At 53.3% G+C, this 57,671-nt stretch carries 44 protein-coding genes and 2 pseudogenes (2 of these 46 cut by a window edge); 27 read left to right on the top strand and 19 right to left on the bottom strand.

Annotated elements, in window-relative coordinates; genetic code table 11:
• The 4 genes in view from CK911_RS08270 to CK911_RS08255 are tightly spaced (at most 15 nt apart) and all read left to right on the top strand, a layout consistent with a single transcriptional unit that may run on beyond the window.
• Positions 1–721 carry the 3' portion of an integrase gene (locus CK911_RS08270; RefSeq protein ID WP_098969606.1) on the top strand. 707 nt of this gene lie to the left of the window's left edge, so the window shows 721 of its 1,428 coding nt (coding positions 708–1,428); its start codon lies off the left edge, out of view; its stop codon occupies positions 719–721.
• 15 nt (positions 722–736) lie between these two features.
• On the top strand, positions 737–2,512 hold the full coding sequence (locus tag CK911_RS21170) for a hypothetical protein (RefSeq protein ID WP_157774545.1): 1,776 nt from the start codon (positions 737–739) through the stop codon (positions 2,510–2,512).
• A gap of 9 nt (positions 2,513–2,521) precedes the next feature.
• A complete protein-coding gene (locus tag CK911_RS21165) occupies positions 2,522–4,546 on the top strand; it encodes a hypothetical protein (RefSeq protein ID WP_157774544.1) in 2,025 nt (674 codons plus the stop codon).
• Positions 4,543–5,070 carry a hypothetical protein gene (locus CK911_RS08255; protein WP_098969603.1) on the top strand — a complete coding sequence of 176 codons (528 nt, stop codon included), beginning with the start codon at positions 4,543–4,545 and terminating at the stop codon, positions 5,068–5,070. Before CK911_RS21165 ends, CK911_RS08255 begins: the two co-directional genes overlap by 4 nt.
• A gap of 140 nt (positions 5,071–5,210) precedes the next feature.
• Here the strand turns inward: CK911_RS08255 and CK911_RS08250 are convergent, their stop codons facing one another.
• The 3 genes from CK911_RS08250 to CK911_RS08240 form a co-directional block, all read right to left on the bottom strand.
• Positions 5,211–7,388, bottom strand: coding sequence for an AAA family ATPase (locus tag CK911_RS08250; protein WP_098969602.1), 2,178 nt, complete (start codon positions 7,386–7,388; stop codon positions 5,211–5,213).
• A gap of 133 nt (positions 7,389–7,521) precedes the next feature.
• Entirely contained in the window at positions 7,522–8,541 is a 1,020-nt protein-coding gene (locus tag CK911_RS08245) for a hypothetical protein (protein WP_098969601.1), read from the bottom strand.
• On the bottom strand, positions 8,538–9,791 hold the full coding sequence (locus CK911_RS08240; protein ID WP_098969600.1) for a hypothetical protein: 1,254 nt from the start codon (positions 9,789–9,791) through the stop codon (positions 8,538–8,540). Before CK911_RS08240 ends, CK911_RS08245 begins: the two co-directional genes overlap by 4 nt.
• A gap of 428 nt (positions 9,792–10,219) precedes the next feature.
• On the opposite strand from CK911_RS08240, the gene CK911_RS08235 reads away from it, so the two are divergent.
• The 5 genes and pseudogenes from CK911_RS08235 (at position 10,220) to CK911_RS08215 (ending at position 14,019) form a co-directional block, all read left to right on the top strand.
• Positions 10,220–10,828: a 2OG-Fe(II) oxygenase gene (locus tag CK911_RS08235; RefSeq protein WP_042019241.1), complete on the top strand. Its 609-nt coding sequence runs from the start codon at positions 10,220–10,222 to the stop codon at positions 10,826–10,828.
• Positions 10,829–11,031: 203 nt separating this feature from the next.
• A complete protein-coding gene (locus tag CK911_RS08230; RefSeq protein ID WP_068977882.1) occupies positions 11,032–12,021 on the top strand; it encodes a D-alanine--D-alanine ligase in 990 nt (329 codons plus the stop codon).
• A 123-nt stretch (positions 12,022–12,144) separates the two neighbouring features.
• Positions 12,145–12,476 (top strand): annotated as a pseudogene (locus CK911_RS08225) (GMP synthase (glutamine-hydrolyzing)); the annotation flags it as partial.
• 301 nt (positions 12,477–12,777) lie between these two features.
• Positions 12,778–13,050 (top strand): hypothetical protein, encoded by a 273-nt coding sequence (locus tag CK911_RS08220; protein WP_005337011.1) that lies wholly within the window; start codon positions 12,778–12,780, stop codon positions 13,048–13,050.
• 243 nt (positions 13,051–13,293) lie between these two features.
• Entirely contained in the window at positions 13,294–14,019 is a 726-nt protein-coding gene (locus CK911_RS08215) for a sulfite exporter TauE/SafE family protein (protein ID WP_098969599.1), read from the top strand.
• A gap of 10 nt (positions 14,020–14,029) precedes the next feature.
• On the opposite strand, the gene CK911_RS08210 is transcribed toward CK911_RS08215, so the two are convergent.
• Positions 14,030–14,917: a LysR family transcriptional regulator gene (locus CK911_RS08210; RefSeq protein ID WP_098969598.1), complete on the bottom strand. Its 888-nt coding sequence runs from the start codon at positions 14,915–14,917 to the stop codon at positions 14,030–14,032.
• Between the two features lie 584 nt (positions 14,918–15,501).
• Here CK911_RS08210 and CK911_RS08205 point away from each other — a divergent pair.
• The gene (locus CK911_RS08205) at positions 15,502–16,917 is read left to right on the top strand and encodes a leucine-rich repeat-containing protein kinase family protein (RefSeq protein ID WP_098969597.1); all 1,416 of its coding nucleotides are present in this window, start codon (positions 15,502–15,504) and stop codon (positions 16,915–16,917) included.
• 283 nt (positions 16,918–17,200) lie between these two features.
• On the top strand, positions 17,201–17,848 hold the full coding sequence (locus CK911_RS08200; protein WP_068977877.1) for a thiopurine S-methyltransferase: 648 nt from the start codon (positions 17,201–17,203) through the stop codon (positions 17,846–17,848).
• Between the two features lie 328 nt (positions 17,849–18,176).
• Here the strand turns inward: CK911_RS08200 and CK911_RS08195 are convergent, their stop codons facing one another.
• The gene (locus CK911_RS08195) at positions 18,177–20,963 is read right to left on the bottom strand and encodes an insulinase family protein (protein WP_098969596.1); all 2,787 of its coding nucleotides are present in this window, start codon (positions 20,961–20,963) and stop codon (positions 18,177–18,179) included.
• 162 nt (positions 20,964–21,125) lie between these two features.
• Here CK911_RS08195 and sixA point away from each other — a divergent pair, with 162 nt between their 5' ends.
• The 3 genes from sixA to CK911_RS08180 all read left to right on the top strand — a co-directional run bounded on the left by sixA (position 21,126) and on the right by CK911_RS08180 (position 22,998).
• Positions 21,126–21,593 (top strand): phosphohistidine phosphatase SixA, encoded by a 468-nt coding sequence (gene sixA / locus CK911_RS08190; RefSeq protein ID WP_098969595.1) that lies wholly within the window; start codon positions 21,126–21,128, stop codon positions 21,591–21,593.
• Positions 21,594–21,726: 133 nt separating this feature from the next.
• A complete protein-coding gene (locus CK911_RS08185) occupies positions 21,727–21,933 on the top strand; it encodes a DUF1107 domain-containing protein (RefSeq protein WP_042019251.1) in 207 nt (68 codons plus the stop codon).
• A 147-nt stretch (positions 21,934–22,080) separates the two neighbouring features.
• Positions 22,081–22,998, top strand: coding sequence for a DMT family transporter (locus CK911_RS08180; RefSeq protein WP_098969593.1), 918 nt, complete (start codon positions 22,081–22,083; stop codon positions 22,996–22,998).
• Between the two features lie 104 nt (positions 22,999–23,102).
• Here CK911_RS08180 and CK911_RS08175 read toward each other — a convergent pair whose 3' ends face one another.
• Positions 23,103–24,719 carry a peptide ABC transporter substrate-binding protein gene (locus CK911_RS08175; protein WP_098969592.1) on the bottom strand — a complete coding sequence of 539 codons (1,617 nt, stop codon included), beginning with the start codon at positions 24,717–24,719 and terminating at the stop codon, positions 23,103–23,105.
• Positions 24,720–25,098: 379 nt separating this feature from the next.
• Here CK911_RS08175 and fbp point away from each other — a divergent pair, with 379 nt between their 5' ends.
• Positions 25,099–26,133: a class 1 fructose-bisphosphatase gene (gene fbp, locus CK911_RS08170; RefSeq protein ID WP_042020895.1), complete on the top strand. Its 1,035-nt coding sequence runs from the start codon at positions 25,099–25,101 to the stop codon at positions 26,131–26,133.
• A 175-nt stretch (positions 26,134–26,308) separates the two neighbouring features.
• Here the strand turns inward: fbp and mfd are convergent, their stop codons facing one another.
• Complete coding sequence (gene mfd / locus CK911_RS08165) at positions 26,309–29,767, bottom strand: transcription-repair coupling factor (protein ID WP_098969591.1); 3,459 nt, start codon at positions 29,765–29,767, stop codon at positions 26,309–26,311.
• 50 nt (positions 29,768–29,817) lie between these two features.
• Positions 29,818–30,393, bottom strand: a complete 576-nt coding sequence (locus CK911_RS08160) for a hypothetical protein (protein ID WP_042020891.1) — start codon at positions 30,391–30,393, stop codon at positions 29,818–29,820.
• Positions 30,394–30,469: 76 nt separating this feature from the next.
• Here CK911_RS08160 and CK911_RS08155 point away from each other — a divergent pair, with 76 nt between their 5' ends.
• The 3 genes from CK911_RS08155 to lolE all read left to right on the top strand — a co-directional run bounded on the left by CK911_RS08155 (position 30,470) and on the right by lolE (position 33,754).
• On the top strand, positions 30,470–31,705 hold the full coding sequence (locus tag CK911_RS08155; RefSeq protein ID WP_098969590.1) for a lipoprotein-releasing ABC transporter permease subunit: 1,236 nt from the start codon (positions 30,470–30,472) through the stop codon (positions 31,703–31,705).
• Between the two features lie 109 nt (positions 31,706–31,814).
• Positions 31,815–32,513, top strand: coding sequence for a lipoprotein-releasing ABC transporter ATP-binding protein LolD (lolD, locus tag CK911_RS08150; RefSeq protein ID WP_042020888.1), 699 nt, complete (start codon positions 31,815–31,817; stop codon positions 32,511–32,513).
• Positions 32,513–33,754 (top strand): lipoprotein-releasing ABC transporter permease subunit LolE, encoded by a 1,242-nt coding sequence (gene lolE / locus CK911_RS08145; RefSeq protein ID WP_098969589.1) that lies wholly within the window; start codon positions 32,513–32,515, stop codon positions 33,752–33,754. The genes lolD and lolE overlap by 1 nt, the downstream gene beginning before the upstream one ends.
• A gap of 86 nt (positions 33,755–33,840) precedes the next feature.
• Here lolE and yfbR read toward each other — a convergent pair whose 3' ends face one another.
• Positions 33,841–34,443, bottom strand: coding sequence for a 5'-deoxynucleotidase (yfbR, locus tag CK911_RS08140; RefSeq protein WP_042020886.1), 603 nt, complete (start codon positions 34,441–34,443; stop codon positions 33,841–33,843).
• Between the two features lie 93 nt (positions 34,444–34,536).
• Positions 34,537–34,971, bottom strand: coding sequence for a YccF domain-containing protein (locus CK911_RS08135; RefSeq protein ID WP_068977869.1), 435 nt, complete (start codon positions 34,969–34,971; stop codon positions 34,537–34,539).
• A 453-nt stretch (positions 34,972–35,424) separates the two neighbouring features.
• Between CK911_RS08135 and tig the strand changes: the two genes are divergently transcribed.
• From tig to ppiD, 6 genes are all read left to right on the top strand, one after another.
• The gene (gene tig / locus CK911_RS08125; RefSeq protein WP_042020883.1) at positions 35,425–36,735 is read left to right on the top strand and encodes a trigger factor; all 1,311 of its coding nucleotides are present in this window, start codon (positions 35,425–35,427) and stop codon (positions 36,733–36,735) included.
• A gap of 86 nt (positions 36,736–36,821) precedes the next feature.
• Positions 36,822–37,445 carry an ATP-dependent Clp endopeptidase proteolytic subunit ClpP gene (gene clpP, locus CK911_RS08120; protein WP_042020882.1) on the top strand — a complete coding sequence of 208 codons (624 nt, stop codon included), beginning with the start codon at positions 36,822–36,824 and terminating at the stop codon, positions 37,443–37,445.
• 70 nt (positions 37,446–37,515) lie between these two features.
• Positions 37,516–38,790, top strand: coding sequence for an ATP-dependent protease ATP-binding subunit ClpX (gene clpX, locus CK911_RS08115; RefSeq protein WP_042020881.1), 1,275 nt, complete (start codon positions 37,516–37,518; stop codon positions 38,788–38,790).
• Between the two features lie 141 nt (positions 38,791–38,931).
• Positions 38,932–41,286 (top strand): endopeptidase La, encoded by a 2,355-nt coding sequence (lon, locus tag CK911_RS08110; protein WP_042020879.1) that lies wholly within the window; start codon positions 38,932–38,934, stop codon positions 41,284–41,286.
• Between the two features lie 240 nt (positions 41,287–41,526).
• A complete protein-coding gene (gene hupB, locus CK911_RS08105) occupies positions 41,527–41,799 on the top strand; it encodes a nucleoid-associated protein HU-beta (protein WP_042020877.1) in 273 nt (90 codons plus the stop codon).
• Between the two features lie 149 nt (positions 41,800–41,948).
• On the top strand, positions 41,949–43,862 hold the full coding sequence (ppiD, locus tag CK911_RS08100) for a peptidylprolyl isomerase (protein ID WP_172953984.1): 1,914 nt from the start codon (positions 41,949–41,951) through the stop codon (positions 43,860–43,862).
• Between the two features lie 239 nt (positions 43,863–44,101).
• Here the strand turns inward: ppiD and CK911_RS08095 are convergent, their stop codons facing one another.
• The 5 genes and pseudogenes from CK911_RS08095 to CK911_RS08075 all read right to left on the bottom strand — a co-directional run bounded on the left by CK911_RS08095 (position 44,102) and on the right by CK911_RS08075 (position 50,375).
• Positions 44,102–45,694 carry an ABC-F family ATPase gene (locus CK911_RS08095; RefSeq protein ID WP_098969588.1) on the bottom strand — a complete coding sequence of 531 codons (1,593 nt, stop codon included), beginning with the start codon at positions 45,692–45,694 and terminating at the stop codon, positions 44,102–44,104.
• Between the two features lie 166 nt (positions 45,695–45,860).
• Positions 45,861–47,513, bottom strand: coding sequence for a cation acetate symporter (locus tag CK911_RS08090; RefSeq protein WP_098969587.1), 1,653 nt, complete (start codon positions 47,511–47,513; stop codon positions 45,861–45,863).
• Positions 47,514–47,524: 11 nt separating this feature from the next.
• Positions 47,525–47,836: a DUF485 domain-containing protein gene (locus CK911_RS08085; protein ID WP_098969586.1), complete on the bottom strand. Its 312-nt coding sequence runs from the start codon at positions 47,834–47,836 to the stop codon at positions 47,525–47,527.
• Positions 47,837–47,941: 105 nt separating this feature from the next.
• A complete protein-coding gene (locus CK911_RS08080; RefSeq protein ID WP_098969585.1) occupies positions 47,942–48,568 on the bottom strand; it encodes a 3'-5' exonuclease in 627 nt (208 codons plus the stop codon).
• Positions 48,569–48,570: 2 nt separating this feature from the next.
• Positions 48,571–50,375, bottom strand: a pseudogene (locus tag CK911_RS08075) (putative nucleotidyltransferase substrate binding domain-containing protein).
• A gap of 167 nt (positions 50,376–50,542) precedes the next feature.
• On the opposite strand from CK911_RS08075, the gene CK911_RS08070 reads away from it, so the two are divergent.
• The gene (locus CK911_RS08070; RefSeq protein WP_098969584.1) at positions 50,543–51,349 is read left to right on the top strand and encodes a crotonase/enoyl-CoA hydratase family protein; all 807 of its coding nucleotides are present in this window, start codon (positions 50,543–50,545) and stop codon (positions 51,347–51,349) included.
• 101 nt (positions 51,350–51,450) lie between these two features.
• Here the strand turns inward: CK911_RS08070 and CK911_RS08065 are convergent, their stop codons facing one another.
• Positions 51,451–52,950, bottom strand: coding sequence for a sodium:alanine symporter family protein (locus CK911_RS08065; RefSeq protein ID WP_098969583.1), 1,500 nt, complete (start codon positions 52,948–52,950; stop codon positions 51,451–51,453).
• Between the two features lie 348 nt (positions 52,951–53,298).
• On the opposite strand from CK911_RS08065, the gene CK911_RS08060 reads away from it, so the two are divergent.
• Positions 53,299–53,736 (top strand): GNAT family N-acetyltransferase, encoded by a 438-nt coding sequence (locus CK911_RS08060; RefSeq protein WP_098969582.1) that lies wholly within the window; start codon positions 53,299–53,301, stop codon positions 53,734–53,736.
• A gap of 76 nt (positions 53,737–53,812) precedes the next feature.
• Positions 53,813–54,577: a zinc-dependent peptidase gene (locus CK911_RS08055; protein ID WP_253860417.1), complete on the top strand. Its 765-nt coding sequence runs from the start codon at positions 53,813–53,815 to the stop codon at positions 54,575–54,577.
• A 752-nt stretch (positions 54,578–55,329) separates the two neighbouring features.
• Here CK911_RS08055 and CK911_RS21160 read toward each other — a convergent pair.
• The 3 genes from CK911_RS21160 to CK911_RS21420 all read right to left on the bottom strand — a co-directional run.
• Positions 55,330–56,169 carry an HNH endonuclease gene (locus CK911_RS21160; RefSeq protein ID WP_157774543.1) on the bottom strand — a complete coding sequence of 280 codons (840 nt, stop codon included), beginning with the start codon at positions 56,167–56,169 and terminating at the stop codon, positions 55,330–55,332.
• A gap of 1 nt (position 56,170) precedes the next feature.
• The gene (locus CK911_RS08040) at positions 56,171–57,430 is read right to left on the bottom strand and encodes an AAA family ATPase (RefSeq protein WP_098969578.1); all 1,260 of its coding nucleotides are present in this window, start codon (positions 57,428–57,430) and stop codon (positions 56,171–56,173) included.
• Positions 57,431–57,507: 77 nt separating this feature from the next.
• Positions 57,508–57,671, bottom strand: partial view of a hypothetical protein gene (locus CK911_RS21420; protein ID WP_216640702.1) — the 3' portion only. Its footprint extends 163 nt past the window's final position; 164 of the gene's 327 nt are visible here — the last part of the coding sequence; the start codon falls outside the window, past its right edge; it ends in the stop codon at positions 57,508–57,510.

The following is a 57,671-nucleotide window of genomic DNA, read 5'->3' as shown; positions in this document are numbered from 1 at the left end:
GACAATTTCCATTGAAACGAGAATTGCTGTGCTGCTGGCTCTGTACACCGGTATGCGTCGTTTAGAAGTGTTGACATTTAGTAGTGAAAGAGTAAGGAAACCACATCAGGGGGAAACGTCGATAGTTGTTATGATTGGCCCAAGTAATTGTTGCAAAACAAAGGGAGGGGAGTCTGGCGAAATAAAAATTCCTGCATGGCTTATGGAACAACTCACGATTTATAAGCAAAGTAAGCGCTATCAACAGCGCTTAGCAAGGTTCATAGCACAAACACACGATCCATTTCTCTGCCGCTACCCTCCATTGTTACTTAATAATCAAGGTAATCCTTATAACGAAAACTCACTTAATGCACGTTGGGGGGAAATTCGTAATGCGATACATATCGATCATGGTATATCTGATTTTTCCCATAAGTTTCATAATTTACGCTCAACCTATGCAACTTATCTGACAATAGCTCTACTACAACTTACTTATTCCAGTAATCATGCAGAACGTCCTAATGAACCTGTATTAACCAGAGACCAAGTCGAGGCGGAAGTGCAAGCTAGGCTACGTCATTCATCGCCCCAAACGACAGCATTATATGTGAAATTCTGGGAGGACCATGTGTTGGGGCGGCAATCAGATCGAGTGTACCAAGAGGGATTAGACAAGATTTATGGGGACGACTTTTCGATTGGTGTATGGGGTGATTTGCTCTTGAATAAAATTTAACTAGGAAAGCGCCAGATGGAAAAAATAAAACGAGCAACGTTGAGTCAACCAATACCTCATCCTACTGGGCCATCAGATAATATAGTCCAATTAGAGCCAGAGCATCTGGTGTTACGTGTTAAGCATACCAATAAAAGAGAGGGCGAGCTGAAGCCAATTTATGTTTACCGTGCACTATATCACGGGGTGCCGTTTATCGGAAACATAGAAGATAAAACCATTGTTTATATGGACCGTCTACCATTACTACGAAATATATATGAATGGTTAGTGGAGGTGAATCATCGTAATGGAAGTACTGCGTATGCTTATTTCAACTCTCTCGTTCTTTTCTTCCGCTATTGTGATACTAAATTGTATAAGGCTGAGCTATTAGAGTCTAGCATCACTGCTTATGCTCAGTATATTAGAGATATGGTGTGTACAAAGCCAAGGTCAATCAGCGTATACCGGAATGCTGCTACAGTATTTTCTGCCTTTCTGACATGGGCCGGGCATGATAATCTCGCTGCGTTGCTGCCACAAGTAACACGGAATAATGGGTACGGAAGCAGGACCATGGCCTATTCCGATATAGAACAGATTGGAGTGTCTCGTGATTTATTTCGGGTATTCAATGTTCTTGCTAGTCGGTTGAAAACGGGGGAGCCTATAACGTGTCCATTTGAAAAATCAGTTGCACGTTGGGATGTTACACCTTCTAATCGCACTGCTTGGTACAACAAGCTAACCATAACAGCTTTATTTTTAACTGCAAATTTTGTTGGTGATAATAGGACACCACTACGCCAATTACGGCGTAGTGACGTTGTAGGACGGCCTCTTCATTTTGATAAGACGATAAATCTTTATCGATTGGTCACAGCAAAAGGTCGACAGGGAAATCAAAAAAATTCGTGGGATCTAGGTTTCACTTTACGAGGTCGGGAGTTTTTTTATGCTTACTTGAGTTGTCTGGAATTACTGAATTTACCGGAAGATGCATATTTATTTCCTCATCTCATAGATGGAAAGTATACCGGTGCTTTATGCGATTTTGATATACAAGGATATACTGAGTGGTTTGTTGAAGTCTGTCCACATGGGATTCGGCCTTTAATTGGGCGTTTTCGTCAAAGTAAGAGTGATGGATTGATAGCTGATACTAATTCAATTTCTATTGTTGCAGAGGGGTTAAACAACCTTCCAATGACAGTGGCAAGGCACTATATGAATGGCAATCCTCACAATAATAGAAATCGTATTGGGTCGGCGGCCGAAGCGCTAGAGCTGACCGCGAGGGGAGCCTCCATTGAAGAGGCAAGAAATACAGTTGAAATAAAATATGGTAAGCCACTTCGCGTGATGGATCTTATAAAAAAAGGGGAGCCGGAACCAGTGAAAACTGATTTAGGAACTCGTTGTCAAAAACCTTTTTCAGATAAAGCCCTGAGACTTAAACGTGAGCTAGTGAAAGGGGCTTTACTAGCAGAAGAAGAGTCTATTACGTGCTTCAAATTTCTGGACTGTTTCGAATGTGAATATAGAGCACTAGTTGCTGAGGTGGATGATATTTGGTGTATGCTCAGTTTCCATGAAAGTTTATTGGAGGCTCTCCAGCACCCAACAATTAACCATAATTTACCTGTGGCTAAAATTCGAGATGTCATAAATAAAATTCAAGTTATGTTGGCTGGCGTTGAACGCGACTATCTCGATGTGTACACAGGAGCAGTAAATAAACTCCATGAGCAAGCTCACCCTCTCTGGGATGATGAAGACTCTATAGCCGATTTTTACAGTATTTGGTGAGGGGTTGGAATGGAACCAAAATTTAAAGTAAGCAATGGGACCATGGATGTTATCGCACCACAATATATTAAGTTGGTTGTTGATAACAAAGATGAGATGCAACTATCTAAAGTCGTAGTTAGTTATGATATTGAAGGGCTGCCGTTAAGTTATTTGACTGACGATGAATGGGATTTTAGTGCATATATAAGGACAAAGTCCAATGCAAGTCAGAAAAGAGCAATATGGCGTTGGAGTTCTTTTCCTGATGCTTTTAGACTACCAGTGCAACGTTTGATGTATATTCATCTTTTTGAATTTCGTCGCACATCAAGTACAGGTTTGAGTGGGCTTTCATGTATATTTCGGTCTTGGTCTGTTCTTGTTCAACTTTGTCAGAAGTATGGGATTCCTAACTTATCCGCATTAGACCAGCTAGGAATGCAACGTAAGTTATTAACTGCGTTGTCAGAAAGAAAAGCTGCTTTTGGAACGGTTAAAATATATCTTTTTTCCCTTGGTCTAGCACACCGTTATGGGTTTACCAGCTTTTACATTGCAAACTATAGTCAACTTGCGAAAAAACTTTCTAACTTAGCCAAAGGGGATATGCAAACGTTGGTGATCCCGCAACCTATTGCAGTTAAAATATACTCTTATGCTATTAGTCGACTTGAACAATGGCATGAGCAACGCAATATGCTTGCGAGTTTTTTCAGAGAATATCTTGACATGATAGAGAGAAAGGCTTTACCAAATGAGTTTACTACATTTTTCTCTCGTACAGGTTTTATCAATCCAGTAATAGCATCCAATAACAAAGCGCCTGGTTTGCGATCAATCTCGACGCTATATAATGACATTCTTGCCTGTTGTGGTGCTGTCATTGGTGCGGTCAGTGGTATGCGAAACGGTGAATGGTACGAGTTGGATGCTGGTTCATATCAGGAGGAAACGTTCAAAGGGATTACCCATAGTCTGTTGGTTGGTAAGACTAGTAAACTTAATAATGGTATCCCATTACGCCATGCTTGGGTCACAGCGCCAGTGGCAAGGCTCTCAATAGAAGTACTTGCAGCGGTGTCGGCTCCAAGACGTGCACGATTGTTGGTTCAAGCTAATGCTTTAAGGCTGTCTGGGCAATTAGCTGCTGCTACATATTTGACACAGCAGGCCACTTCTCTATTTCTCGCTCTTGGCACAGAAGGTAAAAGTACAATGGTGTCTGGTGTAAGCCTTAATCGTGGATTACAGCGTTTAGTCGCCAGTGTGCCTAACAAGGATGGAACACAAGGAGCATTTCTGCGAAAAGAGCATCTGGACGAATTTAGGTTATTGAACCGTCAGTGGAGTGGACCGCTGCCTTTAGATCAGCTGTGGCCTCTTACTACCCACCAGTTCCGTCGTACATTCGCAGTTTTCCTACTACGTAATGGGTTTGGTTCTTTCCTACAAGTGAAGCAACAGTTTGCTCATCTAAATCTTAGCATGTCTATGTGGTATGGACGCAACGCGGAGATAGCTACGACATTTGATATGGAACAAGATGTGGACATCCAAGTTGAATTGTCAGAAATGAATGCACTCTTGATGATAGATATTGCAGAGAAAATTTATCTATCTGATGAGCCTATTTCTGGCCGTGCGGGACTTAATATAAGAGAGCAGATTTCTCTTGGTAATAGATTATTCGATAGCCGAGATGAAATTGAGGCGGCCGTGAGAAGTGGAGACTTAACTATAATTGATAATGGACATAGTTTATGTCTAAATCCAAGTTGTGAGATCCTCTCATGTGTCATTGATCCTGTAATAAATTCGGTTCTTTGCAGCCATAATGTGATCATGGAAAAACACGCAAAACAGCGTGTGGCTTTGCGTGAGCGCCTAATTAAACGCCACAAAAATGCTGTTGAGATGAATATAAACCAACCTAATTTAATGGCTAAAACTTTAGTGGGTATTCGTGCCTGTGAAAAGGTTATGGCTGATCATGGCATTGATTATGAACCTTATGGCGCTTTAATCAACATTACAATCCAGGGGGGAGTATGAAGACTAAGATTGGTAAGACGGAGATCCAACTAGCAATATTTGCAGAGGCTCTTGAACGTTTGATTAAAGGCGAGGGAAAACATGTCGTGACGGGTACAAAGCTGTCTATGGCTCAACTAGCAAAGGAGTCAGGAGTTGGGAGTGGAACAATTTACTACAAGCCATATTATGAATTTCGTGTTAGAGCTATAGAGCTGATGGCAGAGTACAACTCTGGACTTAATGTAAAGCATGGTGGTGTGGTTTCTAATAAAGTAGAGCTACAGACCTTGCGTGACGACCGTGACAAGGAAAAGAGGCTTAAAGAGGAATATAGAGATACTTGCGGTGAGCTTAGAACTCAAGTCAAGCGTCTCTGTGCTGAGCGTGGTGCCGTTGAGCACGCGCTGTATGAAGCAACTATACGTATAGCAGAGCTAGAGCAGAGTTTCGAGAAAATAACTGGTAAGCATCTAGATGAATATTTTTCAGGAAATAATGAGCAGGTTGTTTTACTACCAAGAAATCTTCAATTAATAAAGTGATGTAGAAGTTTTTGACTGTGATTCCATGCAAAAAGATAAGAATGGAATCAATATTGATTCCATTCTTTTGGGTAATGCTCCCATATACCATAAATATGGTGTGCATCTCTTTGTAATTATTATCAGTTAGTGTGGTGACATTATCGTAATTGGCAAACAGAGTGATATAAATTGACTAAGTGGTGAACGGAAAGATCCATTAGCGGCTCATACATAAATGAGTTAATATGGATGTTTTCAGGCGTCATCAGTATGACCTGACCTAAAGTGTTTTTGATTTCTCGTATTATAGGTGAGGGCGAAGCACAAAACTCTGAGACATAGCGATCATAAAGTTTACCGGTTTGAACCCCACGAATAGGTGATTTATCAGATATCTTAGACCATATGAATGCCTCAGCTTTCAGCCGAATAGCAATTGATAATGTAACCTTATTCTCTAGCCTTATTTCATCAATAACAGGATCTGCACACAGAGTGTCGGCTGTTTCATAAATGAAATCAATTACAAGTTGTTGTTTATTAATTGCAGCGTTGAATGCAGTATTGTTAATTGATGATGAAATTATATTTTCTAAGTCTGATAGATGTAAGGTCTCTGTGTTTTCTTTTATATGTAAAAGTGATGTGAGTAACATGTAGCCATCAGAAGTTGTACCCTCCTTATATTCAATCAAGTTTCTAACAAATGGAATCATAGCGACAATCATTGCAGGGTTATTCGAAAACTTAGTTCTCCACACATCAAAAGGACTAGATACATAGTTGTCTCCACCGTTTAATAATGATATAGACCGATCTTGTTCTTTCTGGGCAATATAAGAAGTGGATCTTTTTGAACGTTCAGTTAAAACTCTACTTTGAAATGTTCGATAGAAGTCAAAGTTATGTGTTAGTACTAACATCCGGAACAAGTCTTCTTCTGCTATTTCTTTAAGGTATTCAATAATTGCATATTTATTCTTGTAATCAAAGGAATCTGCTATGTCGTCAACAATAATGACAGTTCTCTGGCCACTTGCTTGTCTAGCTTTAAATTCAAAAATTACATAAAGCAGGTACATAGCTCTGCGTTCACCAATAGAAAGAACATCCAGTGATGTTAGTTGTCCTCGATCAAATTGTACTATATCCCCAGCATCATTAGTAAACTTAAATACAATGTTTGGTGCTGTTGTCCCCAATATTGTATTGCGATGATCTTCAATATCTAATGAAAATGGGACATGGAATCTTTCTTTAAATGTTTCGACAGCTTCATACCATAGAGTCTCTTCTAGTTTAGCTTCGTTCTCTATGCTTTCGAGCTCTTTCTTATTGGCATCAAATAGTGATAGTAAATTATCAAATTGTTCCTTTTTTTCATTATAATAAGTACACCAGATTACTTTTTTTAAATTATCAATATCTGATAACTCAACGGCTAACTCTGGATGCTGTTCAAGAATCGATTGAAATGTTTTTACAGAAGCTACACCAGTTAATAATTTCTGGTTTATTTTTTTCAGCCTGGCATCTGCAAGTAGTTCTCTTTCTTCACTTGCGAATATTTCATTGAATACATCATAGCTATCAACTATGCCATCTCGTCCATTCAAAATAACCTTGTGGTCTGCTTCAAAGAAGCTTTCTTTTTTTAGTGACGATGAAATTGTGGCCGCTTTAGATGGAGTAAATACTCCTGTCTTAAATAGGCTAGAGCTTGAAACCAACTCATTATATCGATTTATATATTCTTCGACACACTCAATGATATCCTTATCTTTGAGTAAGGTTATTACTTTATCATCAAAAATTTGTTGATATTGCAAGTCTTTATAATTGTCATTAGCTAGCTCATTAGATTGCAGCCATCTTACAGCTTCAAAAATATCATTGCATCCGATATCCGAGCAAAGAATTGAGTCAATGTCATCCTTCTTAACCTTTGAAATCTTATTGAGCTCAATAATTAATGATTTTTTTGCTTCGAAGATGGACTTATACAATAAGTCGTAACGTGTTTTCTTTTCCGTATTGACTAGCAACGTAGATAAATTTTTGGCATCAAAAGATGGATTGAATGGTTCGATTACTAGGATTTCATCACTTTTAATAGCGTCACCATCAATCATTACCGTATAACTAGGTTCTAAATTGTATAGTTTTTCTTGTGGTTCCTTTCCAATAGATAACTGGAAAAAAGTATTTGACAATGAGGTTTTCATTATACCATTTGGTGCATAAATTAGATTCGCTCTAGCTTGAGTAAAATCAAATTCGTGAGACAAACTACTAATGCCATAGCAATTGGTTAATGCAACCGTTAATATGTTCAATTACATCTCCTTTAATTTATTTGAAATTTAATGTGCAGTTATTCCCGTCTTATTGGTCTGACATGCTGTTTTTAATATATTAAAGATAAAAAGGGGAAGCTATAGTTAATAGCCTCCCATTATATTGGACGTCTTAAATGAGAACATTTTTCCGGTCAATATCACAAAAATCAGCAAGAACTCCAATTATTGACTGACAGGTGATCGGCAATTGAGAAGGCGCGGTTATATTAGTTGAAAATGCAGCTGTTTCAAAAGCCAATGCAAGTTCGAATAAACCAGAGCTAGCAGAATTTTTAGAAAAATATTCAGCTAAAAGATCGGCCTTTACATTTGCAGCTTGTGCTTGCAGCTCATGCTGTAGCATTTGTGACAAACCAGGTTGAGCTGCAACACTTTCGACCAAGGCTGCGGCCATACGACCAACATTCTCCGTAAATGCTTGGCCTGACACCCCATATCTGATACCGCGTTCTATAATTTGGCGCCTTTGTTCTTGAGCTGTGGTTAAAAGCTCTCTCAAGATAAAGTCGATTGCTATCAGGAGGTGTGAACAAGACGCATAAAGTAGTCGCCATGTTTCAATTCCTGATACCGTTTGGGATAAAAGGTAATTGATATCTTCAAGCCAAGCATTACAACCATCGAAGTTGAGAGAATGAAGTAAGCGAGATTTGCTCATTTCATAGCGACCTCGCCAGTCTCCACCTAGGCGTCCCAATGAACCAGCATCCATTTCAGCAAGGAACTCCTCCTCACTGATGCGACTCATATGGCTTCTTGGGCTTTTTGTTAAACGAGATAAGAACTTCCCATCCAATACTTTGACATTATGTTTTAATCCAAACTCACTTACATCTGGTCTAGTGTCAGTAGTGGCAACAATACAGGAATCTAATTCTAAAACTGTTTGTAACCCCTTCGCCCAGAAAATGCGTTCAAGAGCCTGTGGTGTTCTTTTATTTTTTATATCGACGCAAACACGTTCTCTACTTAGTGGAGAGTTACGTGCATAAAGCCAAAGATCCACGTCAGTCACATCAAATCGGTTGTAGGTAAACTTTGCTCCACGCACTACGTAATAACCAATGCTGAGAAAGTAATTGCGAAGAGCCTCCTCGGCCGCTGCGCCTTTAAGTGGTTGCTCCGTCATATTTTCAACCCACCAGTTCTAATCTCTTGTAATAGGTTTCGGGTGTTCAGTTTAACCGCTTCTGAAGCATTTTTTCTTTGAATCTCTCGATTTGCTTCTGGTGCAACGTACTCTGTGACTCTAGCTCCTGGAAGATGGGTGACACTTTCCGTAGTGATGTCACCTTCTTGAATGACTGTCAACGCAAGACGACCTACTTCAGGCTTGAGGAGCTTCATGGTGAACATACCATTTTTATCTGGTGACACGGCTACTACGCCTTTGAGTTCAAGAGCTTGGTAATCGTTGCCAATAGCCGTAGCTGGCCCAACACTATGTCCATTTATTAGCTTTTCCATCAGTCTGGAAATCATCTGAATTCGCCCACGATAGTAACTACTGATGGTCATGCCATATGTTAGTGATGCGACCAAGGCCTTCGCCAAATCTAGTGCGTCGTCAGCAATTGAACCGCTAAATTTTGAGAATGCAGCTGGCCGTGTTACGAAATGATTTTTTCCCTGATCGTTGCCAACGACACTAACATCAAAAAGGCCAATTGAGTGCAGTCTGGCAAAGAGTTCTTGACCAAGCATTTTTACCACTGTTGGTAACGGCAAGCAGCCAGTTGATTGCAACCTGTCATTCACTTCTTGAAGCAAAGTAGCTTCGGCTGGTTTGATGGATGAAATAACCCCATTTACCTTGCGAGCTTCATCTCGTCGGAATAAATTGCCATTAAACAGTAGTTTTTCATCACTTGAGATAGGTTCAGAATCAAAAAAACCAATTGTTCCAGCAAGACTCAATGCTGCCTTGGTGTCTTTCGTTGAAAGTTTAAACTGATCTGAAAGCAACTCTATAGCTACTTTATCTGTAGTTGGATTCTCCGAGGCTATCTCGGAAATATGAATAACCGCATCTTCATGAGCTTCGTGTTGGCATTCATCAAAGATTCGAGCGGTGTGTTCGAGGACACCATACCCTGTTAATCCTAGAACCTCGATCCCCCCTTTACCTGGCATTACTAGACGTTGGCGAGTGAGCTCCTCAATAATGGCGGGCATCTCTGTTTTAGGGCTAATATTGTTGGCTCGAGCAAGGGCGTCTAGCCGCTTTTGGATGACAATGCCCTGTTGCTCTGCCGAAATCGCTGATAGTAGTGTGCCTGTTTTCCCTGCGAACGCGATTGCATCGAAATCTTGGCTGGTTGTTACCTGTAGTTTACGGCAGTGGTGTAACAGCCATGCACCTTGTGTTTTCTTGTCCATATGAATCCTTTTTTTGGTGGGGCCATGACCGCTCGGCTAAACACAAGAAAAGTTCTTAAACCGAAAGTGTTTAGCTTGGAAGAAGATCAAGAAATCCGAGCAGTGGTAATCAAGTGAAACCGGTGGTCATGTTATGGGAACGAACATTCCTAAATCAACATGTTCGCTAAGGATTTTCTAAACATGTCGTTGCTGCTCACATTCATGTATAGAGGGATTAGAAAGTATTTTGGGTGTTTGAGTTTTTGTGCGTAAGAACTCGTTATCCAACCTCTCGAATTCTGACTTGCACAGTAGATTTATCTTGTACACTCTCAACCAATTTCGAGAGAGTACAGAAAAACCTGCACGTATGCGCCATCGTGGTCGTAGCCCACTGTTATCAAGGATTTGAGGATTTCGAGATGCATTTCGAGAGCATGGGTGTAATGGACTATCAAGCTGTCATGGATGCCATTTACACCCGGGGATGGGTGATTGTGGATGATTTTTTAACCGCCACCGAAGTGGATGCCCTCAAAGCGTGTCTACCCACAGAGTGGCAACCCGCCGGCATTGGCCGTGAGACGCTGCATCAAGGCAATGCCGATATTCGTCGTGACCAGATCCACTGGCTGGAGCCGGAACTCGGCGCCCCAGTGGTCGATTACCTCGCGCGAATGGAGTCCCTGCGGCTCGCCGCCAACCGGATGCTGATGCTGGGGCTGTTTGACTACGAGGCTCACTTTGCGCGCTATCGCAGCGGGGATTTTTACGCCACCCATCGCGATGCCTTTGCCGGTCGATCCAACCGTCGCTTCACCTCGGTGTTCTACCTCAACAACGACTGGCAGCCCGAGGCCGGTGGCGTGCTCAGGGTGTATGACAACGACGAGCAGTTTCTGATGGATGTCAGCCCCAAAGGGGGGCGGCTGGTGCTGTTCCTCTCCGAGGAGTTTCCCCACGAAGTGCTGCCCGCCAATCAACAACGTTACAGCATTGCTGGCTGGTTTCGGGTCAATGGCAATGGTGTGGGGCGGGTAGATCCGCCCCGCTGAGGCGCGGTTTTACCGGTTTTTGACACCACGGGCGCTTTTCACCGCAAGAAGTAGGGTGATGGGGCTCCCATCAGCTGACAAGGGTTGATCTCCCTTGCTACACTGGCGCGCACTTATGTTCGTATCTGGCTTCGTCCGGTTTTTATGGTGATTGGCTTATCAAATGGTCATGACGAGGCCGCTTTCCCAAGGGATCACATCTAATGAAGAACATGCATGTCTTGCTGCTGTGCGGCGGCGGTGGCTCCGAGCACGAAGTCTCTCTGCGTAGCGCCAATTTCCTCGAGCAACAACTCGCTCTCCTGCCCGGCATCGAAGTGACCCGTGTCGAGATGTTCGCCGACCGCTGGCTCAGTGCCGATGGCCGCGAGTGCAAGCTGGGGCTCGACAAGCTGCTTTCGTTTGACAGCGTGGCCCGTCCGGTGGATTACGTGGTGCCCTGCATTCACGGCTATCCGGGTGAGACCGGCGATCTGCAATCCTTCCTCGAACTGGCCGGATTGCCTTATCTCGGTTGCGATGCCGAGGCGAGCAAGATCTGCTTCAACAAGATCAGCACCAAACTGTGGCTCACCGCCATCGGCATTCCCAACACCCCTTACCTGTTCCTGACCGAGCAGAGCGACGCGGCCCTTGCTGATGCCAAAGCCGCGCTGGCCAAGTGGGGCAAGGTCTTTATCAAGGCCGCCTCTCAGGGTTCTTCCGTTGGCTGCTACTCCGCCAGCAACGAAGCCGACCTGGTGAAGGGCATTGCCGATGCCTTCGGTTACTCCGAACAGGTGTTGATCGAAAAAGCGGTCAAGCCGCGCGAGCTCGAAGTGGCGGCCTATCAGTACGGTGACGAGCTGATCGCCACCTATCCGGGTGAGATCTGTGTCCCGCAGGACAAGTTCTACAGCTATGAAGAGAAGTACAGCAGCGCCAGCCACACCGAAACCAGCCTCACGGCACAAGGGCTGACCCAGGCGCAGGCCGATGCGATCCACGAGTATGCCCTCAAGGCATTCCGTCAGCTGAAACTGACCCACCTCTCGCGCATCGACTTCTTCCTGACCGACGAGGGCGAGATCCTGCTCAACGAGATCAACACCTTCCCGGGCATGACCTCCATCTCCATGTTCCCGAAACTGCTGGAGCATCACGGTCACCGCTTCGCCGACTACCTTGAGCAGATCCTGCGCAAGGCCAGCTAGGTTGTCTCTCCCGTTTACGGAGTGAAGAACGACCCAATAAACATCCCCGCCAACCGGCGGGGATTTTTTTATCCGTTGATCACCCGCAGCGTTAATCAGCGTGATGGGATAAAAAGCGGGGAGGGGGTACGTGTCGTTGGCTAGGTGAATAAGGAGTCCTGCGATCTGCTGCGGTCTTTATCGAAGCGCTGTGCAAGGCCGACCTTTACCACCTGATCAGCCAAGCGGTTGCGGTGTTCCTGCCGGTGCGCTCCGTTGGCGTGATGGGCGATGGCCGCAAATATGATTGGGTCATTGCGCTTCGCGCCGTCGAAACCATCGACTTTATGACCGCCCACTGGACTCACCTGCCGTACGATTTCCTGGGACACGTGTCGAATCGCATCATCAATGGTATCTCCCGCGTGGTGTACGACGTCTCCGGCAAGCCGCCTGCAACTATCGAATGGGAATAAGCGGTTTGCGCCCTTCTGCCCTTCGAGCAGCTTTTTCGCCACCTTGCCCCTGTCAGATGTGACAGGGGCATTTTTGCCATCCCGCACTAGGCTCTCTCATGCCAATTGAGCCCGCTGTCAACAGCGGCTCGTGGCAAGGGGGAGGGCTGATCCACGTGCAGATAACTGCACAAACGGGCCCATCGTCATCGTGCCAACCGGCTGTGATGACACCCCGGTGGAGACCGGAAACCACTTGAATCAACGGGGCGCAGCCCGAACAGCCAAACGAGTCGGGACCATAGAGCAGGGAGAGTTTGATATGTCAGAACAAGCAGTGTTGGTGGGTGGATGGACCGCATATCACAAGCTGACCGCCGAGGATCAGGCGGTATTTGACCAGGCGCTGAAAGGATTTGTCGGGGTACAGTACGTACCCTTTGAAGTTTCCACCCAGGTGGTGGCTGGCACCAACTACCGCTTCAAGTGCAAGAGCACTGTGCCGCTTGCCAAACCAATCCATGGCGAAGCCGTGGTGCAGATCTTCAAATCACTGGACGGGGATGCCCATATCACCTCCATTACCCCGATCTGATTGGGTTGCGGGGCAAGGCGGGGAGGGGGAATAGCCTCTAACCTGTTTGCTTCAAACCTTGGAAATAAGAAAGACGCCTTAGGGCGTCTTTTCTCAATCAACCCACATAAGCGGGTATACCTACATCCGTCAATAGCATCAGTTTTTCCTTGATAGACCCTCAGTAAAATACTCATATACATATACTTTTTCACAAAATAATATCCATCCGTCAAAAACAAAATAGCAGATGGGTAGAGGCGTATGATTATTATTGTGTCAGTTTTCTTATTGGCTGGAATAGTAAAGGGAATGATTGGCTTGGGATTGCCAACGATATCGATGGGGTTGTTAACATTTTTTATGTCTCCGGCCAGTGCGGCTAGCTTTCTGATTTTTCCTTCTCTTATAACAAATATATGGCAAATTTTTTCTGGACCAGCACTCATTAGTCTAATTAAACGACTATGGGGGCTTATCGCTGGTATCTTTATCGGTACAATATTTAGCTTGTTGCCAGATTTATCGTCTACATCGTCATGGACTAAGGTGGTACTGGGTATAGTTCTTATTATATATGGGCTTTGGGGGCTTTGGGGGCTTGTGGCTACTCGACTACCGTCTCCAGGAAATGCAGAAAAATGGCTTTCACCGCTAATAGGCTATATTACGGGTATGATTACTGCGGCAACAGGAATTTTTGTTATCCCTGCAGTGCCTTACCTGCAATCGCTCCAGTTAAATAAGGACGACCTTGTTCAGGCACTCGGGGTAGCCTTTACAGCATCGACTATTTCTCTGGCTATGAGGTTGTCACTAGACAGCAAACTGAATTATGCAGATTTTCCTTTGTATGCTGTTGCATTAATTTCAGCAATTTCAGGAATGTATATGGGTAAATATCTTCGTGAAGTTATTAGTGAAATAACATTTCGGCGCTGTTTTTTTATAGGATTAATTACACTAGGTGCTTACATGGCAATTACTTAATAGTTGATGATCAGTCGGGTTGAACTAGAAAATCAATAAACTCCTTCACGTAGCCAGGTAGATCGGCGAAGTCACGAGCACAAATAATAAGTTTGCGATCAGCCCAGTGTTCTGTTAGCCGGATAGTTTTGCTGTCATGACTGTGTTGATAACGTTCAGCAGCATGCCTCGGGATAATGGCAATTCCGACTCCACTACTGACAATTTTCATGACGGCATCAAATGTACTCATGCGAACGCGATAATTGATACGATACCCCAGCTTTTTTGCATGTTCTTCAATATGCTCCTGTAACGCGCTTCCTTCGGATAACCCGATAAATTCAGCTGTCACAATATCTTCAAATGTTGTTGTTTCTATATCATGCCAACGCCCGTTTTTTGGCGCAAAGACCACTAGCTCGTCATCACGAAATGGGAGTGAAGCCAACCCGTTCAGCTGTGTTGAATCTGCTACGATACCGAAACTTGCCATTTGATTTTTTACAGCAGCGACAATGTCGTAACTGAGCATTTCTTTAACGGAAATGGAAATATTTGGTTTGCTTAGTAAAAATGGACCGATTAGACTTGGTAGAAACTCATTTTGTGCCGAAGAGTTACATAAAACATTAATATTTCCACGGAGCCCTTTGCCATACTGATGCAACTCACTACGCATATACTCGACCTGCTGCAATACAATATTGGCATGATTAACCAGCGAATATCCTGCGTCTGATAATTTAACGCCTTTTCTAGAGCGAATGAACAATGGAACACCAAGTTCACCTTCCATACCGCGAATACGCTCACTTGCTGACTGTAAGGTAATATTTGACAGCGCCGCACCGCCGGTGATACTTCCAGCTTTGTAGACGTTTAAAAACAAATGTAAATCAATGAGGTCGAACCGCATAAAAACACCAATTCCTTTGATATGTGACGCATTATCCCATCGTCCATTGCCACGCACTTAAAGTCTGAAGTTTATCCATTTTAAAAGCATATAGTCAATTGGTTCAAGTAAGGAAATTATCACCACATGACCCGTTTACACATCAGAAGAAATATGCACACATTTAAAATTTTAGTTCGAACGTATTTTCTCTAAAAATTTGTGTTTTAGACCAATAATCTAATTTTAAGCTGTTGGCCCAGCTATCCCGCATCAGTATCATCTAGTTCATTCGAAAGAAATCTTAAAGTGCTGTGTGGTGCAATGAACAACGTTAATTGCACCGCTAATTTTGTGCCTCCTGCCTTGCACAAAAGCCGCTCAGCAAACGGTGCAATGCGCTGCGCTTATTGCACCCTAAGTGTTTCGTCAATCCGCTAGGGCGGTGTTGCTGAGCGCCATTCCCTGTCACCAAGGCAACAAAAAGGGCGATCTGCGCCCCGAATTCTTTATAATGCCCCCCTTTAAAACCGCCGGACACAGGTTCGGCGCGCGCTGATGGCTGGCTACGCCATCAGGCAGATCATCAGGATTGAGAAACGGTTATGCATACTCTGGAACAGCTGCGCGCGGGTGAACTGTGCGGTGCCCGCCATCTGAAGCTCTCTGAAAACCTCGAGGTTTTCCCCCCCGAGATCTTCAGCCTTAAAGAGACGCTGGAGGTGCTGGATCTCACCGGCAATCAGTTAAGCGTTTTACCTGACGAGCTGGCCGGATTCAGCAAACTGCGCATCATCTTCTGCTCCGAGAACCGCTTTACCGAGCTGCCCGAGGTGCTGGGGCGCTGCCCGGCACTGACCATGGTGGGCTTCAAGGCCAACCAGATTGCTACCGTCTCGGCCAGGGCCCTGCCTGCGCGGTTGCGCTGGTTGATCCTGACCGATAACGCGGTGGCGCAGCTGCCCGATGAGTTGGGCCAGTGCGACGCCCTGCAAAAGCTGATGCTGGCGGGCAACCGTCTGCGCGAGCTGCCCGCGAGCCTTGCCAACTGCCGCAATCTGGAGTTGCTGCGCATCGCCGCCAACCGCATCGAACGCTTCCCCGACTGGCTACTGGCGCTGCCGCGCCTCGCCTGGCTCGCCTATTCCGGCAACCCTTTTAGCGAAGGGGAGGAGGCGCGGGCCATCGATGATGCCCATGTCGCGCCCCTTGCCTGGGACACACTGGCGCTGGGCTCGCTGCTGGGGCAGGGGGCATCCGGCGTTATCCATCGCGCCACTATTTTTGATGGCATGGTTGGCGACATGGCTGATGCCAAGGCCAGTGCCGATCACGCGAGTCAGGCGAGCGGCAGCGCCGAGGTGAGTCAGGTGGCGGTCAAGCTGTTCAAGGGGGCGGTGACCAGCGATGGGCTGCCCCGCTGCGAGATGGCGGCATCGCTGGCGGCGGGCAGCCACCCCAACCTTATCAAGGTGATGGGCAAGGTGGCGGATCACCCCTCCGGCATTCCAGCGCTGGTGATGGAGCTGATCGACCCGGCCTTTGCCAATCTGGCCGGGCCGCCGAGCCTGGACTCCTGCACTCGGGATGTCTATCCCGAAGGGCTGCGCCTGAGTGTGCCGGATGCGCTGGCGATGGCCCATGGCATTGCCTCGGTGGCGGGCCATCTGCACCGCGCGGGCATCATGCACGGGGATCTCTACGGCCACAATATTCTGTTTGCCCGCGGGCCTGACGCCCCGGCTCGCGCCCTGCTGGGGGATTTTGGTGCGGCTTCTTTGTATGAACGCAACAGCAATGACCGCAGCGACCGCGAGCGGGCGCTGGGCCTTGAGCGACTGGAAGTGCGCGCCTTTGGTTGCCTGCTGGAGGAGCTGTTGGCGCATTGCGACGCTCAGTGCTCACCGCTCGATGGGCTGCATCAGCTCAAAGCGACCTGTCTCTCGGAAGTCCCTGCCGAACGCCCCGATTTTGCTTATATCGACCGTCAGCTGGCGGCCGCTCGCGCCACGCTGTCGTGACCTTGTTGGCGTTGGCAGGCGTTGTTTGACCTGCCAACGCCATGCCTCTTATTCATTCATCGCCACCAACTCATGATGTGTTTGCATGGGTTGGTGTGCCTCTGCCCGTCATAAACGCACCCAACAGAGCCCATTGCGACAGCGAGGTGCAGGGCAAGGGGAACTCCTGTCATTCATCCGCCAACACACTGGGGCTGCGCGGCAAAAAGGGCAGGGCAGAGGGTTGCGCGGTGCCGGTTAAGTTGTGATATTGAGGCATCTTTAGTACAGAAGGGTAATAACGATGGAAGCTGCGTTTTGGCATCAGCGTTGGGAAGAGAACCGGATTGGCTTTCATCAGGCGGATTTCAACCATTGGCTGCAATCCTGGTGGTCGGCCCAGCAAGCGGACGAGCCGGTGCTGGTTCCCCTGTGCGGCAAGTCCCGCGACATGCTCTGGCTCAGTGGTCAGGGTCATCCGATCGACGGTTTCGAGTTATCCAGCCTTGCCGTCAGCCAGTTCTTCAGTGAAAACCAGCTTGCCGCCACCGTGAGCGAAGTGGGCCCTTATCAGTGCCATCAAGTGGACAGCCTGCGCATCTTTCAGGGGGATTTTTTTGCCGCTCCCGAGTTGGGTCGCCGTTACCGGCTGGTCTATGATCGCGCCGCGCTGATTGCCCTGCCGACGGCGATGCGCCGTCAGTATGCGGCTCTTATCAGCTCGCTGGTGGAGACCGGTGGCCAGATCCTGCTGGTGACTCTCGAATATCAGCCGGAGCAGCAGACTCAACCCCCCTTCTCGGTGGGAGAGATGGAGGTGCGGGCCCTGTTCGAGCGCGATTTTCGCATCGAGGTGTTGGGGCGCGCCGCCGAGGTGGATAATCCCAAGGTACTGGCGGGTCAGCTCTCCTACTTCGATGAGGTGGCGTACCGGCTGGTGCGCCGTGGCTAACGGCTAACGGGCGGGCAAAGGGTGATCTGCGCCGACAAATTGTCGGGCCGCATGTTCTTCGCTACCTCCTTTGACATAGATCAACGTGATTGGTGGTGGGAGTGCCTACTATGAGGCTGTTTCTCAATCACTGTTGGCATTGCAACGCAAGTTCAGGGTTTAGCCCGCTTGCTGATCAGCAACTCAGTGTCTGATTTTCACGCTCATGTTCACTTTTGGCGGCTTTGGTCGCAATTGTTATGGTTTTTCCAGCCGACCCTGATGGGTCGGCTTTTTATTGCCTGCGATTTACCGTAGGAAGGGAAAAACGGGGGATATCGAGGCCCGATCAGGCCTCGAAGGTGGCGGCATTGAGCCGAAATGCCTTGGGATCATCGATAAACTGACCGGTGATCCGCTCGTCATGTTCGTGCCCCTGACCATAGCTGCAGAGGATCAGCCGATCGGAGGTGCGCGAGCGCAGCTGGGTGATAAAGCGCACCAGATCGGCGCGGCTTAAGTTACCCACCTCTTCGCAGACCCGTTCCCGTTGATCGAATCCCAGATCCTTGTTGCCGATGCTGACCCACAGCCGCTGGCCGCGACTGCGCAGGTTGGCATCCCGCTCGCTCAGCTGGGCTTGCAGCCCCGCCTTGCTCTCCTGCCACTGCTGCTCGGTGAATTCGAGCATGGCCAGCGGGAAGAGGTCGATAAACTCCTCCACCGCATCCAGCAGGATCTGCGGCCCCGCCACCGGCGACTGGATATAGAAGATCAGGCCCGGGTGGCGATTGAGGGGCAGGTTGCCAGCGCCCACCACATAACCCAGTTGCTGGCGGGTGCGCAGCTCGTGGAAGAAGGTGGAGGACATGATGTGGTTCGCCAGGGTAAAGCAGGCGAGATCCCGCGGTCGGGTGGTGCGGGACTGGTAGTAGACCAGCAGCGCCGAATCTTCGTGATCGCAACCCTGCTCGCGAATAAGGGTGCCCCTGTCCTGAATGGAGATGAGCGGGCGGCGGGTCTCGCCACTCGGTTTGCTGCTGGTGCCATTGATATCGCTCAGGTGGCGCTCCATCAGGGCTGCCAGCTCCAGCGCCTCCGCGGCAGTCCAGTCGCCGTGCACCAGCGCCTCCACATGCACCTCGCCAAACAGCTGGGCCACGAAGGCGGGCATCTCTTCCAGCTCGACGGTGCGCAAGTGGCGCAGCAACTGCTCGAACGGCGGGTTGTTCGGCTGCAACAGGCTGGTGAGCTGGTTGAACAGCTGGGAGATGGGGCGCGCCTTGGACTGGTTTTCCCAGTTGCGAATGAGCTGCTCTTTGATCTCGGCGAAGCGGCCCGGATCCGGATAACCCAACGTGCGGTTGCCGAGGATCATGTCGAGCAACAGCGGCTGCTTGTCGGCAAAACCGCTCAGGTTGATGGTAAAGCCCCCCTGATGGGCATAGATCTGGTAGCCCAGCCCCGCCAGCTCTGCCGGATAGGTGAGGGCGTTGAGGTGATCGGCCAGCAGCTCCACGGCGAGGCGTGCCATGGCGATATTGCGCGGATTTTTTACCGCATGTTCGCTGTCGATGGAGATGTAGAGATTGCCCTTGGGCACGCTGAACAGGTGCTCATGGAGGTGCCAGAGGCGAAAACCGGGGCGATCGATAAGACAGGCGGGCATGTCGGCGGCAAGCTGTGGCGTGCGCGGATCGAGCCGGTTGCTGATAAAGGGGTTGGGCAGCGGCAGGGCCAGCGCCGGATCCGGCTCGCTCTGCTGCCAGCGGATCTTCTCGGCCTCGGTGATAGTCGCCACGCTGTAGGGGGTCTGATACCAGCGGGCCAGCCGATCGGTGGCCACTTCCGGCGCAGTAATGGTGATGCGCAGGTTGTGCGGGGTGAGCTTGGCGAGGAAGCGGCGGATCAGCCCCTCGTCATACTCCCGCATCATGTAGTCGCCGTAGAGCAGATCCTCGGCCTGGTAGCTAAAGAGGTTGAGCACCAGCCCCGACACGGTATCGAGGGGGCGGCCGCGCTCCTGAAAGCGGAACGCCGATTCGAGCACGGTGCGTTTTTCGTCGTAGCGCCAGCTCTGCAACCCTTCACGGCCAATCAGTTTCAGATAGCCAAACAGGGCGGCGAGGATGTCGTCCACATGCTCAAGGCCTAAGGGAGTGAGGCCAAAGTTGACGCCAAAATCCTTGAAGTTGGCGCCGCTGATGCCACCACCCGCCGAGAGCTGGTTGACCCAGCCTTTCGCTTTGAGCAGGGAGAGCAGGCTGCCATCCCCCTCGTAGCCAATCAGATGGCTCAGGAAGGTGAGGGGCTTTTTGTCGTAAAACTCATCCACATTGGGCAGGGGGAAGCTCAGCGACAGCTTGCGGGTCTCCTTGACCGGATTGATGTGGATGCGCACGCCGAGATCATCGAGCCGGTAGAGCGGCATAGTGAGGGTCGGCGTTCCCAAATTGCGATTCAAAATGGGAGCAAAATAGCGACAGCACCACTGCAACTGGGTATCGATCGATGCTGGCGAAATCATTACCAGCGCCATGCGATCCGCGCTGTAGTGGCTTTCGTAAAAACGGATAAGGTCGGAGCGCAGATCCCGGCCCGGCAGATCGGCCAGGGTATCGAGGTTGCCCACCGAGAATTTGGCAAAGGGGTGCGCCGGATTGACCGTCTCTTTATGCACCTGATAGCTGCGGCGGACGTCGTCCTGCAGCTTGAGGCGGTACTCGGAGTCGACTGCGTTGCGCTCTTTATCCACCCATTCTGCTGTGAAGGTGGGGCAGATAAAGAACTGGGAGAAGCGATCCAGCCCCGCTTCGAAGAAGCCGTTGTCGATCTCGAAGAAGAAGTTGGTGAACTCGGTGCCGGTCCAGGCGTTGTTGCTGCCGCCATGGCGGCTCATAAATTGCTGGTATTCACCGGGCTTGGGGTAAGTGCCGGTGCCGAGAAACAGCATGTGCTCCAGAAAATGGGCCATGCCCTGGCGGTCGGCAGGATCGTCAAAATGGCCGGTATTGACCGCCAGCGAGGCGGCGGATTTGTCGGTATCGGGATCACAAATCAACAAGACCCTGAGCTGGTTGGCCAGCGCCAGAAAATGGTATTGCCGATGGTCGTTAGGACTGGCATATGGGCTCATTGGCGTGTGACTCACGTTGGATTTATTTGAATTTAAACATGATTATCGACCGCGCGATCCCGTCAGGCAAACCCTTTTCTGAGAGGTAGCGCAATTGTTTACATACCCGTGGCGGGGTAAGATCCGCCAGCTATCAAAACAGGCCCGTTGGGCGAGGTTGTAATGAAGATCTATATCATGCGTCATGGCCAGGCTGGCATGAATGCGAAAACAGATGAACAGCGTCCTTTGACCGAGCAGGGTATTGAAGAGTCTATCGACATGGCCCGCTGGTTGGCGCCTCAGCTGAGCGGCCCGCTGGATCGGGTGATCCACAGCAACTATCTGCGGGCCCGCCAAACCTGGCAAGCCATATGCAGTGAATTACCTGACGCAGCAGCCGTTGAAGAGAGTGGTGACATTACCCCTTATGGAGATACCGCTTTCGTGGCCAGCTACCTCACCGCCCTGGCTGAACAACACGATCAGATCCTGATGGTCAGCCATCTGCCGCTGGTGGGTTATCTGGTGCAAAGCCTCTGTCCGGCAGCAGGCGCACCGATGTTTGCCACCTCAGGGATCGCCTGTATCGAGTGGCACAATGGCAAAGGTGCCTTGCTCTGGCTGGAAGGGCCGCATACAATAGGCTAAAAGTTAATAAAAAGTTATAAATTGAATTTTTTGGGAAGAGATGGGCGATTTTTCCGGATTTTTATAGTTAGTTAACGGAATTATTTCGCAGAAGCTGCTGTCATACGGATACAACTGCAAGAGGTTGCAAACGATGAGAGTGTTCAAGAAGTACCTGCCACTGATGGTGGCAAAGCACGTCAAAACCTTCTTCAAAGGTCGGATTTACATCCATGGTCGAGGTCGGTTTGATTTTCAATTTGGTTTGTTGTTGATGCCGAGCGCTGCCGACATCCCTCACCGCCAAACGGTTACGGAGGTCAACCAGATGATCTCCAGACTTCATATGGATGCGGCGTGACGTTCTTCTGAACGCGTTTCTGCACGGATATACCAGCCTGTTGATGACCGTTAATATATGCCCGCGATTGTGCGGGCATATTTGTTTCTGGCTTCTCGCCCCTTATACTCGCTCGCTGTTGTCTGCTCCGTGACCCTGGATGTGTGCATGCCCCTTGCCTTCTTGTTTCCCTTCTCCTGCATTGCCATCTGGGCGGGCAATGGCATCGTCAGCAAACTGGCGGTTGGTGTCTTGTCGCCTGCCGCGATGGCCTGGTCCCGCTGGGTGGTGGCTGCCTTGGTGTTGAGCCCGTTTCTGGCCCGTCGGGTATGGCGTGCCCGTGCTCGCTTGCGGGCAGGTCTTTGGCAGATCGCCATGCTGGCGCTGCTGGGTATGGTGCTCAACCAGACCTTTGGTTACTACGCGGCGCAAACCCTGGGGGCCACCGAGATGGGGCTGATGATGGGGCTGACACCACTATTGACCGTGTTGCTGAGCATCTGGCTACTGCGCGAGCGGCCCACCTGGGGCGCCGTGCTGGGGGCGCTACTCTCCATCCTTGGCTTGTCTATCTTGCTGGGGCAGGGGGATCCGACCCGGCTGTTTACTCAGGGCATTCATATTGGCTCGGTCTACATGCTGCTCTCGGCGGGCACTTATGCCCTCTATAGCGTGCTGCTCAAGAAGTGGGATCTGGGGCTCGACAACTGGTCACTGCTCTACGGTCAGGTGCTCTGCAGCGTGGTGATCCTCACCCCCTTCTTTCTGCTGGTGGATGGTCAGTTGCCCGAGGGGCGGGCGCTTTGGCTGATCTTCTATGCGGGGATCCCCGCGTCGGCGCTCTGCCCCTGGCTCTGGATGCAGGGGATCACCCTGCTCGGTGCCAACCGCACCGCCATTTTTATGAACCTGTTGCCGGTACTTACGGCTGGCCTTGCCATCACCCTGCTGGGGGAGCGGCTGACCAGCTATCACCTGATCGGGGGCGGTCTGACCCTGCTTGGTGTCTTGCTGGCGCAGCTGCTGGTGCGACCTGTGGTACTGAGGCGCCGCCGACTGGCCATGGCGCCCTGTCCTGAGGAGTAATCGTGCCCGGACGGGTAATTTGGCAGCGTGATGTGCTGGCCAAGAACGAAAAAGCGCCTGCAGCAATGCAGGCGCTTTTTTATGGTCAGGCTGTGCGCGACAGGTTACTGGGCGACCAGATAGAGGTCCCGGCTATAGACGATATCTTGCGGGTTCTGATAGGGGTAACCCTTGACGAACGGCTTGAGCAGTCGCGATTTGACGTAGAAGTAGAGCGGCGCGATAGGGGCTTCGGCCTCGATCAATGCTTCCGTCTGCTGGTAGAGCTGATTGCGTTCGGCAGCATCCTGCGCGTCATGGGCCTTGGCCAGCAGGGCGTCGTACTCCTTGTTGAACCACTTGCCGCTATTGGCACTGCTGCTGGAGGTCAGGATATCGAGGAAGGTGGAGGCATCGTTGTAATCCCCGTTCCAGGAGTAGCGGCTGACACCGAAGTCCCCCTCGTTGAGGGTGGAGACCATGGTCTTCCACTCCATGTTGTTGAGGGTAGCGGTGACCCCCAGGTTGTGTTTCCACATGGAGGAGACGGCCAGCGCGATCTTCTTGTGGCTTTCGTTGGTGTTATAGAGGATATCCACGGTGAGCGGTTTGTCCGGGCCATAACCCGCTTCGGCCAGCAATGCTTTGGCCTGCGAGATCCGCGCCTCTTTACTCTGCTGCTGGCTGGCCGGTTTTTTCAGATCAAAGCCATCGACGCTCGGTGGGGTCAGGCTGAAGGCGGGCAGCTGCCCTTGCCCCAGGATCTTGTCGGTGATGGTCTCTCTATCAAGGGCCAGCGAGAGTGCCTTGCGTACTTTCGGATCATCGAACGGTTTGCGGTTCACATTGAACACGTAGTAATAGGTGGCGAGCATGGGGGCGCTGACCAGATCTTGCGGGCTCTGGCTCTTGATGTGTTTGTACTGCTCCAGCGGATAGGTGGTGTAGTGCAGCTCACCGGTGCGATAGCGGTTGTAGGCGGCGGTTTCGGAGACGATCTCCAGATAGACCACCTTGTTCAGGACGGTGTGCTGGTTGTCCCAGTAGTGGGTATTGCGCTCGGCACTCAGTCGCTCGTTGGGGGTCCACTCCTTGAGCACAAAGGCGCCGTTGGAGACGATATTGCCCGGTTTGACCCAATCCTTGCCGAATTTTTCAATGGTGGCCTTGGGCGCCGGGAACGTGGTGTAGTGGGCCAGCGTCTTCAGGAAGAAGGGGACCGGATTTTTCAGGGTCACCTGCAAGGTGTGATCATCCAGTGCCTTGACGCCCAGCGTATCCGGGCTCTTCTTGCCCTGGATCACCTCGCTGGCATTGGTGATACCCATCAATTCGATAAACCAGGCATAGTTGGAAGCGGTTTTGGGGGCGGCGGCTCGTTGCCAGCCGTAGACGTAATCGGCGGCGGTGACCGGTTCACCGTTAGACCACTTGGCTTCCGGCCTCAGTTTGAAGGTATAGACGGTGCCTGTGCTATCCAGCTCGTAACTGAGTGCGCCGGCGGGCAGGGTCTTGCCGTTGGCGTCGAGGGTATAGAGCCCTTCAAACAGATCGTTGACGATGGCGCTGCCGGCACTCTCTTCCACCAGTTGGGGGTCGATGGTGGTCGGCTCGCTGCCGATATTGGTGACATAGGTTTGCTGGGCATCGGGTAACAGCTTGGTGCCGGCTGGCACTTCTGCTGCCCCGGCGGGAAGGGCGAAAAGTCCGGCTACCATGCCGGCAATGAGAGTCTTGTTCATTGATAATCCTTGAGTTTTATTTGCTTCCAAAGCGAAATCAGTGTGCTGTATTGGCAATCGGATCTCAAGGGGGGGAGGAGTGGGAAACAAGTGTCAGCAGGGGCATTACCCAGCGGCAGAATGCCAGTCATCACGCGGGATACAGCCGCTTATTTGCACGAATTAAGCGGCCTAAAGTTATCGTATGAAACCTTTTAAAGGGGATGATTGAGCGAAAAAGGGACGAAATCGTCGATTTATTAGACCGCTTAATTCGCTGCAAAAAGCAAAGGCAGACGTTACATTAGGTTACAAATCAAGGCCGTCGGTGATCGGTGTTTTTTTTACCGACCCCTGCAAACGTTTTCAAAGCCAACTGATGCGACCTAAAGGAATAACAATGCGAAACATGATCACCATGGGTGAGTTCATCGTCAAAAAGCAGGCGGACTACCCTACCGCAACTGGCGAGCTGACCTCGCTGCTGAGTTCGATCCGCCTCGCCGCCAAGGTGGTGAACCGGGAGATCAACAAGGCGGGACTGGCGGATATTATTGGCTCAATGGGCGCTGAAAACGTGCAGGGGGAGGTGCAGCAGAAGCTGGATGTCTATGCCAACGAGCGCTTCAAGGCAGCACTTGAGGCCCGTGGTGAGGTGTGTGGCATGGCCTCGGAGGAGGAAGAGGACTTCGTGGCCTTTGACTCGCCACTTTCCAAAAATTCCAAATACGTGGTGCTGATCGACCCCCTCGACGGCTCATCCAACATCGATGTCAACGTCTCGGTCGGTACCATCTTCTCCATCTACCGCCGTTTGAGCCCGCAAGGTGGCGCAGTGACCCTGGAAGACTTCCTGCAACCGGGTAACCGTCAGGTCGCTGCTGGCTATGTGGTCTATGGCTCCTCCACCATGCTGGTCTACACCACCGGCTTTGGTGTCAACGGCTTTACTTATGATCCTTCCATCGGCTGCTTCTGCCTCTCTCACGAGAACATCCGCATTCCGGAAGAGGGCAAGATCTACTCGCTCAACGAGGGCAACTACATCAAGTTCCCGGACGGGGTGAAGAAGTATCTGAAATATTGTCAGGAGCGCGACGAGGCGACCAATCGCCCTTACACCTCCCGCTATATCGGGTCCCTGGTCTCTGATTTCCATCGCAACCTGCTCAAGGGCGGTATCTACATCTATCCGTCCGGCACCAACTCGCCGAACGGCAAGCTGCGCCTGCTTTATGAGTGCAACCCGATGGCGTTTCTGGTGGAGCAGGCGGGCGGAAAAGCCTCAGATGGCTTTGGCCGGATCATGGATATCCAGCCCACCGCGCTGCACCAGCGCACCCCTTACTTCGTCGGTTCCACCAAGATGGTGGAGCGGGCCGAGGCCTTTATGCGGGAGTTCTCTGCTCACGAGGATCCGGCCAACCAAGGTTGAGCGTCCCCATCTGATCAGCCGGGCAGGTTGGGCTGAGGGAAGATAGGCCCAACAACGACACTCGTTGTCGGACTCAACATACTCAGCACATTCCAGCATCAATAAAACGGGAGCCGATTTAGCTCCCGTTTTCGTTGGCTTCATTCGCTGGGCTATCTGCCAGCAAGGCTCACCCTCACAGGCTGTTGTTGGCCAGATCTGCCAGCAAGCCATCCACCAGCTTGAGACGCATGGCGCGCTCCTGGGTAGGCATTTGAAAACGCAGCCGGGTCGGCCCGTCCATCTTGTAGACCCGTGGCTGGCTGGAGAGCAACTTGACCAGATAGGCCGGATTGACCTTGGTTTCTTGTGTGAAGTCGAGATAGCCGCCGCGCTCGCTCATCTCCACCCGGCGAATGCCAAGGGCGGTGGCACGCTGGCGGAAGGCCGCCAGCTCCAGCAGGGTTTTGGTCGCCTCCGGCAGCAGGCCAAAACGGTCGATCAGCTCCACTTTCAGCTCGCGCAGCTCCTGTTCGTCCGCCGCACTGGCGATGCGCTTGTACATGGAGAGGCGCATGTTGACGTCCGGAATATAGTCATCCGGCAACAGTGCAGGCAGGCGCAGCTCCACCTCGGTGTGCTGGCTCATCAGCTGTTCCAGTGACGGCTCCTTGCCATTTTTCAGCGCCTCGACCGCCTGCTCCAGCATCTCCATATAGAGGGTGAAGCCGACCGATTCGATCTGGCCGCTCTGATCGTCACCGAGCAGCTCGCCCGCGCCACGGATCTCCAGATCGTGGGTCGCCAGCGCAAAACCGGCCCCGAGATCCTCAAGGGCGGCGATCGCCTCCAGCCGCTTGACCGCATCCTTGCTCATCAGCTTGGGATGTGGCGTGAGCAGATAGGCATAGGCCTGATGGTGAGAACGGCCAACCCGGCCCCGCAACTGGTGCAACTGGGCCAATCCCAGGTGATCCGCCCGATCCATGATGATGGTGTTGGCGCTCGGCACATCGATACCGGTCTCGATGATGGTGGTGCAGACCAGCAGGTTGAAGCGCTGGTGGTAGAAGTCGGACATGATCCGCTCAAGGTCGCGCTCGCGCATCTGACCGTGGGCGATACCGATGCGGGCCTCGGGTACTAGCTCCGCCAGATCGGCGGCGCATTTTTCGATGCTCTCCACATCGTTGTGCAGGTAGTAAACCTGACCGCCGCGCTTGAGTTCCCGCAGCACCGCCTCGCGCACCACCGCCGGTTCGTGCTGGCGCACGAAGGTCTTGATGGCGAGTCGCTTGGCGGGCGGGGTGGCGATGATGGAGAGATCCCGCATCCCCGCCATCGCCATATTGAGGGTGCGCGGGATCGGGGTGGCGGTGAGGGTGAGGATATCCACATCGGCCCGCAGCGCCTTGATCTTCTCTTTTTGGCGCACCCCGAATCTGTGCTCCTCATCGACCACCAGCAAGCCCAGATCCTTGAAGGTGAGCTCGGCGCCGAGCAGCTTGTGGGTGCCGATGATGATATCCACCTTGCCCTCCGCCAGCTCTTTCATCACTGCGGTCTGCTCCTTGGCAGAGCGGAAGCGACTCAATACCTCGACCCGCACCGGCCAGTTGGCGAAGCGATCGCGGAAGTTGTCGTAGTGCTGTTGCGCCAGCAGGGTGGTGGGCACCAGCACGGCCACCTGCTTGCCGCCATGGACGGCCACGAAGGCGGCACGCATCGCCACTTCGGTCTTGCCAAAGCCCACATCGCCGCACACCAGTCTGTCCATGCTCTTGGCCTGACACATGTCCCCCAGCACCGAATTGATGGCGTTGAGCTGATCGTCGGTCTCCTCGAACGGGAAGCTGGCGGCAAACTGGCGATAGGCCTCTTTGTCGTGTTTGAAGGCAAAACCGGCGCGAGCGGCGCGTATGGCATAGACATCCAGCAGCTCGGCTGCCACGTCGCGCACCTTCTCGGCCGCCTTGCGCCGCGCCTTGACCCAGGCTTCGCCACCAAGTTTGTGGCTGGGCGGGTTATCAGAGCCGGTATAGCGGCTGATGAGGTGCAAACTGGTGACCGGCACGAACAGCTTGTCACCACTGGCATATTCGAGGGTGAGGAACTCGGTGGGCAGGCCACCGGCATCGATGGTCTCCAGCCCCAGATAGCGGCCGACCCCGTGATCCAGATGCACCACCGGCTGGCCTTGAGTCAGCTCGCCGAGGTTGCGGATCACCGCATCGGAGCTTAAGTTCTTGCTCTTCTCCCGTGCGCGTTTGCTGCGTACCTTACCGCCCAGCAGTTCGGTCTCGGTGATCAGCGCCAATGGATCCTGACCGGCCTCCTGCCACAGGAAGCCGCGCTCCAGCGGCGCTACCAGCAGACCGTGGCGGGCCTTGCTCGCCATGAAATCCCTTAACGAGGCGAACTCTTTGGGTTGCAGCGAGATACGCGCCAGCAGATCGCCGAGCACCTCCCGCCGCCCTTCCGACTCCACCGCAAACAGGGTGCGCCCGGCAAAGCCTTGCAGGAACTGATTCAGCGCCAGCAGCGGTTGCTCCTTGCTGTGATCGAGTTGCAGCTCGGGTAGCGCCGAGATGGGCAGATCGTGCTGGCCTGCATCGCCAGCGGTAGGGGCCTCTTGCAACCGTACGGCGCCATATTGGCCGAGGGCGGCAAACAGCTGCTCTACCGGCAGATAGAGCTGTGTCGGTGGCAGCAGCGGTCGGGTGTTGTCCCAGCGCCTGTCTTCATAGCGCTGATCGATGTCATTCCAGAAGCGCTGGGCGGCGGGGTAGATATCCCCCACGGTGAGCAGCAGGGTGTTTTGTGGCAGATAGTCAAACAGGTTGGCGGTCTGGTTGAAGAAGAGCGGCAGATAATACTCGATGCCAGCGGGCCAGCGCCCTTTGCTCACCTCCTGATAGACGGAACCCTCGGCCCGCGACAGCTCGAACTGCTCGCGAAACTGTCCGCGAAACAGCTCGATGGCCGCCTCGTCGGTGGGGAACTCCCGGGCAGGCAGCAGGCTGACGGTCTTGACCGGCTCACTGGAGCGCTGGGTCTCGGGATCGAACGGGCGAATGGAGTCCACTTCGTCATCAAAGAAGTCGATGCGATAGGGGCTGTTGCTGCCCATGGGGAAGAGATCGAGCAGGGAGCCACGGGCGGCAAATTCGCCGTGTTCCAGCACCTGATCCACCGCCACATAGCCCGCTTCGGCCAGACGCCCCCGCAGTTGTTGCAGGTTGAGGCGCTGCCCGGCCTTGACCACCAGGCTGTATTTGTCGAGATAGACCCGGGGCGCGCAGCGCAACATCAGGGTAGAGATGGGGACGATCAGTACCCCCTTGCTCATCTGTGGCAGCTTGTAGAGGGTCTCGAGCCGCTGGGAGATGATGTCCTGATGGGGGGAGAAGGTGTCGTAGGGCAGGGTTTCCCAGTCGGGAAACAGCAGCACCGGACAGTCCTGCTCAGCCAGCAGATACTGCAGCTCCTGCTCAAGGCGCAGGGCGCTCGGGGTATCTGCGGTGATAAGCAGTACCGGGCCCTTGGCTTCACTGGTGAGACGGGCTGCAATCAGCGAGAGGCTGCTGCCGACCAGCTGGCCGAGGGTTAACTTCTGGCCCGCTTTGGCGGGTAAGGCGGGGAGCGTTATGGGCATTGTTCGATTCTTTTAACGTTGACGTGATCTATCGTTGGCATTCGCTGTGGTCAGCGCTGACGCTCTTGGGCGCGCAGCTTGAGTTGCTTGGACTGCACATGCAGGCTGGCACGCACCAGCAGTTCACGGTCATCTTCGCGGATCCGCACATAATCGAGCAGCACATGGGTGCCATTCTCGCTGCGGTCGAGCTGTTTTACCTGGCCATAGCAGTAGATGGCGGCCGCTTCATCGTGCAAGAAAATTTTGAGCCGCACGATCTGCTGCAACCGGGGAACATCGCCATGGCCATGAGCGGGATGCAGGTAAGTGAGCTGGCCCGCGCTAAAGCGCAGGGTGTAGAAACGTTGTTCCGGGTGGTCCTGTACTGACAACACATATCCCATGATCAGGTCGATCTTGCGGGACTGCTGGTTGACGATTTCGATCAGATCGTGCATCGACTCGTTTTGATTGCGCAACAGGCGAGTGGTTACCAGATCGATGGATGTAATGGATGACGAAATCCGAAAGGGCTCCGGTAACTCAGCATCCAGCTCCGCCAGCGAGGGGAGATGGAAGTCGGCCGGCATGGGGATCACATTGACCGGCGTGGCATGAGTGACGCTGAAGAACTGTTCCTGCATGGAGGCTATCCCTTGTTGTCATGGACGGTTTCCCTTTATTATCCGGTATCTTATTTTGTTGGCAACGTACATATCCTTGAAGACCGGACTTTTTCAGCCCCTTTCGCTGGCCATCGGCCTGCGTTATGCCGGCTCGAAGCGCAGCAATCGCTTCGTCTCATTTATCTCCCTGTTCTCTACTTTTGGCATTGCCATCGGGGTCGCCGCCCTGATGGTGGTCATTTCGGTGATGAACGGTTTCGAAGGGCAGCTCAAGGGGCGCATCCTCGGGGTGATCCCCCATGTGGTGGTGACCAATCAGGCCGGCCGCATTGATGCAGATCCGCAAGGTTTGCCGGATCTGGCCACCTTGCCCCATGTGGTGGCGACGGCCCCCATGCTCGACAGCGAAGGGATGCTGCAAAGCCCCGGCCAGCTGACCGGGGTGAGCGTGCAGGGGATTGACCCCGCCCACTGGCCCAAGGATGACATTCTTCACAGCCAGATGCTGGGAGGCCGTCTTGATACCTTGCAAGCCGGTCACTACCAGATCGTGCTGGGGCAGGGGGTAGCGCGCCGTCTCAATGTCTCCATCGGGGATCAGGTGCGGCTGCTCCTCACTGAAGGAACCCGTTTTACGCCGTTTGGCCGGGTGCCAGCCCAGCGTCTCTTTACCGTCTCCGGCATCTTCGGAGTCGGCGCCGACGTGGATAACCAGATTGCACTCATTGCGTTGGGGGATGCCCAGCGGTTGTTGCGCTTGCCGACCGACACCGTCGGGGGCATTCGCCTCTGGCTTGATGATCCCTTTGCGGTCGACGAGGTGATCAAAACTGCGCTGCCCGACGGGCTGCAGTGGCAGGATTGGCGCCGCGAGCGGGGCGAGCTGTTCCAGGCGGTGGCCATGGAAAAACGGATGATGGGGCTGATGCTGGTGCTGATCATCGCCGTGGCCACCTTCAATATCCTCTCGGCACTGGTGATGGTGGTCAGTGACAAGGAGGGGGAAGTGGCTATTTTGCGCACCATGGGCATGAGCGAATCCGGTATCGTCAAGATCTTCATGGTACTCGGTGCATCCAGCGGGGTGATTGGTGCTCTGTTTGGCGGATTGGCGGGTCTTGCGCTCTCCCTGGGTCTCAACCCCCTGCTCAACGGGGTGGGGCTCAACCTCTACATGGCGGCGGGCGGCAGTGGCTTGCCGGTCATCGTCGAGCCCAGTCAGGTCATAACCATTTTGCTGGGCGCCGTACTGTTGAGCTTCAGCGCCACGCTCTATCCGGCTGTTCGTGCGGCGCGGGTCAAACCGGCCGAGGCACTGCGTTATGAGTAATGCCGTGAATAATGCATCTTCTGTTGTTACCGCCGGTGTGAATGCCGGTGTTGTTAATGGTGCCGTGACTGGTGCCAGTGTAGTTACTGAGGCAAGTGGAGCCCCTTGTATGAATGAAGCCGTATCCCGTGAACCTCTGCTGCGCTGTCAGGCGCTCAATCATGTCTATCAAGAGGGTGAGCTGGAGACCCAGGTGCTCAAGGGGATCGATCTTTGCGTCGCACCGGGCGAAATGTTGGCGGTAGTGGGCAGCTCGGGCTCCGGCAAGACCACCTTGCTGCACTTGATGGGGGCGTTAGATAACCCTTCCAGCGGCGCTGTGCTGTTCAAGGGGGAGGATATCCACCACTGGGATAGCCGTACTCAGGCGCGCTTTCGCAACCGCGAGCTGGGGTTTGTCTACCAGTTCCACCACCTGCTCTCCGAGTTCAGTGCGCTCGAAAATACCGCCATGCCGCTGCTGATCGCCGGTGAGTCGGTGGCGGTTGCCACCGAAAAGGCGACCAAAATGCTGGGGCGAGTGGGGCTATCCCATCGTTTGGATCACCGTCCCTCCGAGCTCTCCGGTGGCGAACGTCAACGGGTAGCGATTGCCCGTGCATTGGTCAATGAGCCGAGTCTGGTGCTGGCGGATGAACCGACCGGTAATCTGGATCACGCCAGTGCTACTGCCGTCTATGAACTGCTGTGCGAATTGAATCGTGAACTGGGCACTGCGTTTGTGGTGGTGACGCACGACTTGAGCCTGGCGGCCAAGCTCCATCGCCGGGTAACCCTGGTGAGCGGCGTGATGGCGGAGGTTGCCTGATGTTCAAACCGCTGCCCCTGTTTCTGGGCCTGCGTTACAGCCGCTCCCGCCGTCGCAACGGGTTTATCGCCTTTATCTCCGCCTCTTCCCTGATCGGTATTGCCCTTGGGGTGATGGCGCTGATTTTGGGCCTCTCCGCCATGAACGGTTTCGAGCGCGAGCTCAAAGATCGGGTGTTATCTGTGGTGCCGCAGGGCGAGCTGGATGCGGTCGAGCAGCCGTTGCCCGACTGGCCCCGGCTGCGGGACTATCTGCTGGCGCAGCCAGGTGTCGAGGCTGCCGCACCGGTGATCCGTTTAAACGGCCTGCTGGAGCACGGCTCCGCCCTCAAGGGGGTGCAACTGCGCGCCGTGCTGCCGGAGCTGGAAGCCAATCTGTCGGATGCGGGCAAATACATGACGGGTCGCGGCCTGCGTGAGCTGCAACCGGGCGAGCATGGGGTGATCCTCGGCAAGACCATCGCCGACAAGCTGGGGGTCAAGCTGGGGGACGCTGTCGCCCTGCTGCTGCCGCAAGGGGGTGATCAGGCGGGGATCAAAAATCCCAAACGGGAAGCGCTGACCGTAGTGGGGCTGCTGGAGATCGGCGGTCAACTCGACGGGCTGCTCGGCTTTATGCATCTGGCGGATGCCCAGACCATCACTGGCATGGGCAGCGGCGTGGAGGGCTTTAGCCTGCGGGTGAGCGACGTGCTCAAGGCGCAGTCGATCACGGTTGCCGCCGCGCAGCAGTTCCCCCATCACGTCTATATCCGCAGCTGGATGAACAGCCAGGGCTACCTCTATCAGGACATCCAGATGGTGCGTACCGTGATGTATGTGGTGATGCTGATGGTGGTGGCGGTGGCCTGTTTCAACATTGTCTCCACTCTGGTGATGGCGGTGAACGAGAAACGCAGCGAGATTGCCATCCTCAAGACCATGGGCGCGAGCCCCGGCCAGATCCGGCTCACCTTCGTGATTCAGGGGATGGTCAACGGGGTAGCGGGGGCGCTGCTCGGTGCCATGCTGGGTGGGCTGCTCTCCAGCAAGTTGACCCAGATCTTAAGTTTTATCGAGGGGTTAATCGGCCACCGTTTCCTCAATCCGGATATCTACTTCATCGACTTTCTGCCGACCGAGTTGCATATGCAGGATCTGCTCATCGTGACTGGCGCCGCCATCCTTATGAGTCTGGTGGCGACCCTCTATCCCGCCTGGCGGGCGAGTGGTCTGGTGCCGTCCCGCGAGCTGGGTCATTGATGCTGACATCTAATCCGTAATAAATAACGAAGGGCCCGCCGGTGCAAACCGGCGGGCCCTTCTGTTTTAAGATGGTGTGGCGTGGCTTAGTGAGCGTTCAGCTCATCGAGCGGCAGCGAGAAGCTGGCCACAAAGGTGTCGATAAAGTAGCGCATCTCCTCACTCATCCGTGCTTCCAGCATGGCTTCGAGGCGCTTGCGAGCCGGTTCGAATTCCCGATTGCCGGCGTTGATCTCCTCCAGACACTTGGTATAGGCACAGAGGGTGTCGGCATCTTTCACCAGTCTGGCCAGCTCCTCATACTGGGTGCCCGATTGTACGCGAGAGTCGAGCAGCGGGCGAAAATCCTCGATCAGTTCCGGTGGTAGCATGGCGAGCAGCCGCTGCTCGGCGGCGAGTTCGATCTTCTTGTACTCGCGGGCAATTTCGGGATTGAAGTATTTGACCGGAGTGGGCAGATCGCCGGTCAGCACTTCGCTGCTGTCGTGGTAGAGCGCCATCACGGCGGCGCGGTCGGCATTCACGCTGCCGCCAAACAGCCGGTTTTTGATGATGCCGAGGGCATGGGCCACCATGGCGACCTGCAGGCTGTGCTCGGCGATGTTCTCGGGCTGGATGTTGCGCATCAGCGGCCAGCGGTAGATCAGCTTCATGCGGGCGAGGTTGGCGAAAAAGTGGCTGGGTAACATGACGGCCTCAACAAAAGACAAAAGAAAAGGGCAGACCCTAGTCTGCCCTTTTTTTCGTTGCAGGGCAGTGCCCGCCCGCGCATTTTCCCGCGTTTAGCGGATATAGCGGCCTGATTCAGCCTCGTGGTTGGTCACGATCATCTGGCCAATGGGGGCCAGGCTGATGAGTGCCAACTTGAGGTGCTGGATACCAAACGGAATGCCGATGATGGTCACGAAGCAGGCCAGCGCCGAAGCGATGTGGCCGATTGCCAGCCAGACACCGATCAGCACAAACCAGATAATGTTGCCTATCAGCCCCAGGGTGCCGGTGCCGATATCGCTGAAGCCGGTCATGCTCTTGCGATTGACCGCCTGCTTGCCGAACGGGAAGAAGGTAAAGGTACCGATCACAAAGCAGGCGCGGCCCCAGGGGATGCCGATCAGCGAGATAAAACAGAGCAGACCGGCTAGCCACCAGGCCAGGCCCATAACGATGCCTCCCAGGACAAACCAGAGCAGATTGAACAAAAAGCGGAAAAAGCCCATGTGAGTGACTCCAGATTCATCAATTTGGCTGTCACCATAACGAGGGAGGGCAGGGGACGCAATGTCTGATTAGGTCAATCTTCGTTTGGCGGGACAAATTGAGTCGTTGCCACGGCTGGCCTGTTGTTTATGACCGGTTTTGACCCGAAAAACGGGCAATAAACCGCCATCCGGATAAAAAGAACGGCGTAAACGCAAAATTATCGCCAACCAATGGTTGAAGTCGTGCATCTCTCTCCCCATATAAAGGAAAGTTTTGCAAGAATTGTGCTGGCACGCCACTCAATGTGGGGGATGTGTGGCTCGACTCGACCAAAGTGCGCCGCTATAATGCCGCGTCATATTTTCTCATCACAAAGACATATCGTTGTCTTTATAAACAGGAAGACTCCGGGCTTTGCCCAGGGGCAATAAAGGGTCAGCACTCAGTGCTGAGTTGAACGAGGTAGAAGAATGCAAGTTTCTGTAGAGACAACCCAGGGTCTGGAACGCCGCCTTACCATTACCGTACCGGCCGCTACCGTTGACGCCGCTGTGCGTAAAGAATTGAATGGCCTGGCCAAAACTCGTCGCATCGACGGTTTTCGTCCAGGCAAGGCGCCGGTAGCCATCATCAAGAAGATGTTTGGTGCCATGGCTCATGCCCGTGTTGCTGATGAAATGATGCAGAACAACTTCATCAAAGCCATCATCGAAAACAAGCTGAGCCCGGCTGGTGCCCCGACCATGGATCCGAAAGAGATCCAGGAAGGTCAGGATTTCGAATTCACTGCAACCTTCGAAGTATACCCGGAGTTTGAAGTGGCAGGTCTCGAGACCATCAAGGTCGAGAAGCCGGTTGCGACCGTGAAGGATGAAGATCTGGCCAACATGATCGACACCCTGCGCAAGCAGCACGCTACTTGGGCTGACGTTGATGCCGCAGCAGCCAACGACATGCGCGTGACCCTGGACTTCGTCGGTTCCATCGACGGTGAAGAGTTCGACGGCGGCAAAGCTGAAGGCTTCAACCTGGTGCTGGGCGCTGGCCGCATGATCCCTGGCTTCGAAGACGCCATCATGGGCAAGAAAGCAGGCGAAGAATTCACCATCGAAGTGACCTTCCCGGCTGACTACCACGCTGAAAACCTGAAAGGCAAAGCAGCCAAGTTTGCTTCCAAGCTGAACAAGGTTGAAGAGCAGATCCTGCCTGAGCTGACCGAAGAGTTCGTCAAGCGTTTTGGTATCGAGAACGGTTCTGTTGAAGAGCTGAAAGCCGAAGTGCGCAAGAACATGGAACGCGAACTGGCTCAAGCCCTGAAAAACAGCGTGAAAGAGCAGGTTCTGAACGGTCTGGTTGAAGCCAACCAGATCGATCTGCCGAAAGCCGCTGTGGCTCAAGAGATCGACACCCTGCGTCAGCAAGCGCTGCAGCGCTTCGGTGGTTTCCAGGGCGGTAACGCACCGGAGCTGCCAGCTGAACTGTTCCAGGCTCAAGCCGAGCGTCGTGTACGCGTAGGCCTGCTGCTGGGTGACGTGATCCGCACCAACGAGATCAAGGCTGACGATGCCCGCGTAACCAGCATCATCGAGTCCATGGCCACTGCCTACGAAGATCCGCAGGAAGTGATCGAGCACTACCAGAAGAACGAACAGATGCTGAACGGCGTCCGTAACCTGGCAGTAGAAGATCAAGCCATCGACCTGATCCTGTCCAAAGCGCAAGTAACTGAAAAAGAACTTGCCTTTGACGAAGTGATCAACAAGTCCGGTGTCGCTGCCTAAGAACATTTGACTTAAGGTCAAGACTGTTAAGTATAATGGCTCGTGTGATCTCCACTCGGGCCATTTTATTTTAGGGACAATGCCTTATGTATAAAAACTATAACGATGTAACTGAATCCCCGCGCAATGCACTCATCCCTATGGTGGTAGAGCAAACTGCAAAAGGGGAGCGTTCCTACGACATCTATTCCCGTCTGCTGAAAGAGCGAGTGATCTTCCTGACTGGTCAGGTGGAAGATCACATGGCCAACCTGGTGGTTGCCCAGCTGCTGTTTCTTGAGTCCGAGAATCCGGACAAGGACATCTACATCTATATCAACTCTCCGGGTGGGTCGGTGACTGCGGGCATGTCTATTTATGACACCATGCAGTTCATCAAGCCGGATGTCAGCACTATCTGTATGGGGCAGGCTTGCTCCATGGGGGCCTTCTTGCTGGCCGCCGGTGCCAAGGGCAAGCGTTTCTGCCTGCCGAGTGCCCGCGTGATGATCCACCAGCCGTTGGGCGGTTTCCAGGGCCAGGCATCTGATATCCAGATCCATGCCCAGGAGATCCTGAAAATCAAGAATACCTTGAACGATCGTCTGGCTTTCCATACTGGTCAGGACATGGCTAACATTGAGCGTGACACCGATCGTGACAACTTCATGTCCGCCGAGCAGGCCGTGGCCTATGGCCTGGTTGATGGCGTGCTGAGCCAGCGTAGCTGAGCAGGGTGTTCCGGCCTGTTGTAAACTCAACAGGCTAATCCATCCTCTATTGATAAAACGAGGTTGCTGAATGACAGATAAACGCAAGGGTGAGGGTGACAAGCTGCTCTACTGTTCTTTTTGCGGCAAAAGCCAGCATGAAGTGCGTAAGCTGATCGCTGGCCCTTCCGTCTACGTGTGTGATGAGTGTGTCGAGCTGTGCAATGACATCATCCGCGAAGAGATCCGCGAGATCTCGCCGAAGCGGGATGGTAGCGAGCTGCCGACCCCTCATCAGATCCGTGCTCATCTTGATGACTATGTGATCGGGCAGGACCATGCCAAGAAGGTGCTGGCTGTTGCCGTCTACAACCACTACAAGCGTTTGCGTAACAGCGGCGAAAACAGTGGCGTGGAGCTCGGTAAATCCAACATCCTGCTGATCGGCCCAACCGGTAGCGGCAAGACCCTGCTGGCGGAGACGCTTGCTCGTCTGCTGGATGTGCCGTTCACCATGGCCGATGCGACCACCCTGACCGAAGCCGGTTATGTGGGCGAGGACGTGGAGAACATCATCCAGAAGTTGCTGCAAAAGTGCGACTACGACGTAGAGAAGGCCCAGCGTGGCATTGTCTACATCGACGAGATCGACAAGATCTCCCGCAAGTCGGACAACCCTTCCATTACCCGCGATGTGTCCGGGGAAGGGGTGCAGCAGGCACTGCTCAAGCTGATTGAAGGGACCATTGCTTCCGTGCCGCCGCAAGGTGGTCGCAAGCATCCGCAGCAAGAGTTTTTGCAGGTTGATACCTCCAAGATCCTCTTTATCTGTGGTGGTGCCTTTGCCGGTCTGGACAAGGTGATTGAGCAGCGTTCCGTCAAGGGAACCGGTATCGGTTTTAGTGCCGAGGTGAAATCCAAGGATGCCAAGGCAACCCTGAGCGAGACCTTCGCCAAGGTGGAGCCGGAAGATCTGATCAAATACGGTCTGATCCCCGAGTTCATCGGCCGTCTGCCGGTGGTCGCCACCCTGACTGAACTGGATGAATCCGCACTTATCCAGATCCTGAAACAGCCGAAAAACGCACTGACCAAACAGTATGCTGCGTTGTTCGATCTGGAAGGGGTTGAGCTGGAGTTCCGTGACGACGCACTGAATGCCATTGCCCGCAAGGCAATGGAGCGTAAAACCGGTGCTCGGGGCCTGCGCTCCATCGTGGAAGCTGTGCTGCTTGATACCATGTATGACCTGCCTTCTCTGGAAGGGGTCAGCAAGGTGGTGGTCGACGAGACCGTGATCAAAGGGGACTCTGCACCCTTGATGATCTACGAAAATCCTGAGACCCAGGCTGCTGTATCAGAGTAAATGTCTGATTTTTAATCAAATGAAAGGGGCTTTTTGCCCCTTTCATGCTTTTTACGGTTTCGGCGATTGAATCTCATCTCTACGCCCCCATATACTCAGCCAAGCGCTTTGCCAACGGTATAACAAGCCGAGAGGACATATATGAACCTAGAGCGTTCAGAACGCATCGAGATTCCCGTCCTGCCTCTTCGTGACGTGGTGGTGTACCCCCACATGGTCATTCCACTCTTTGTGGGGCGGGAAAAATCTATTCGCTGTCTTGAAGCGGCCATGGAGCAGGACAAAAAAGTTCTGCTGGTGGCCCAGAAGGACGCATCAACCGATGAGCCGACAGTGGAGGAGATCTTCAACGTCGGAACAGTGGCCAATATTCTCCAGATGCTCAAGCTGCCGGATGGCACCGTCAAGGTGCTGGTAGAGGGGGGGCAGCGTGCCCGCCTGGAGCGGATGATCGACGATAAGGATTTCTTCGTTGGCGAGGCGCAATACATTGCCTCCAGCACCATCGAGGAGAAGGACCAGGATGTACTGGTTCGCTCTGCTATCGGTCAGTTTGAAGGTTACATCAAGCTTAACAAGAAGATCCCGCCCGAGGTGCTCACCTCGATTTCGGCGATCGACGATGCTGCACGGCTGGCCGATACCATGGCTGCCCACATGCCGCTCAAGCTGGAAGACAAGCAGAAAGTGCTGGAGATCGTCTCTGTCTCCGAGCGCATCGAGTTCTTGATGGCGATGATGGAGTCGGAGATTGACCTGCTGCAGGTCGAGAAACGCATCCGCACGCGCGTCAAGAAGCAGATGGAGAAGAGCCAGCGCGAGTATTACCTCAACGAGCAGATGAAGGCGATCCAGAAAGAGCTGGGTGAGCTGGAAGATAGCCCGGATGAGTTCGAAGCCCTCAATCGCAAGATTGAAGAGGCTGGGATGCCAGCTGACGCCCGTGAAAAGGCGCTGGCCGAGCTCGCCAAGCTGAAAATGATGTCGCCCATGTCGGCTGAAGCTACCGTGGTTCGCAGCTATGTGGACTGGATGGTACAGGTGCCGTGGAAGGCGCGCTCCAAGGTCAAGAAAGACCTTGGTAAGGCGCAAGAGGTGCTGGATGCCGATCACTATGGCCTTGAAAAGGTCAAGGATCGCATCCTCGAGTATCTGGCAGTACAGGCGCGGGTGAACAAGCTCAAGGGCCCGATCCTTTGTCTGGTTGGGCCTCCCGGTGTGGGCAAGACCTCGCTGGGCCAGTCCATCGCTAGGGCGACTGGTCGCAAATATGTGCGGATGGCGCTGGGCGGGGTGCGTGACGAAGCGGAGATCCGCGGTCACCGCCGTACCTATATTGGCTCCATGCCTGGCAAGCTTATCCAGAAGATGGCGAAAGTCGGGGTGAAGAACCCGCTGTTCCTGCTCGACGAGATCGACAAGATGAGCTCGGACATGCGTGGTGATCCCGCATCTGCCCTGCTGGAAGTGCTGGATCCGGAACAGAACAACAGCTTTAACGATCACTATCTGGAAGTGGATTATGACCTGTCGGACGTGATGTTCGTGGCCACCTCCAACTCCATGAACATCCCGGGTCCGCTGCTGGACCGGATGGAAGTGATCCGTCTCTCCGGTTATACCGAAGACGAAAAGCTCAACATTGCCAAGCAGCATCTGCTCTCCAAGCAGATCCAGCGCAACGGCCTGAAAGAGTCCGAGATCACCATCGAGGATTCAGCCCTGGTCGGGGTGATCCGTTACTACACCCGCGAGGCGGGGGTGCGGAGTCTGGAGCGGGAGATCTCCAAGATTTGTCGCAAGGCGGTCAAGCGCATCCTGCTGGACAAGAGCATCAAGCATGTTCAGGTCAATCAGGCCAACCTCAAGGAGTTCCTCGGGGTACAGCGTTTTGATTACGGCAAGGCTGCTGACCAGAACCAGATCGGTCAGGTCTGTGGTCTGGCGTGGACCGAAGTGGGGGGAGAGCTGCTCACCATCGAGACCACCAGCATGCCGGGCAAGGGCAAGCTCACGTATACCGGCTCGCTCGGTGATGTGATGCAGGAGTCCATCCAGGCTGCAATGACGGTGGTGCGTGCCCGTGCCGAGAAGCTGCGCATCAATGCCGACTTCTACGAGAAGCGTGATATTCACGTGCACGTGCCGGAAGGGGCAACCCCGAAAGATGGCCCGAGTGCTGGTATCGCCATGTGTACTGCGCTGGTCTCCAGCCTGACCGGTAATCCGGTTCGTGCGGATGTGGCGATGACTGGCGAAATCACCCTGCGCGGCGAAGTGCTGCCCATCGGTGGTCTCAAGGAGAAGTTGCTGGCGGCCCATCGTGGCGGCATCAAGCGAGTGCTTATTCCGAAAGAGAACGAGCGAGACCTTGAAGAGATCCCGGACAACGTCAAACGTGACCTTGAAATTTATCCGGTTCGCTGGATTGACGAGGTGCTGGAATTGGCATTGCAGGACAATCCACAGGGGTTCGAACGCGTTTCTGTCGCGTAAATGTTGATGCGCCGCAAATTTGGCGCATTCGGTGGATGGTTAAGGCTTGCATGCGCCCGATAACGGAAGTAGCCTTGACCACCGATCGGGTACTCGTGATGAGTCGCAATGCGTTATGTGGCGCGGGTTTGCGCCAGATTGTCACTTGCAACTGATCAGGAGGCTTGCTATAAAACCTCCACTTGTTGTGGCCAGGGAAATCGACGTCGCAGCGGTATTTGATAAAAGGGGAATATAAGAGTGAATAAATCTCAACTGATTGACAAGATTGCAGACGGTGCTGATATCTCCAAGGCGGCCGCTGGCCGTGCGTTGGATGCCTTCATTGAGGCTGTAGGTGAAGCTCTGAAAGAGGGTGACCAGGTTGCTCTGGTTGGTTTCGGTACTTTCGCTGTACGCGAGCGTGCTGCCCGTTCAGGCCGTAACCCGCAAACTGGCGCGACTATCGAAATCGCTGCTGGTAAAGTTCCTGCCTTCAAAGCCGGTAAGGCCCTGAAAGACGCTGTTAACTAAGTCGGTCGCTGATATGCGTCGGCTACCGTCCTTGGTCGCAGACCAGACAAGTTAGAGAGTCTTCTCTCATACTGATTGACCAAGGCGCATCGCAATCGGTGCGCCTTTTTATTGTTTACGCCCATCGAGTTCGGAGCATAAGTACAAACATGATGTTGGATAAACTACGCGAAGGGGCGCAGGGCAAGGTAGCCAAGGTTATCTTGGGCCTGATCATCCTCTCCTTTGCCTTGGCTGGTGTAGGTAGTTACCTCAACGGCCCGGCTCGTACCGCCCCCGCCACTGTGAATGGCACCGAGATCAGTGCTGCGGCACTGGAAAATGCCTACCGCAACGAGCGTGCCCGGATGGAATCCCAAATGGGAGAGGCATTCAGCCAGCTGGCCACCAATCCCGATTACATGAAACAGTTTCGCCGTGGCGTGCTGGATCGGCTGATTGACCAGGCGCTGCTGGACAGCAAAGCCCGTGAACTGGGTCTGCGCATCAGCGATGAGCAGATCAAGCAAGCCATAGTCGCCATGCCGGAGTTTGCCGAAAACGGCAAGTTCAACAATGACCGCTATTTGCAGCTGATCCGCCGTGCTGGCATGACTCCTGAAATGTTCCGCGACTCCCTGCGTCAGGATACGGTCCGTCAACAGTTGATGGGCGCTCTGGTGGGCACCGAGTTTGCGCTCAAGGGCGAGGCAGAACAGCTCGACAAGCTGTTTAACCAAACCCGGGATCTGCGTCTGGTGCGGTTGGCTGCGGCCAATTACGTTGCAGATGTTCAGGTGTCAGAGACTGAGCTGGAGCAGTACTACAAGACCAATGGCGCTCGTTTTATGAATGACGAGCAGGTCAAGGTCGACTATCTGCTGCTGGATGCCGCCAACCTCGGCAAAGAGATCAAGGTTTCCGATCAGGATGCTCAGGATTACTACGATCAGCACCAGGATCTGTTCCAGCGTGCCGAGCGTCGTCAGGTGGCCCATATCCTGATCCCGTTTGGCAAGGACGAGAAAGCGGCCGAGCAGAAAGCAGAAGCCGTGCTGGCCAAAGCCAAGGGTGGCGATGATTTCGCTGCGCTGGCCAAGGCTGACTCTTCCGATACCTTCTCCGCCAAGAAGGGCGGCGAGCTGGACTGGTTCGAGCAAGGGGTGATGGATCCGGCCTTTGAGAAAGCCGCTTTCGCCCTGAACAAGGCCGGTGATATCTCCACCGTGGTGAAGAGCCCGTTTGGTTTCCACATCATCAAGCTGTTGGGTGTTGAAGCGGCCCAGACCAAGCCGTTTGCCGATGTGAAGGAAGAGACCATCACGCGTCTGCAAGCTGACAAGGCCAAGGAGCTGTTCTTTGCCGAGCAGCAGAAGATGGCTGACAACAGCTTCGAAAACCCGGACTCGCTGGACTTGACTGCTGATGCCATGGGGATGAAGGTGCAATCTTCAGATTACTTCACCCAGGCTAACGCCCCGGCTCCGCTCAATGATGGCAAGGTACTCTCGGTAGCGTTCTCCGAGCAACTGCGTGATGACAACACCAACTCCGACGTGATTGAGCTGGCAGATGGCAAAGCGCTGGTGCTGCACATCACTGGCCATCGTCCGAAAGCGGTCAAGCCGCTGGCGGAAGTGAAAGAGCAGGTGATTGCTGCCATCAAGCATGACAAGGCTGGTGAAGTGGCCCGTGGCAAGGCGCAGGGCCTGCTGGACAAGCTGAAGGTCGGTGAGAGCATCAATGCCGATCTGACCGCGCTCGGTCTGAAGGTCGAGACCCACCAGGGTGTCACCCGCTTCGATCGGGAAATGGATCAGAACCTGATTGCCCAGGCGTTCACTCTGCCCCATCCCAAGGATGGCAAGCCGAGCGTGGCGCTGGTCACCGAGAGCAACAACGATCGCGTTGTGGTGGCACTGGACAAGGTGAATGTGCCAGCTGCACCGTCCCAGATGGTCAGCATGCTGCAAGGCCAGCTGGGCCAGGGCAAGGCCCAGGCAGACTACAAGTCGCTGATCGACGAGCTGCGTAAAACAGCCAAGATTGAGTATTTTACCAGCGTGGAAGCGACCGTCGAGTAATTGAGTGGTCGTCACCCTATTGAAAACGGCTCCTTGATGGAGCCGTTTTTTTATCTGGATGCGAGGACACTCAAGTTCAGTTCTCAGTTCTCAGTTCTCAGTTCTCAGTTCTCTGCGCTTTGCGCGGCTCTCGGTGGTCGCGCCGCCGCCATACCCAATATCAATTCTCTTAAACACCGGATATAAAAAAACCGGCACGCGAGTGCCGGTTTTTCATTGCAAGGTGGTGCAGGGAAGCGTTACGCCACACCCTGGGTACGCAGGTAATCCTCGTAGGTACCACCGAAGTCACGGATACCATTTTCGCTCAACTCGACGATCCGGGTCGCCAGTGAGGAGACGAATTCACGGTCGTGAGAGACGAAGATCAGGGTACCCTTGTACATTTCCAGTGCCAGGTTCAAGGATTCGATAGATTCCATGTCCAGGTGGTTGGTCGGCTCATCCATGATCAGGATGTTGGGACGCTGCATCATCAGCTTGCCAAACAGCATGCGGCCCTGTTCGCCACCGGAGAGTACCTTGACCGGCTTCTTGATATCGTCTTGGGAAAACAGCAGACGACCGAGGATGGAGCGTACAGCCTGCTCATCTTCGTTTTCTTGTTTCCACTGGGCCATCCAGTCGAACACATTGAGGTCGGTGTCGAAATCTTCAGCGTGATCCTGGGCGTAGTAGCCGATCTGGGCATTTTCAGACCACTTGATGACGCCGGTATCCGGGGTCAAATCGCCGACTAATGTTTTGATCAGGGTTGATTTACCGATACCGTTGGTACCCAGAATGGCGACCTTCTCGCCCACTTCCAGCATCATGTTGAGGCCCTTGAACAGCGGCGCCTCGCCGTAGCCTTTGGACACACCTTCGATTTCCAGGATGTTGCGATAGAGCTTCTTCTCCAGCTCGAAGCGGATGAAGGGGTTCTGACGGCTGGATACCTTCACTTCTTCAATTTTGATCTTGTCGATCTGCTTGAGACGGGAAGTGGCCTGGCTGGATTTGGATGCGTTGGCACTGAAACGGGAGACGAAGGATTGCAGATCGGCGATCTGGGCCTTCTTCTTGGCGTTGTCAGAGAGCAGACGCTCGCGAGCCTGAGTGGCGGCGGTCATGTATTCGTCGTAGTTGCCCGGATACACCCGCAGCTCGCCGTAGTCCAGATCAGCCATATGAGTACAGACAGAGTTCAGGAAGTGACGGTCGTGCGAGATGATGATCATGGTGCTTTCACGATCGTTGAGCACCTGCTCCAACCAGCGAATGGTGTTGATGTCCAGGTTGTTGGTCGGTTCGTCCAGCAGCAGGATATCAGGGTTGGAGAACAGCGCCTGTGCCAGCAGTACCCGAAGCTTCCAGCCCGGGGCCACTTCGCTCATCGGGCCATTGTGCTGTTCGATAGGAATACCGGCACCCAGCAGCAACTGACCGGCACGGGCTTCGGCAGTGTAACCGTCATATTCAGCAACCAGCCCTTCGAGCTCGGCAGCTTTCATGTAGTCGTCGTCGGTGGCTTCGAGGTTGGCATAAATCGCATCGCGCTCGGCGATGGCAGCCCACAACTCGCCGTGGCCCATCATGACCACGTCCAGAACACGGGTATCTTCGTAGGCGAACTGATCCTGACGCAGCTTACCGATGCGTTCGTTGACGTCGAGGCTCACATTACCGCCGCTGGGCTCAAGGTCGCCGCCGAGGATCTTCATAAAGGTGGACTTGCCACAGCCGTTGGCGCCAATAAGGCCATAGCGGTTGCCGCCGCCAAACTTGACGTTGATGTTCTCAAACAGCGGCTTGGCGCCGAATTGCATGGTGATGTTGTTGCTGCTTAACAAGATGAGTGTCCCGATTGATCTATCAAATGGCGCGCATTATGGCACATATCTGTCGAAAGTTTTAGCAAGAACTGTGATCTGGATCGGTCAGATGTCTATTTGGCGCAACAGGGATCCACCATGTAAAAAGCCGGCACGGGGCCGGCTTGGTGAGGTAATGATAACGTCAGTGGGAGGTGGCGCCAGAGGCACCCAGCCCGGTCTGGGAGCGGACGAACTGCGGCAGGAACTTGGCATGCTCGTCGGCAGCGTTCTGGGAGCTGTCGGTGATGGAGAAGAACCAGATCCCGACGAACGCCAACCCCATGGAGAAGAGGGCAGGGTATTCGTAGGGGAAGATAGCCTGGGCATGGCCCAGCACCTTCACCCACACGGTCGGGCCCAGGATCATCAGGGTCACCGCGCTCACCAGCCCCAGCCAGCCGCCGTAGACTGCGCCACGGGTGGTCAGGCGCGACCAGAACATGGAGAGGAACAGCACCGGGAAGTTGCAGCTGGCGGCGATGGAGAAAGCCAGACCCACCATGAAGGCGATGTTCTGCTTCTCGAACAGGATCCCCAGACCAATGGCCACCACGCCCAGAGCCAGGGTAGTCATCTTGGAAACGCGCAATTCATCGGTCTCGTTGGCCTTCCCCTTCTTCAGCACACTGGCATAGAGGTCATGGGAGACCGCAGAGGCACCGGCCAGTGTCAATCCGGCAACGACTGCCAAAATGGTGGCGAAGGCGACCGCAGAGATAAAGCCGAGAAACAGACTACCACCCACAGCGTTGGCCAGGTGAATCGCAGCCATGTTGGTGCCGCCGAGCAGGGTGCCGGTGGCATCTTTGAAGGCCGGATTAGTGCTGACCAGCAGGATGGCGCCAAAGCCGATGATGAAGGTGAGGATGTAGAAGTAGCCGATAAAGCCGGTGGCATAAAACACCGATTTACGCGCTTCCTTGGCATCGCTCACGGTAAAGAAACGCATCAGGATATGGGGCAGACCGGCGGTACCGAACATCAGCGCCAGACCGAGCGAGATGGCGGAGATAGGGTCGGCGACCAGACCACCCGGGCTCATGATGGCGATCCCTTTTTCGTGTACTTTGACGGCTTCGCTAAACAGGGCACCGATGTCGAAATTGACCGACTTCATCACCATGATGGCCATGAAGCTGGCACCGGAGAGCAGCATCACCGCCTTGATGATCTGTACCCAGGTGGTGGCCAGCATGCCGCCAAACAGCACGTAGAGCACCATCAGGATACCGACCAGCACCACGGCGACATGGTATTGCAGGCCGAACAGCAGCTCGATCAGCTTGCCTGCCCCCACCATCTGGGCGATGAGGTAGAGGGACACCACTACCAGCGAGCCGCAGGCAGACAGGATGCGGACTTCGGTCTGCTTGAGGCGGTAGGAGGCCACGTCGGCGAAAGTGTATTTGCCGAGGTTACGCAGCCGCTCTGCGATCAGGAACAGGATGATAGGCCAGCCCACCAGAAAGCCGATGGAGTAAATCAGGCCATCGTAACCGGAGGTGTAGACCAGCGCAGAGATGCCAAGGAAGGAGGCGGCAGACATGTAGTCACCGGCGATGGCCAGACCGTTCTGGAAACCGGTGATACGACCGCCTGCGGCGTAGTAATCGGAGGCCGAGCGGTTGCGCTTGGAGGCCCAGTAGGTGATACACAGGGTGGCGGCCACGAAGATAACAAACATCACAATGGCCGACATATTGAGAGGTTGGCGTTGTACCTCGCCGGTCAGCGCATCCGCAGCCAGCAGGGGGGAGGAGGCCAGTGAGGCCAACAGCAGCAAGGTGCCTTTCATGCTTTTTGCTCTCATGACTGCACTCCCTTGAGGATCTTCTGGTTCAGCTCGTCAAACTCGCCGTTGGCACGAAACACATAGATGCCGGTCAGCACGAAGGAGGAGATGATCAACCCCACCCCGACCGGGATGCCGCGGGTAATAGTGGTGCTGTCGTTGAGCGGGGTGCCCAGCCAGCCGGGGGCAAAAGCGATGAGCAGAATAAACGCCAGGTAGAGTCCCAGCATCAGAGCCGAGAGGGCCCAGGCAAAACGCTGGCGCTTGGCGACCAGCTCCTGGAAGTTGGGATCTTGCTGGATCCTCAGGTAGCTTTGCTGTTCCATTGCAGTTCTCCATGACATAAGTGTCAGCGGTGGATGGGGTAACCCCGACGAGCAGGGGGCCTGCTCATGTAAGTGAAATGTGAATTAAATGTTATTTATGGGCAATTAGACTTTGGGATAAGCCAGCGGCGAGCCGCAGGTCAGGCGCAGGTAGATGAGCGCGGCCGTGGTGGCATCGGCCAGGGCATCGTGAGCGGGCAGGGGGGGCAGTTCAAGATGGCTGCAGATGGCACTCAGGTGCAGGTCGATGGCCGCATCGGGATAGCGGCGATAGAGCTGGTCGTGATAGAGCTGGCTCACCTCGACCCCTCGCTGGGGCAGGGTCAATCCCCACAATTTCTGGCAGGCGAGATTGAGAATACGCAGGTCGTAGGCGATGTGATAGCCCACCAGTTCACGGGGGCCGATAAAGTCGAGTAGTAGGCGCAGCGCGGCTTCCAGCGTCATCCCCTGTTGCAGATCCTGATGGCGCAGACCGTGGATCACCACCGATTGGCCGGTCAGGCTGGCCGGTGGCTGCACCTTGATGGCGAGGGCCTCGCCGGTCAGCAGCCGGTTACCCTGAATGCGCAGCGCCCCGATGGAGACGATCTCCGCCTGCTCGGGATCGAGACTGGTGGTCTCGAAATCGAGGGCGATCCGTTCATCTTCCGGCGGGCTGGTAAAGAGCGTCGCGAACTCGCCAGTGCGAAAGGCGCGGCCATACCAGTAGCGTCGAACGCAGCTCAACATGGCTATTGTCTGAGACGAAAGTGCAAGGTGAGCCACTGCTGGAACTTCTTCACCTGATGCAGCGCTTGGCGCAGCAGATCCCGCTCGCTATGGCTGAGATCCTGTATCTGCACCCGGCTGTTGCCGCCCTTGAGCTGGCTGCGCTCTTTGAGTTGGCTGCGCAGCCTCAGCCGGATAAAGAGCCGAAACGCCTCCGCCAGATTGCTGCCATAGTCGGCACTGAGCCGCTCGGCGACCACCAGCGCATCGATGCGTCCCAGAGTCGAGGTCTCCATTATTCCCCCCTCAATGGCCAGCATGCGGATGCCGTGTACCAGCGGGAACAACCCACCCCGCTTCAGATCCAGCCCTTCCGGTGGCTGCTCCAGTCGGCCAAACAGGGTGAGCGGGGCATGAAAGGCCACCGCCGGTCGCACCATCTCCGCCAGCAGATCCCGCCTGTCGGCCAGCTGTTCGCGCAGCGTTCTGGCAACCGGCAGATGGAGCTGGCGATCCCCCGCGATAGGATGAGCATCGGCCAGGGTGGCGAGCCACAGCAGCTCATCCTCTTTTGCCGTGGTGCAGGCGCTGGCAATGGCCCGTTGCCACTCGCTGCCCGTTTTCACCCAGGCCGGATTGTTCACCATCACTTGCCCGGGGCAGAGGGGGTAGCCGAGCCGCTCCAGCAGGGCACTGAATTCGGCCAGATCGGCTGCCTGGGTGGGCCATGTCAGCCCCTCTGGCAGGATCAGGGCGTTGTCCTGATCGGTTTTGAGGATCTGCTCGCCACGCCCCTCCGAGCCCAACATCAACAGGCAGACGTTATCCTGCACCTCGGGGGGATCACCAGCGCAAAGGCCTTGGCGATCAGTTGCTCGTTGATGGTGGCGATCAGCTTCATCAAAAAGGCGGTGTGGATCCCCTGGGCAAACAGCGAGCGGGTCAATTGCTGCTGCTCGCGGGCCACCGCCTCCAGCGCCGGCAGGCTGTCGGCGCGGGCGATACGCAACGTCAGCACGTGGGAGTGGGTAGAGAAGAGCCCCAGCACCTGAGTCAGTTGCAAGATGCCCGCCACCTCGTTGCCACGCCACACCACCAGTCGCTTGATGTGATGGCGGGTCATCAGCAGCAGGGCATCAAATAGGTAGCTCTCCAGCGGCAGACCAACCAGCGGTGTGGGGGTCAGCACCGAGAGGGGGGCTGTCAGCGGCAAGCCCTTGAGAGTCAGGGCGTGGAGCAAGGTCTTGCGGGTTGCCAGCGTGAGGGAGCCGTCATGAGCGGGGTAGAGCAGGCAATCGGTCCCCTTGCTCACCATGGCTTCGGTCGCCGCCAGCAGTGACAGCTTGCTGTCGACGATAAGCGGTGCCTGCAGATGGCCGGGCTCGATGCGGGTCAGGATAAATTCCGCTAGATTCTTCTGGCCCAGTTGCTCGCGTTGCTCCTGCTGTTGCTGCCGCTCGGCCAGATTGGCGGTGAAGTAGCTAGCAAACTGCGGATCCTGCTCACAGAGCGCCAGAAAGGTGTGGCGAGGAATGAGCTGGCAGAGGCTATCTTCCAGTGCGGTGAAGCGGTGGCGGCAGCGGCCGTCAAACTGGGCGCGCACATCGAACAGGTCATCAACCCCGTAATCACCAAACTGGTGGTGAGGGGCCGACTCTTCCACGGCCCCCTTGATGATGAGATAGAGGCCGGGGGGCTCGTCCCCCTCTTTGAGCAGCAGATCCCCGGCCCGAAAATAGCAGAGCGAGAGGTGGCGGGAGAGCCGCTCGCGCGCCGCCTCGTCCAGTCGGTCGAACGGTGGTCTGGCAAAATTGAACAGGGTTGACATGACAGCGTCCTTTGCTGGCTTGTGGCACTGATCCTGCGCCAAGTGTGACAAAGGGAGGGGGAGGCGACCAGCCGACTTTAGTCTCAGCTGTACCGGATGATCACACTCTGATAACGTTGTGGTATGACCAGTAGGTCAATAACCCGGATCAAGGAGAGGACAGGGAGATGGAAAAACCAAGGATCAAGTGCGAGATCCACGACGGGATTGCCGAAGTGATGCTGACGCGGGGCGACAAACTCAATGCGCTGGACCGCGCCATGTTTAGCGCCATCGACCAGACCCTGACGCAGCTTGCCCAGCACAAGGGGCTGCGGGCGGTGATCCTGCACGGCGAGGGGCGGGCTTTTTGCGCCGGGCTGGATGTGAAATCCATGCTCAAGCAGCCAGTGGCGGCGCTCGATATTCTCAAACGCGAGGCGGACGAGGCCACCAATCTGGCCCAGCGGGTCGCCTATGGTTGGCACCAGCTGCCGGTGCCGGTGATTGCGGTGACTCAGGGGGTCTGTTTCGGTGGTGGTTTGCAGATCGCCCTCGGTGCCGATTTTCGTTTCACTACCCCCGATTGCCGCTTCTCGGTGATGGAGATCAAGTGGGGCATCATTCCCGACATGAGCGGCAGCGTCACCATGCGCAACCTGATGGGGGTGGATACCGCCATGGAGCTGGCCATGAGCGGGCGCGAGCTCGATGCCGTCGAGGCCAAATCCCTCGGGCTGGTAAGCCGGATCTGCGCCGATCCGCTGGTGGAGGCGCGAGAATTTGCCCGCACCCTCATTACCAAGTCGCCGGATGCACTGGCGGGGATCAAGCAGCTCTACAGCCAGGCCTGGGCCCGCAGCGACGAGGCGATGCTCAAAGAGGAGACTCGCCTGCAAAAGCAGATCCTGGGGCGACCCAATCAGTGGCGGGCCACCTTCAACAGCCTGTTTCGCTGGCGTCTGCCATTCGGGCCGCGCCGCAATCCGCTCTGAGCGAGAGCAGCACGAGTAGATATAGAGCAAATAAAAGATAGAGCGCAAAAGAAATGGCAGCCGAGGCTGCCATTTTTATTGATGTCTTATGTCGTTCAGGTTCAGGAGATCTTGCGATCCGGATCCGGCTCGAACGGGTGGCCCGATTTCTCCCGCTCCAGATTGTCCTCGGAGCGCTTGCCCATCCAGTAATCGGCGTTCTTGATGCCGAGCTTCTCCGGGTGGAACACCGGATCCAGCCCTTGTGCCTGCTGGGCTTCATAATCCTTCAGGCAGATAAAGGCGGTTTTTTGCAGCAGCAAGATGGCGACGATGTTGAGCCACGCCATCAGACCGACCCCGATATCACCCAGACCCCATGCCAAGTCTGCCGTCTTGACGGTGCCGTAGACGGTGGCAGCCATCAGCGCAATTTTCAGCAAGAAGGTGAGCCAGGGGCGATTCATCTTGCGGTTGATGTAGGCGATGTTGGTTTCGGCGATGTAGTAGTAGGCAACGATGGTGGTGAACGCGAAGAAGAACAGCGCGATGGCCACGAAAATGCTGCCAAAGCCCGGCATCATGCTCTCCATGGCGGTCTGTACATAGCCCGGGCCTGCTGCGATACCGGCAATACCGGTATAGAGGGCGGCACCGTCCGGCCCTTGTACGTTATAGAGGCCGGTGATCAGCAGCATAAAGCCAGTGGCGGAGCAGACGAACAGGGTGTCGATATAGACGGAGAACGCCTGCACCAGACCCTGCTTGGCAGGGTGGCTCACCGCGGCGGCGGAGGAGGCGTGCGGCCCGGTACCCTGACCCGCTTCGTTGGAGTAGACCCCGCGCTTGACACCCCACATGATGGCCAGACCCAGAATGGCACCGAAACCGGCATCCATACCAAAGGCACTTTTCCAGATCAGCAGGATCACGCCCGGCAGGGCAGAGATGTTGAGGGCGATGATGACGCAGGCCACTATGATGTAGCCCAGCGCCATAAAGGGCACCACGGTACTGGCGAAGCTGGCGATACGCTTGACGCCCCCGAAGATGATAAAGCCGAGCAGCAGCGCCAGACCGGCGGCAGTGACGTTCGGATCAATATCAAACGCGGTTTTCAGGCTGGCACCGATGGAGTTGGCCTGTACCCCCGGCAGCAGTACGCCGCAGGCGAAGATGGTGGCGATGGCGAAGGTCCAGGCGTACCACTTCATGCCCAGCCCTTTCTCGATATAGAAAGCCGGGCCGCCGCGGTATTCACCGTTGATCTTCTCTTTGTAAACCTGACCCAGAGTGGACTCCACGAAGGCAGAGCTGGCGCCGAGGAAGGCCACCATCCACATCCAGAACAGGGCACCCGGGCCACCGAAGGTGATGGCAGTGGCGACACCGGCGATATTACCGGTACCCACCCGACCTGCCAGGGTCATGGCCAGCGCCTGGAAGGAGGAGACACCGGCATCGGTGCTCTTGCCATCAAACATCAGGCGCACCATCTCTTTGATATGGCGCAGTTGCAAAAAGCGGGTACGCAGGGAGAAGTAAAGACCGACCCCCAGACACAGGTAGATGAGCGCAGGGCTCCAGATCACACCGTTGATGGCATTGACGATTTCATTCATGTACAACAACTCCTTTGTTGTTTTTGTGGCGCTGTCTTGGCGAGATCTTGGCCTCGCTCTCTGTCACTGTTTTCGGCCCAGCTTGTTAACAATCCGGTTAACAAATGAGCGCGAGGTTGCGGGGTTAAGCAGAGCGCAAACACGCGCCATGCGTGGGTTGTAACATATCGAGTTGTATCGGTACTTCCCAGTGAAAAATGTTGCCTTGTTGCAAATTTGTGAATTGACAAGGGTGGGGGGATAATGGCAAGCAGCGTTTTCTATGAGTAAAAATGAGATCCTCCTTGTTGATCTGCGCCGAGCAATGTGACGGGCGTAACACAATGGAAAGCAAACATAAGGCCAATCATGAAAGAGATTGCTGAAACATTGACGATCCGCGCCCCTGAGGCCGCTGACGGGAGCGCAATCGCCCACCTGTTCAGCCAATTGGGGTATCCTGCCGAGGGCGGTGACGTGACGGCGCGCCTGTTGGCGCCGGATCCTGCCAGTGCGGTGTTGCTCGCCTCCCTTGCCGACAAGGTGGTCGGGGTGCTGGTGTGGCACAGGCTGGCACCGCTGCATATTGCACCAGCGTGGGGCCTGATTTCGGCGCTGGTTGTCGATGAAGGGGCAAGAGGGGCGGGAGTGGGCGCAGCCTTGCTCAAGGAAGCCGAACAGATGGCGCGGGCCGCAGGTTGCGCTCAGCTGGAGCTATCCAGCAGTCTCAAGCGCGAGGCGGCCCACCGTTTCTATCTGGCGCAGGATTATCAGGAGCGGCCGAAACGGTTCGTCAAACTGCTGTGACCTGTTTTTTGCATCAAAAGAAGGAGTAGGCGTGCTGGGATGGTTCAAATGGCTGGGTGGTCGCCCGCAAACGCCCATGAGTGAGGATGAGTTGGCGCTGTGGCGTCAGGCGCTGGCGGCAGTGCCCATCTTGCAAGGGCTCAGCGACACCGAGCAGACGACGCTTATCGGCTTGGGGCAACAGCTACTCAAGCGCAAGACCCTGACCCTGATCGGGGTAGAGCTCAGCCCCCGCCAACAGGCGGTGTTGGCGCTGCAGGCGGCGTTGCCCATTCTTCATCTCGGTATCGACTGGTATCGCGGCTTTCACGAAATCATCATCATTCCCGAGCCCGTCACCCGGCGTCAGGAGGTGCAGGATGAGTTCGGGCTGGTGAGCGAGTTTGAAGAGGAGAACGCCGGCGAATCCTGGCCGCAAGGGCCGCTGGTGCTGGCCTGGAGCGATCTGCAACAGGATGGCGACTGGGACGGCTTTAATCTGGTGATCCACGAGCTGGCCCACAAGCTCGACATGCTGGGTGGTGAGGCGGACGGCACGCCCCCCTTGCCGGGGCCGATGAGCAGCCAGTTGTGGCAGCAGGCCTTTCAGGCTGCCTTCGATGCGCTCTGCCAGCAGCTCGACCGGGACGAGGTGACCGCCATCGATCCCTATGCTGCCGAACATCCCGCCGAGTTTTTCGCCGTCAGCTGCGAGTGCTTCTTTACCGATCCGCTGCGGCTGCAGCAGGTTTATCCCGAGGTATACCGGCAACTGAGCCAGTTTTTCAGTCAGGATCCCGCCCTGCGTTTTCCCGCGACCCGCTTGCTGGCGGGGGAGGGGGACGCAGGGTCACTTATCTGATAACCGATCTGTTGAATGGTTATTCGAAATAGCAAAACCCCATATTGTCGGTGTTTTGCTATTTATGGCTTTCAACAGCCGTATTTCGCGTAACTCTAAGAAGAGTAAATGGTCTTGGTCTTCGTGTAGGGCATACTCATAAAAATGGCGATTTTATCGCTCCACTTTCTTCTTTTTTCGTCTGTAGATGTAAGCGACGATAAATATCGAAAACAGACAACAAATGGGAGTGACTAAATACAGGATAAAATCAAAATAGTATGCGGAATATGTTTCACCAATATAATGCCCATCTAATATATATTTCGCATATAAATAAAATAGTGGCTTGGTAATTGTTAGTACTGAGAGGAATAACAACGCCAAAAAAGAGAGAATGAATACTACAATGTGCATCATGCTGAGATATCCTTAAAAAACACAATGTAACTTTACACATCACAGGTGTAATCGAGCAACCAATATTAATTACATCATTTTGCTATGTATAAATGTACTGTTATGTTTTTCTCATTCACAGAAAAACGTTTCGAAAATGCGATTTGTTGCAAAAAATTCACACTATTAAATTTACCTTGGACAAGAAAGTCCTAGATACCACGCGCCCTGAGAGGGGAGTATTGCCGGAATCTGTTTTTGCAAAAAATTATCTCATGGAGCACGCAGGCGGGAGTGGATGAGCGCAGATTTCGTGATGCTGCTTTGTCCGCGCCCTATCCGGCATAAGCTTGCGCATTGAAGCTAACGTGTGGCTATACCGTCCTAAACCCTCCTTCACAGAAGTCGTTATTATTTGACAGCGAAAATAAAAGTGCAGTCCGCCAATCATTTAAACCAAAATTCTTTTTGAATGTATGAGCTGACTTTATTAGGAATGCACTAACCTTAGCTGCATCTGCTTTAGTGTTGTAAATCATTTCAAGCATATCTGGATATGGCGCTAGAAATATATTAATTTCTTTTTTCAATCTAGCATTTAACTTAACCTTACCCATCTGAAATTTCATCATTTCATATGTGGGCTGGCTAAGGTTTTTCGTTTTCTTTATCTCAAAGTCAACTGTGAGTGCACCATTTGTTATTGTGGTTATTGCAATTAAAAAATTTTCATTGTCAGGCACTTCTGCAAAGTATGAATGGAGAAATCTGTTGTTTCCATCATCATTATTAGTCCTCTTTGTATTGTTACACTTATGACATAGAGGCATTAAGTTTTTTGAATATAGAGATAATGAGTTAAATATAGAACGAGGTAAATAATGATCAACCTCATCCGCATCAATGATGCTACAACATGGGCACCTCTTTGCTGATAATAATATTTTACTTCTATAGTTGCTTAATCTACCATTAGTTTGAACCTCTCCATATGCATCATGCATCGCTGTTAGGCTTTCTTGACTTAATGCATTAAGGCCTTTAAGGTTATCATTACTTCTTCCTTTTAGTAGATCGTATAACACATATATTTTCTCAATCGACACCTTCTCTGCATCACTTAATGCATATTTAACTTCACCATTTTTATATGTTAGGGCAGTATCAATGATTTCTTGCTCATCGATGCCTTCAGGAGGTGATAGAGTCCACATATTATTGACCTAAATGACTAGCAATCTTTGACATTACATATGAACGCGCTTGCATACTCAATCCATGGTTGAATAAAGTATCCATGTAATCAATAATAGTATTAACATCCTTGCTTTTATTTAAAGCGATGTAATTATTAATTATAGTATCAAGTTCTTTGTGAAACTCGGTATAATCGCCAGAAAGGCTAAAAACTAGGTTTGTGATGATAGATAAATTTTCGCCATAAGTTTCTATATCAGGAGAAAAAAAATCAATTTTGTTTCCGTAGCGTTTCATTATATGTACGTGCTGACTCAGAGTTTCTTGTACGACAATTGGAGAATGAGTTGCTACGATACAAAACGAATCAAATTCATCTAGTGTAATTCTTATTGCGGTCATAAATGTAGCAAGAAGCGGTGGATGCAAATGTGTTTCTGGCTCATCCAGCAATATTAAACTTCTTTTTTCGGCATGGGCAATGATATTCATCAAGGAGTGAATTACAAATTTATGGCCAGTCGAGCAATAGAAAAATATCTCCTCTAGAGTTTCGTTTTTTATCGCATCAAGTAGCTGTGACTCAATTTCTTTAAAGGAGTTTTCTTGTGATAATAGCTTAATAGTATTCTTAAAGAATGTAATTCGTCGTTTCGATGTAATCAATTTACAAAGTGATGATATTTCCTCGCACATTGATGCTATCGGTTTTAATTTTGTATTACCCACTCGATCCTTAATTATTTCTTTGTCAGGGAATGTATTGCCTTCGTCAAAGTTGGCGATGTATTCTCTTAATTCATGACAAATATCACGAATACCACAAAATACGTATCTCCCTCTTCCGGATAGCATATCTGAGAGAATCTGCTTCTTGTCTGCTATAGACACGCCTGGAATCTGAAAACTGTCGAATGCGCTATAGGAAATACCTATTATCTTAGGGAATCCAATCCCGATTGGTGTTATTTTCCCCACGGTTGATAAAGCTTCACTTTGCCTTTCCTTGCTTGATGAAAAGGCCACTCTCGATATTTTAGATAGAATGGAACTTTTTCCTGAGCCATTTTGTCCGACAATTACATTCATTCTGCAAGGTAATTTGCTTTGATTAAAGTAACCATATGTTGGTGCATCAAAATCGAATTCTACTGGCCTTTCCATTCCATTGTTGAAAAATGAAAGCTTGAGATCTAAATTTGGTATTGATTTGTAGTCTTTATTTATTAGGTATGGAGACAGAATGAATATATCGTCATCCTCCTTCATCCCTCTCATAAGGGATGTACTCCATCCATCTTCGCTTTCAAATTCGTTTTTTATTTCAGGCTTGTAAATTACATCATTAAGTGAGGTTAAAATGGTTTTTTATGTTTTTTATTAATGGATGCTATTCGCTCATAATAGTCTAATGATTGACCGAGAGAGCAAAATTCATGGCCGAGAGATTGGTATACCCCAACATCAAGTTGTATTGGGTCGGACTCTCTTTGTCCTTTTCTTAGAATTTTAACCTCAC

Source organism: Aeromonas sp. CU5, from assembly GCF_002586745.1.
Taxonomy (GTDB): domain Bacteria; phylum Pseudomonadota; class Gammaproteobacteria; order Enterobacterales; family Aeromonadaceae; genus Aeromonas; species Aeromonas sobria.
The sequence above is the reverse complement of the archived record's forward strand: the minus strand, read 5'-3'. Positions and strand labels throughout refer to the sequence as shown.

What these genes read in the sequence shown, in the direction of transcription:
- CK911_RS08210 (WP_098969598.1), bottom strand. Translation starts at nt 14,917, where the DNA reads ATGCGGTTCGACCTCATTGATTTACATTTGTTTTTAAACGTCTACAAA.
- clpP (WP_042020882.1), top strand. Translation starts at nt 36,822, where the DNA reads ATGTATAAAAACTATAACGATGTAACTGAATCCCCGCGCAATGCACTC.
- CK911_RS08185 (WP_042019251.1), top strand. Translation starts at nt 21,727, where the DNA reads ATGAGAGTGTTCAAGAAGTACCTGCCACTGATGGTGGCAAAGCACGTC.
- CK911_RS08220 (WP_005337011.1), top strand. Translation starts at nt 12,778, where the DNA reads ATGTCAGAACAAGCAGTGTTGGTGGGTGGATGGACCGCATATCACAAG.
- CK911_RS08255 (WP_098969603.1), top strand. Translation starts at nt 4,543, where the DNA reads ATGAAGACTAAGATTGGTAAGACGGAGATCCAACTAGCAATATTTGCA.
- CK911_RS08065 (WP_098969583.1), bottom strand. Translation starts at nt 52,950, where the DNA reads ATGAATGAAATCGTCAATGCCATCAACGGTGTGATCTGGAGCCCTGCG.
- CK911_RS08235 (WP_042019241.1), top strand. Translation starts at nt 10,220, where the DNA reads ATGGACTATCAAGCTGTCATGGATGCCATTTACACCCGGGGATGGGTG.
- CK911_RS08175 (WP_098969592.1), bottom strand. Translation starts at nt 24,719, where the DNA reads ATGAACAAGACTCTCATTGCCGGCATGGTAGCCGGACTTTTCGCCCTT.
- CK911_RS08085 (WP_098969586.1), bottom strand. Translation starts at nt 47,836, where the DNA reads ATGGAACAGCAAAGCTACCTGAGGATCCAGCAAGATCCCAACTTCCAG.
- lolD (WP_042020888.1), top strand. Translation starts at nt 31,815, where the DNA reads ATGAATGAAGCCGTATCCCGTGAACCTCTGCTGCGCTGTCAGGCGCTC.
- CK911_RS08205 (WP_098969597.1), top strand. Translation starts at nt 15,502, where the DNA reads ATGCATACTCTGGAACAGCTGCGCGCGGGTGAACTGTGCGGTGCCCGC.
- CK911_RS08230 (WP_068977882.1), top strand. Translation starts at nt 11,032, where the DNA reads ATGAAGAACATGCATGTCTTGCTGCTGTGCGGCGGCGGTGGCTCCGAG.
- CK911_RS08070 (WP_098969584.1), top strand. Translation starts at nt 50,543, where the DNA reads ATGGAAAAACCAAGGATCAAGTGCGAGATCCACGACGGGATTGCCGAA.
- CK911_RS08090 (WP_098969587.1), bottom strand. Translation starts at nt 47,513, where the DNA reads ATGAAAGGCACCTTGCTGCTGTTGGCCTCACTGGCCTCCTCCCCCCTG.
- CK911_RS21170 (WP_157774545.1), top strand. Translation starts at nt 737, where the DNA reads ATGGAAAAAATAAAACGAGCAACGTTGAGTCAACCAATACCTCATCCT.
- CK911_RS08245 (WP_098969601.1), bottom strand. Translation starts at nt 8,541, where the DNA reads ATGACGGAGCAACCACTTAAAGGCGCAGCGGCCGAGGAGGCTCTTCGC.
- CK911_RS08080 (WP_098969585.1), bottom strand. Translation starts at nt 48,568, where the DNA reads ATGTTGAGCTGCGTTCGACGCTACTGGTATGGCCGCGCCTTTCGCACT.
- tig (WP_042020883.1), top strand. Translation starts at nt 35,425, where the DNA reads ATGCAAGTTTCTGTAGAGACAACCCAGGGTCTGGAACGCCGCCTTACC.
- lolE (WP_098969589.1), top strand. Translation starts at nt 32,513, where the DNA reads ATGTTCAAACCGCTGCCCCTGTTTCTGGGCCTGCGTTACAGCCGCTCC.
- fbp (WP_042020895.1), top strand. Translation starts at nt 25,099, where the DNA reads ATGCGAAACATGATCACCATGGGTGAGTTCATCGTCAAAAAGCAGGCG.
- lon (WP_042020879.1), top strand. Translation starts at nt 38,932, where the DNA reads ATGAACCTAGAGCGTTCAGAACGCATCGAGATTCCCGTCCTGCCTCTT.
- CK911_RS08240 (WP_098969600.1), bottom strand. Translation starts at nt 9,791, where the DNA reads ATGGACAAGAAAACACAAGGTGCATGGCTGTTACACCACTGCCGTAAA.
- yfbR (WP_042020886.1), bottom strand. Translation starts at nt 34,443, where the DNA reads ATGTTACCCAGCCACTTTTTCGCCAACCTCGCCCGCATGAAGCTGATC.
- CK911_RS08200 (WP_068977877.1), top strand. Translation starts at nt 17,201, where the DNA reads ATGGAAGCTGCGTTTTGGCATCAGCGTTGGGAAGAGAACCGGATTGGC.
- CK911_RS08135 (WP_068977869.1), bottom strand. Translation starts at nt 34,971, where the DNA reads ATGGGCTTTTTCCGCTTTTTGTTCAATCTGCTCTGGTTTGTCCTGGGA.
- CK911_RS08195 (WP_098969596.1), bottom strand. Translation starts at nt 20,963, where the DNA reads ATGAGCCCATATGCCAGTCCTAACGACCATCGGCAATACCATTTTCTG.
- CK911_RS21165 (WP_157774544.1), top strand. Translation starts at nt 2,522, where the DNA reads ATGGAACCAAAATTTAAAGTAAGCAATGGGACCATGGATGTTATCGCA.
- CK911_RS08060 (WP_098969582.1), top strand. Translation starts at nt 53,299, where the DNA reads ATGAAAGAGATTGCTGAAACATTGACGATCCGCGCCCCTGAGGCCGCT.
- sixA (WP_098969595.1), top strand. Translation starts at nt 21,126, where the DNA reads ATGAAGATCTATATCATGCGTCATGGCCAGGCTGGCATGAATGCGAAA.
- CK911_RS08055 (WP_253860417.1), top strand. Translation starts at nt 53,813, where the DNA reads ATGAGTGAGGATGAGTTGGCGCTGTGGCGTCAGGCGCTGGCGGCAGTG.
- CK911_RS08160 (WP_042020891.1), bottom strand. Translation starts at nt 30,393, where the DNA reads ATGCAGGAACAGTTCTTCAGCGTCACTCATGCCACGCCGGTCAATGTG.
- clpX (WP_042020881.1), top strand. Translation starts at nt 37,516, where the DNA reads ATGACAGATAAACGCAAGGGTGAGGGTGACAAGCTGCTCTACTGTTCT.
- CK911_RS21160 (WP_157774543.1), bottom strand. Translation starts at nt 56,169, where the DNA reads ATGTGGACTCTATCACCTCCTGAAGGCATCGATGAGCAAGAAATCATT.
- CK911_RS08215 (WP_098969599.1), top strand. Translation starts at nt 13,294, where the DNA reads ATGATTATTATTGTGTCAGTTTTCTTATTGGCTGGAATAGTAAAGGGA.
- mfd (WP_098969591.1), bottom strand. Translation starts at nt 29,767, where the DNA reads ATGCCCATAACGCTCCCCGCCTTACCCGCCAAAGCGGGCCAGAAGTTA.
- CK911_RS08040 (WP_098969578.1), bottom strand. Translation starts at nt 57,430, where the DNA reads ATGAGAGGGATGAAGGAGGATGACGATATATTCATTCTGTCTCCATAC.
- CK911_RS08180 (WP_098969593.1), top strand. Translation starts at nt 22,081, where the DNA reads ATGCCCCTTGCCTTCTTGTTTCCCTTCTCCTGCATTGCCATCTGGGCG.
- ppiD (WP_172953984.1), top strand. Translation starts at nt 41,949, where the DNA reads ATGATGTTGGATAAACTACGCGAAGGGGCGCAGGGCAAGGTAGCCAAG.